This is a genomic window from Agrobacterium sp. YIC 4121 (assembly GCF_002008205.1).
Classification (GTDB): domain Bacteria; phylum Pseudomonadota; class Alphaproteobacteria; order Rhizobiales; family Rhizobiaceae; genus Agrobacterium; species Agrobacterium leguminum.
The window spans coordinates 111,800-169,470 of the sequence record NZ_MRDI01000027.1; the positions used below are offsets into that span (position 1 = coordinate 111,800).

The window sequence follows — 57,671 nt, forward strand, 5'->3', positions numbered from 1 at the left end:
TGAATGAGTGCTTTGACTGACTGGCAGACGGCGCCTGCCCTTCTCGCGCTTGCAGCGCTGATCGGCTATCTGTTCGGTTCCATTCCCTTCGGCCTCATTCTTACCCGCATGGCGGGGCTGGGTGACGTGCGCAAGATCGGCTCCGGCAATATCGGCGCGACCAATGTGCTGCGCACGGGCAACAAGAAGCTCGCCGCCGCAACCCTGCTGCTGGACGCGCTGAAGGGCACGGCGGCGGTGTTGGTCGCCAATGCGCTCTGGGGTTACGAAGCGTCGCTGGTCGCCGGTTTCTTCGCCTTCCTCGGCCACCTGTTTCCGGTGTGGCTCGGCTTCAAGGGCGGCAAGGGTGTGGCAACCTATATCGGCGTGCTTTTGGGGGCCGCACCGCTGATGATGCTGGCCTTTGCGCTCATCTGGCTCGCAACCGCCTTCATCACCCGCTACTCGTCGCTGTCGGCGCTTTTGGCCATGCTGGTCATTCCCGTCGCCCTCTGGGTGCTCGGACCTGAAAAGACGGCTCTGCTGGTTACGCTGCTGAGTGCGACTTCATGGTGGAAGCACCGCGAGAACATCGCGCGCCTGCTGGCGGGCACTGAAAGCAGGATCGGGCAAAAGGGCTGAGGCCCATTTAAGGATGTGCCATGCCGCATGAGGAAACGACACGGCAGGGCATAGAGCTTTCCGCGCGGCAGCGGGTCGCGTGGCTGAGGCTCATCCGCAGCGACAATATCGGCCCCGTCACCTTCCGCGAACTCATCAATCATTTCGGCAGCGCCGAAAAGGCGCTCGATGCCCTGCCCGAGCTTTCAAGGCGCGGCGGCTCGTCGCGCAGTCCGCGCATCGCGACGCAAGCGGAGGCGGAACGCGAGATCGAGACCGCGGAGAAATTCGGCGCGCGTTTCGTCGGCATCGGCGAGCCCGATTACCCACCTGCCCTACGGCAGCTGGATGGCGCGCCGCCGCTGATCGCCATGAAAGGATCGGCAGCGACCGCGACAAGACCGAGCATCGGCATCGTCGGTTCGCGCAACGCCTCCATCAACGGCGCGAAATTCGCCGCCATGCTGGCGCGCGATTGCGGCCGCGCCGGCTATAGCATCGCTTCGGGGCTGGCGCGCGGCATCGATGCGGCCGCACACCGGGCAAGCCTTGCAACCGGCACGGTTGCCATGCTGGCCGGCGGTCTCGACCGCCCCTACCCGCAGGAAAATTTCGGGCTTTTGCAGGAGATATATGACCAGGGCGGCGCGACGATCAGCGAAATGCCCTTTGGCTGGGAACCGCGCGCCCGCGATTTTCCCCGCCGCAACCGATTGATCGCCGGCGTCTCCCTCGGTGTCGTCATCGTCGAAGCGGCGGAGCGCTCCGGTTCGCTGATAACGGCAAGGCTTGCCGGAGAAGCGGGGCGGCTCGTTTTCGCCGTACCCGGCTCCCCGCTCGATGCCCGCTGCGAGGGCACCAACCGGCTGATCAAGGAAGGCGCGATGCTGACCACGGGCGCGGCCGATATTCTGGAAGCGCTGCGGCCGCTGATGGAGCCGCAATTGCCCTATGAACGCAAGATCGAGGAACCGAGATCCGACACGGAGATGTCACCACCAGGGGACGACGAGCGCAGCATCATCGCCGCCGCTCTCGGTCCCTCGCCTGTGGAAACGGACGATATCATCCGTCACACAGGTTTTTCCGCTGCAACCGTTCACCTGGTGCTGCTGGAGCTTGATATCGCCGGACGTCTAAACCGGCATGCCGGGGGGCGTGTGTCGCTCTTCATCGCGGATTGACAGCTTGCGCCGTCCGCTCTGGATATCGCCGACTTCGACATAGGCCATCTCGATCAGATAACACAGCATGTCGGCCCCCTCACGGCTTGCGACCTGCCTCAGTTCCGCGAGCATCTGGCGAATGTAAGCCAAGTTCTCTCTGGTCCCTTCATTATCGGCATTATTGTTTGTTGCGTTGGGGACCATATATCTATCCTGCAAAATTTGCCTGAAACGAAGAGCAATAAGTCGATTCAAATGATGTTGCCCATCATAACCAATTTACCAAAGATTGCAATACAACAATAGATTATCCATAGGTTGCAATCACCTTGAAGCGATAAAATCGGCCTTGCCTCTTGACCCGCGCGCATTACCTGTCCATGTCGAAATATAAAGAAGGCGAATTGCGGCATTGCGCCGTGACCCGGCCACGTTAACGGACCAGTTCCAGAGAAAAACAATATGAATGTCGTCGTCGTAGAATCTCCTGCCAAAGCCAAGACGATCAACAAGTATCTTGGCTCGGGCTACAAGGTTCTTGCATCCTTTGGCCACGTCAGAGACCTCCCTGCCAAGGACGGATCGGTGCTGCCCGACCAGGATTTCGAAATGTCCTGGGAGGTCGACAGCGCATCCGCCAAGCGCATGAAGGATATTGCCGATGCGGTAAAATCCTCCGACGGCCTCATTCTCGCCACCGACCCGGATCGCGAAGGCGAGGCCATTTCCTGGCACGTTCTCGATCTTTTGAAGAAGAAGCGCGTCCTCGGCGACAAGCCCGTAAAACGTGTGGTCTTCAACGCCATCACCAAAAAGGCCGTGCTGGACGCCATGGCGAACCCGCGCGACATCGATGTGCCGCTGGTCGACGCCTATCTCGCCCGCCGCGCGCTGGATTATCTCGTCGGCTTCAATCTGTCGCCCGTGCTGTGGCGCAAGCTGCCCGGCGCGCGTTCCGCCGGCCGCGTTCAGTCGGTTGCGCTGCGCCTGGTCTGCGACCGCGAATCCGAGATCGAGCGTTTCGTCTCTGAGGAATACTGGAACATCAGCGCGCTTCTGAAGACACCGCGCGGTGACGAGTTCGAAGCCAAGCTGGTGTCGGCCGATGGCAAGCGCCTGCAAAGCCGCTCGATCAAGACCGGAGACGATGCGAACCGGCTGAAGGCGCTGCTGGAAGGCGCGAGCTATGTGGTCGAAAGCGTCGAGGCGAAACCGGTCAAGCGCAATCCCGGCCCACCCTTCACCACTTCGACGCTGCAGCAGGCGGCCTCCTCGCGCATGGGCTTTTCCGCCTCGCGCACCATGCAGGTGGCGCAGAAGCTTTACGAAGGCATCGACATCGGCGGCGAGACTGTCGGTCTGATCACCTATATGCGTACCGACGGCGTGCAGATGGCCCCGGAAGCGATCGATGCCGCCCGCCGCGCCATTGGCGAGCAGTTCGGTGGCCGTTACGTGCCGGAAAAGGCGCGTTTCTATTCCACCAAGGCCAAGAACGCCCAGGAAGCGCACGAGGCGATCCGCCCGACCGATTTCAACCGCACGCCGGATCAGGTGAAGCGTTACCTCGATCCCGATCAGCTGCGTCTCTATGACCTGATCTGGAAGCGCGGCATAGCGAGCCAGATGGCCTCGGCCGAAATCGAGCGGACCACGGTGGAAATCCTCGCCAGCAATGGCAGCGAAAAGGCAGGCCTGCGCGCCGTCGGCTCTGTCATCCGCTTCGACGGCTTCATCGCCGCCTATACCGACCAGAAAGAAGATGGCGAGCAGAGCGATGACGGTGACGACGAAGGCCGTCTGCCGCCGATCAACGAGCGCGAGAACCTCGCCAAGCAGAAGATCAATGCCAGCCAGCACTTCACCGAGCCGCCGCCACGTTATTCGGAAGCTTCGCTGATCAAGAAGATGGAAGAACTCGGCATCGGCCGTCCGTCCACCTATGCGGCGACGCTGAAGACGCTGAGCGACCGCGAATATATCGTCGTCGACAAGCGCAAGCTGGTGCCGCATTCGCGCGGCCGGCTGGTGACGGCTTTCCTCGAAAGCTTCTTTACCAAATACGTCGAATACGACTTCACCGCCGCGCTTGAAGAAAAGCTCGACCGGATTTCCGCCGGCGAACTGGACTGGAAGCAGGTGCTGCGCGATTTCTGGAAGGATTTCTTCGCGCAGATCGAAGACACCAAGGAACTGCGTGTCACCAACGTTCTGGATGCGCTGAACGAGGTTCTGGCGCCGCTGGTCTTCCCCAAGCGCGAGGACGGTTCCGATCCGCGCATCTGTCAGGTTTGCGGCACCGGCAATCTTTCGCTGAAGCTCGGCAAATACGGCGCTTTCGTCGGTTGCTCCAACTATCCGGAATGCAACTATACCCGCCAGTTGACCTCGGACGGTTCGGAAGCGGAAGCTGCCGCATCGAACGAGCCGAAGGCGCTGGGTGCCGATCCGATGACCGGCGAGGAGCTGACGCTGCGCTCCGGCCGTTTCGGGCCCTATATCCAGCGTGGCGACGGCAAGGAGGCCAAACGCTCCTCGCTGCCCAAGGGCTGGAAGCCTGAGGATATCGACCACGAAAAGGCGCTGGCGCTCATCAACCTGCCGCGCGATATCGGCAAGCATCCGGAAACCGGCAAGATGATTTCCGCCGGCCTCGGCCGCTACGGGCCGTTCCTGCTGCATGACGGTTCCTATGCGAACCTCGAAAGCATCGAGGACGTGTTCTCTATCGGCCTCAACCGTGCCGTGACTGTCATTGCCGAAAAGCAGAGCAAGGGACCGGGTCGCGGCCGCAGCGGCACGCCCGCGGCGCTGAAGGAGCTGGGCGACCACCCCGATGGCGGCGCGATCACCGTTCGCGACGGGCGTTATGGCGCTTACGTCAACTGGGGCAAGGTCAACGCCACCATTCCGAAGGGGCAGGACCCGGCTTCGGTGACGCTGGACGAGGCGCTGGTGCTGATCGCCGAGCGCATCGCCAAGACGGGCACCGGCGGCAAGCCTGCCAAGGGCAGGAAGACAACTGCCAAGAAGGCCGATGGTGACGCCGCAGCAAAGCCCAAGGCGACCAAGGCCAAGGCGGCAACGAAGAGCAAGACGGCCGCCAAGCCGAAGGCAGCGGCCAAACCCAAGAAGGCAGCAGAGTGAGCAAAGCGCCGCGTCAGAGACAGGGTTCCGCCAGCGACGGTTTCGGACGCACCGGGCGCGGCAAGCGGGTCAGTGAAGGTGAAGGCATCATCCATGGCGAGGTGCCGTCCCGCGAGGTGCTGCTGAAATTCATCGCCGACCATCCGCAACAGGCCTCCAAGCGGGAAATCGCCAAGGCTTTCGGGCTGAAAGGCGAGAACCGCGTCGTTCTCAAAGCGCTGCTGAAAGAGCTTGAAGCCGACGGCATGGTGCAGAAGAGCCGCAAGTCGCTGACGCGGCCGGGCGGCCTGCCGCCGGTCACGGTTCTCGATATCACCACCCGTGACAAGGACGGCGAATTGATCGGCCGGCCGGCGGAATGGCCCGAGGATCAGGGCGCGGCGCCGGCCGTGCTCATCCGCCAGTCATCGCAGGATCGCGGCAAGAAGGCCCCGGCGGCGGGTCTTGGCGACCGCATTCTGGCGAAAATCTTCCCCTCCAAGGAAAGCTCCGGCCCGGCCTATACGGCCCGCGTCGTAAAGCTGATCGACCGCCGGCAGAATGCTCTGCTCGGCGTGTTCAAGGAGACGGCCGGCGGCGGCGGACGGCTGATGCCGATCGACCGGCGCGGTGAGGAAATGGTCATCGACCCCGATGGCGTCGGCGATGCCAAGGACGGCGATCTGATCGAGGTGGAAACCTCGCGCAACAGCGGCCGTTACGGGCTGACGCGCGCCAAGGTGCTGTCGGTCATCGGCTCCGTTGCCTCGGAAAAGGCGATCTCGATGATCGCGATCCATTCCCACGGCATTCCGCATATCTTTCCCTCGAACGTTCTTGCCGAGGCGGATGCCGCCAAGGCGGCCAGCATGTCGCACCGCGAGGACTGGCGCGACCTGCCGCTCATCACCATCGATCCGGCCGACGCCAAGGACCATGACGATGCGGTCTATGCCGAGCCCGACACTTCGCCCGACAATCCTGACGGTGTCATCGTCACCGTCGCCATTGCCGATGTCTCCTGGTATGTGCGTTCCGGTTCGCCGCTGGACCGCGAAGCGCTGAAACGCGGCAACTCGGTCTATTTCCCCGACCGCGTCGTGCCGATGCTGCCGGAGCGCATTTCCAACGATCTCTGCTCGCTGAAGGAAGGCGTCGACCGCCCTGCCCTTGCGGTGCGGATGACCTTCTCTAAGGAAGGGCGCAAGGCCGGCCATACCTTCCATCGCATCATGATGAAGAGCGCTGCGAAGCTCTCCTACCAGCAGGCTCAGGCCGCCATTGACGGCAAGCCCGACGATAAGACCGGACCGCTGCTGGAGCCGATCCTCAAGCCCCTGTGGCACGCCTATGAGGTGATGAAGCGAGGCCGTGACCGGCGCCAGCCGTTGGAACTTGACATGCCCGAGCGCAAGATCAAGCTGCGCCCCGATGGTACCGTCGACGCGGTCGTAATTCCCGAACGGCTGGACGCCCACAAGCTGATCGAGGAAATGATGATCCAGGCGAATGTCGCCGCCGCCGAGACGCTGGAAAAGAAGAAGCAGCCGCTGGTCTATCGCGTCCACGATGCGCCCACGCTTTCCAAGCAGGAGGTGCTGCGCGAATTCCTCGGCACCATCGGCATTTCCATGGCCAAGGGTGCGGCCATGCGCGCCAATTCCTTCAACGGCATTCTGGCCCGCGCGCTCGATACACCGCACCAGATCATGGTCAACGAGATGGTGCTGCGCAGCCAGAGCCAGGCGATCTACAGCCCGGAGAATATCGGCCATTTCGGCCTCAACCTGATGAAATATGCGCATTTCACCTCGCCGATCCGCCGTTATGCCGACCTCATCGTGCATCGCGCGCTGGTCGGGTCGCTTGGCCTCGGCGAAGGCGGCATCACACCGCAGGAAGAGGCGACGCTGGATAACATCGCCGCTGAAATCTCGACCTTCGAGCGGCGCGCCATGGCAGCAGAGCGCGATACCGTCAACCGGCTGATCGCGCATCATCTTTCCGAACGGGTGGGTGAAGAATTCGAGGGCCGCGTCGGCGGTGTCACCAAGGCGGGACTTTTTGTCGCGCTTCCGCAATTTGGCGCGGACGGTTTTGTTCCTATATCTACACTCGGAACCGATTATTTCCTTTACGATGAGGCCCATCAGGCCCTGACAGGAGAGAAGACGGGCCTCGGATACCAGCTTGGCGATACGGTTCAGGTGCGGCTTGCGGAAGCGGTGCCTTTGGCAGGCGCGCTTCGTTTCGATATGCTGAGCCCGGGGCGCAAGATGCCGGTCGGCTCGCGGTCGTTCCACAAGGCAGGCCGGCGAACGTCGCGTTCTGCCGCAAAGCCCGGGACGCGGCCGCCCAGAAGGCGACGGTAACAAGACCGCTGCAGGCGGTTCAAAAACGGGAGAAGGACTTAAGGATGAGTGCACATCAGGGCTCGGAAACAGTCACCTTCGGAGACGATAGCGCGGAACGGCCGCTTGGCCGCTCGATCATGCGGGGAATGGCCAATCGCTGTCCTGCGTGCGGCAGCGGACGCCTGTTCCGGGCCTTTCTGAAGCCGGTGGATGCCTGTGCCGCCTGCGGCGAAGAAATGCACCACCACCGGTCCGATGACCTGCCGCCCTATATTTCCATCGTCATCATCGGCCATATCGCCGTCGGCGGTTTCATGATGACCGATATGGTGTTTTCCGTTCCCATGTGGGTGCATTTCGCCATCTGGGTGCCGATCACCGTTCTCGCCGCACTTTTGACGCTGCAACCCATCAAGGGCGGCGTCATCGGCCTGCAATGGGCGCTGAAGATGCACGGCTTCGACCGAAAACAGCAAAAAGCGCAGATCGACGGCTCGTCTCACTGACGGCGGGCGGGACCTTGCAGGTGACTCAGCTTCCCCGGCGTGCCGAAACGGCGAGCGCGCCCATGCGGCCGCGCGACGCCGCCTCCATCATTCTTTTCGACCGCTCCGGCTCGCAGGTCAGGGTACTGATGGGCCAGCGCAGCAGCGCTCATGTCTTCATGCCGGGCGCCTATGTGTTTCCCGGCGGCAAACGCGATCCGCGCGACCATGCGCTGCCCTTTTCGGGCGATCTGCATCCCGCCGTCCTCCACAGCCTCACCGCCTCCGCGGCGCGGCGGCTGAGCGCTGCTGGCGCGAGAGCTCTGGCGCTTGCCGCCGCGCGCGAACTTTTCGAGGAAACCGGTGTGGATCTCGGCTTGAGCACCAGGGGCCCCGATCTTTCCCGTTTCCGATATGTGGCCCGCGCTATCACCCCACCCGGCAATGTGCGGCGCTACGACACGCGATTCTTCTGCTGTTATGCCGACGAATTGCGGCTGGATACCCGGCTAACCCGTGATTCTGACGAGTTGCACAATGTGCAATGGCTTGACATGACAGACCTTTCCGGTCTGAACATGCCGAAAATCACGCGCACGGTTCTCGAAGATGTCACAAAACTCATGATAGGTGATCCCTCATTGCCCTTTGAAAGCCCCGCGCGGCTCTATGTCACGCGCCACGGCCGGTTCATTCGAGACTTTGTATAAAGGCCGTCATGTCACAAATGAAATGCGAAGAAGCGGACGCCATTCACTGGCCCTCACTGATCGCCGCCATTTCCGCCATCAGTGCGGTCGGTGTCGCCATCGGCCTTGGCCTTCCGCTCCTGTCGATCATCCTTGAGAAGCGCGGCATCTCTTCCACCATGATCGGGGTGAATTCGGCCATGGCCGGCGTCGCGGCGATGATGGCGGCCCCCGTGACCACCAAGATCGCCCATGATTTCGGCGTGGCGCGAACCATGCTGTTCGCAGTCGTCATTTCGGCGCTGAGCGCGCTCGGTTTTTATTTCGCCGAGGCCTTCTGGATGTGGTTTCCGCTGCGAATCGTTTTCCATGGCGCCACCACTACGCTTTTCATTCTCTCCGAATACTGGATCAACATGACCGCGCCGCCCAGAAAACGCGGCATGGTTCTCGGCATCTACGCCACCGGCCTTGCGGTCGGTTTCGCGGTCGGTCCGCTGCTGTTTTCCGTGGTCGGCAGCGAAGGCATATTGCCGTTTCTGGTCGGCGCGGCGATCATCCTGCTCGCCGCGATCCCGATCTTCATGGCGCGCGGCGAAAGCCCGGAGCTGGACGAAGGACCGAACCACCATTTCGTCCGTTATGTTTGGCTGGTGCCCATGGCGTCCGCGGCGGCCTTCGTCTTTGGCTCGGTGCAGGCCGGCGGCCTTTCGCTGTTTCCGATCTATGCGACGCGGGAGGGCTTCAACGAATCGCAGGCAGCGCTTCTCCTCACCGTGATGGGCATCGGCAATATGGTCTTCCAGATACCGATCGGCCTGCTTTCGGACCGGATGAAGGACCGGCGGACGATGCTGGGGCTGATGGCCTTTGCCGGCGTCTGCGGCACGCTGGCGCTGCCTTTCCTGGTGGAAAGCTGGCTTCTGGTGGCGGCCCTGCTGCTGTTCTGGGGCGGGCTGGTCTCCGGCATGTATACTGTAGGCCTCACCCATCTCGGATCGCGCCTGAAAGGCGCCGATCTGGTCGCCGCCAATGCCGCCTTCATCTTCTGTTACGCCGTCGGCACGATTGCGGGGCCGCAGGCCGTGGGCATTTCCATGGACCTTGCCGGAACCGACGGCTTTGCCTGGTCGCTGGCGGTATTTTTCGGGCTTTACGTGGTGCTTTATATCGTCCGTTTTGTTTTCCGGGCAAAACAGGCTTGACTTTTCAGGCGCGATACGTAGTTTCGCGCCAGATTTAGCCGAGGTGAGAAGCGCCTGCGGCTTCTCTTTTGTTTAAAGGCAGGACGACCATGGCGAAAGCTACAACAATCAAGATCAAGCTGCTGTCGACAGCCGACACCGGTACCTTCTACGTCACCACCAAGAACAGCCGTACGTTCACGGACAAGATGACGAAGACGAAGTACGACCCGGTTGTACGCAAGCACGTTGAATTCAAGGAAACCAAGATCAAGTAATTTCTTGATCGGTCTCCGACAAAAGCGCGCCCAACGGGCGCGTTTTTTGTTTGTGCCGAAGGAAGAGGCTGCCATCAGCCTTGTCGCGCCCAGAGGCGTTCCAGACGGCCAATAAGGCCCGCCTCCCCGCTCCCCGGAAATTGCCGCCGTCACTGGCAAAGCGCGCGAGCAGCCATGGGTAAGTCCGACCATATGGCCTGACGCCCCACCCGCCGCCGCAATCATTCAGATGCTCGGAAGAAGTATCCCAAGGGCTACACATCCGCCCCTGCCCCGTATCACGACCTCGCACATGACGTGAACGGAGACGACCGTATAAGCCGCTAAGCTGCGACACGCGCATCACGAACAGGCAGTTCCGGAAGAAGGCGGTCGGCCAACGATGCGATTACGGCACGAGGAACCGATTCGGACATCGTCAGCCGACCGACCCCACGATTCAGGAGATGCGGCGGACCTGAGCATCATGGGGCATTCAAACTACGCAATACCAGCCCCTGACGAGCGAAATCGCGACGGCTAAAGCCGCTATCATTCATCATCACAAGACGGATAAACCGCCGGAAGAACTGTTACTCTCAATAGGAGTGTGCGCAGAAGTAAAATAAAAATCAACAAATTCTTAAGCCAGAGATACATCACCTGGGAAGCATGGTTAAGTATACAAAGCTGGTACACTATAGTTGCCGAAGAGATTGAATTCAACGTATTTTTCAACTTGAACTCTATTTATATCGTCAATCTGCATCTTTTCATTGCAAAGCGATAAAATACGTCCAAGGTCAATGGCTTGCAGTCTTGCGACGGCCGCCCCGTATTCCCGAACAACTATTTCGCCGAGATATGACGGAGAGATTGCGCAATATTTTATGCAATCTGACGCTCAAGCAGCGGCAGCAACGACGCGGTTGCGGCCGGCGTGTTTCGCCTCGTAGAGCGCCTTGTCCGCCTGCTTCAGGATTTCGTCCGGCGCGCCGAAGGCGCCGCTGCTGGTGGCGATGCCGAGGGAGGCGGTGATGCTCAATTCCCGGTCGATGGAACGAACATAAAAAGGCTTGTCCTCGACTATCGCCCGCAGGCGCTCGGCGACGCTTGCCGCAAGCTCCATCGGCGTATCGGGCATGACGACGACGAACTCCTCCCCGCCATAACGGCAGGCGAGATCCGCGCCGCGCACCGTGCTGCGGATGCGCGCTGCAAATTCCCGCAGCACTTCATCGCCGACATCGTGACCATAGGTGTCATTGACCAGCTTGAAGCGGTCTATATCCGTCATGCAGATGGAGATCGGACGGCCGCGAACGGCGGCACGGTCGAAGAGTATCTTCAGGTGGTTGTCGAGGTAACGGCGATTGTTGAGACCGGTCAGCCCGTCGACAATGGCGAGTTCCATCGTGTGCTGGAGATTGAGCCGCAGATGTTCGTTGTAGCGCTTGCGCCTGATCTGCGTCAGCGACCGGGCGACGAGTTCGTTCGGATCGATCGGGCGGAGAATATAGTCATTCACGCCAAGATCAAGCGCCCGCGCCACCATATCGTCCGCCCCCTGCTCCGCCACCAGAAGAAGCGGCAGGAAACGGGTGCGTTCCAGTGAGCGAAGCTGCGAGCACAGCCGCAGCGGATCGTAATTCTCGAAATTGGAATTGACGATGACGAGCTCGAACGGATTACCCGCGGCCTTGAGCAAGGCCGCCTGCGGCTCGGTGACGGCATCGACCTCGGCAACCGGCTTCAGCGCCCGGACGATACGTTCCTGCGAGCTGGCGCGGCCATCCGCAACCAGCACGCGACCGGGTGTCTGCATCAGGCCATCGCTGCGCAGCATCTCCTCGATGCCGATCTGCCGTGCGGTTTCGGCACGCAGCCGCAATTCATCGCTGACGGCCTTGAGGCGCACGAGGCTTTTGACACGGGCGATGAGCTGAAGGTCATTCACCGGCTTGGTGAGAAAATCGTCGGCGCCAGCCTTTAGTCCGCGCACGCGGTCTGACGGCTGATCGAGCGCCGTGACCATCACCACCGGAATATGGGCGGTATTCGGATTGGCCTTCAGCCTTTCGCAGACCTCGAAACCATCCATGCCCGGCATCATGATATCCAGCAGGATGATATCGACCTGCTCTTCGTCGCAGATCGCCAACGCCTTGAAGCCATCCTCGGCGGTAACGACATCAAAATATTCCGCCAGAAGACGGGCTTCGAGAAGCTTCACATTGGCCGGAATATCGTCAACAACCAGAACTCTCGCCGTCATAACCGTTCCCCAGTCGCCTCACGCATCGCCCAGATAAGTCTTGATGACTTCGATGAACTTCGGAACGGAAATCGGCTTCGACACATAGGCCTCGCATCCGCCCTGGCGAATCCGTTCCTCATCGCCCTTCATGGCGAAAGCCGTGACCGCGATGACCGGAATGACATGCAGCTCGTCATCTTCTTTCAGCCATTTCGTCACTTCCAGCCCCGAAACTTCCGGAAGCTGGATATCCATGAGGATGAGGTCCGGGCGGTGCTTGCGGGCGAGATCGAGCGCTTCCATGCCGTTGCGCGTCTGGATGGTCGTATAACCGGACGCCTCGATCAGGTCGCGAAAGAGCTTCATGTTCAGCTCGTTGTCTTCGACTATCATGACCTGCTTGGGCATGGTGAGCAGTCCCCGTTTCGCTTTGAAACCTTCATCCAGACATATAAGTTGCCAGAGAACCGATTCCATCGTCCATTTGTTGCGCAAGGCTAGAGGGATTTGGTTTCAAAATAGGTAACTTCGGGGAAGAAATGCTGCGCGATACGAAAAACAAAGGCAATGCCGGCCAGGATCCGCAAGAAACGGCAGCCGCCATACTTGGCTGGCTGGCAAACGAGCCGGAAATGCTGGCGCGTTTTCTGGCGCTGAGCGGGTTGCAGGCCAATATGCTGCGCCAGGCCGTCAACGATCACGGCTTTCTTGCCGGCCTCACCGATTTTCTGATGAGCCATGAACCGGACCTGATGGCGTTTTGCGCCGCGACCGATACTTCCCCCGAAACAGTGGCGGCCGCCTGGCATCACTTTTCCGGGCCGGGGCTGGATTCAGGCGTGTATTGACGGGGTGCCCCCTTGAGCCGTTGTCACGGCCGGAGTATGGTCGGCAACGTTCTGGTTTTGTTTTCGCCCCATGTCCACGTCGCAACCCTATGATCCCGGTTTTTGCCGCGACTGTCTGGCCGGCCAGCCAGAGGGGCTGAGGCGTTGCCGCGCCTGTGGCAGCCCGCGCCTTGTTTATCATGCCGAACTCTACGATCTGAGCATTGCCCATATCGACTGCGACGCTTTTTATGCCTCCGTTGAAAAACGGGACAATCCGGAACTGGCCGACAAGCCTGTGATCGTTGGCGGCGGCAAACGTGGGGTGGTTTCCACCGCCTGTTATATCGCCCGCATTCACGGCGTGCGTTCCGCCATGCCCATGTTCAAGGCACTGGAAGCCTGTCCTGACGCCATCGTCATCAAGCCGGATATGGAAAAATACAGCCGTGTCGGACGCGAAATCCGGGCGATGATGCAGGAATTGACGCCGCTCGTGCAGCCGCTTTCCATAGACGAGGCGTTTCTCGATCTTTCCGGCACCGAGAAGCTGCATCACGATCCACCGGCCCGTGTGCTGGCAAAATTCGCTAGGCGCGTGGAAAAGGAAGTGGGCGTGACCGTTTCAGCCGGGCTTTCCTACTGCAAATTTCTGGCCAAGGTCGCGTCCGACCTGCAAAAACCGCGCGGCTTTTCGGTGATCGGCGAAACGGAGGCGCTGTCCTTTCTGGCGACACGACCGGTGACGACCATCTGGGGGGTGGGCAAGGCCTTTGCGGCGACGCTGGAGGCGGACGGTATCCGCATGATCGCGCAGTTGCAGGAGATGGAGGAAAACGAGCTGATGCGCCGTTATGGCGTGATGGGGCAACGCCTCTTCCGGCTTTCGCGCGGCATCGACGAGCGGCACGTGCACAATAACGACCCCGTCAAAAGCGTCTCTTCCGAAACCACCTTCTTCAACGATATTTCCCGTCATGAGGATCTGGTGCCGATACTGCGCTCGCTTTCCGAAAAAGTTGCCTGGCGGCTAAAGAAGAGCGGCATTGCCGGCCAGACGGTGGTGCTGAAGATGAAGACGGCAGACTTCAAGCTCCGCACCCGCAACCGCAAGCTGGACGACCCTACGCAGCTTGCCGACCGGATTTTCCGCACCGGCCTTTCGCTGCTGGAAAAGGAAACGGACGGCACCAGGTTCCGCCTCATCGGGATCGGCGTCAGCGATCTGCGCGACGCGGGCCTCGCCGATCCGCCCGATCTCGTCGACAAACAGGCGGGGCGCCGGGCTGCGGCGGAAGCGGCGATGGACAAGCTGCGCGACAAGTTCGGCAAGGGCAGCGTCGAGACCGGCTATACGTTCGGAACGCGCAAATAACAGTTGCGGGATTGTGTGACAGGTCGCGCAATCGTGCGCTCACCGCCTCGCGCCGGATATATTTTAGATTTTACACAAATTAGTGATGTTGCGAATGAGCGGTCCTTAAACTTCATTAAACTTCGCGTGATTGAGTGAGGCAAGTTTTGTACATGTGGTGTATTGCGTCATGTCCCTCCGCCTCCGTCTTATGGCTGGCATGCTGTCGGCCAGCATTCTTGCCTTTCCGGCGCTTGCCGCTGACAGCAGGTCCCTGCAGATACTGGTATCGAAAAGCGACCAGTCGCTTTCGCTTTATGAGAACGGCGAAATCGTCGCCACCTCGAAAGTCTCCACCGGCAAGGCCGGACATGAGACACCGAGCGGCATCTTCTCGATTCTGGAAAAGCGCAAATACCACGAGTCGAATATCTACTCGGCCGCGCCCATGCCCTTCATGCAGCGGCTGACATGGTCCGGCATCGCGCTGCACGAAGGCAAGGTGCCGAACTATCCGGCCTCGCATGGCTGCGTGCGCCTGCCGTCCAAATTCGCAAAGTCTCTCTTCGGAGACACCCGGACCGGCGTGCATGTCATCATCACCAACCGGCCGGTCTCGCTGCGCTTTGTGCAGCATCCGGCGCTGTTTCAGCCGCGCGACGATGCCGATGACGGCAAGCTGCTTCTCTCGGATGTGGAATTGCGCCCGGCGACTTTCGATGCGGCTTTGGGAACGGTCGAGGTTGCCGTCAATGAAAAGACCCAGGCTCTCAAGCCGGCGGCAAAGACCAGGGAACCCTCGCCCCTGCGCATTCTCATCACTCGGCGCGGCGAGCGGGAAAGGGTGATGGATATTCAGACCGTGCTGACCCGCCTCGGTTTCGATGCCGGTTCAGCCGATGGTTATGCCGGGGAAATGACGATCAGCGCCATCAATGGTTTCAAGCGCTGGAAGGGGCTGAAAACCACCGGCCCGCTTCTGACCGACGCCTTCGTGACGGCGCTTTATGCCTCCGCCGGTGAGGACCACCCACCGACCGGCCAGATCATGGTGCGTCAGGATTTCAAGCCGCTGTTCGAAGCAGCCATCGACATCAAGGACCCGGAAGTCGCGCTCGGAACCCATTTCTTCGAAGCCGTGTCCGTGGATCGCACCGCCGGAACCGCCGAATGGAACGGCGTGACGCTGGAAAACCAACTGCCGGCAGCGGCCCGCAAGCGGCTCGGCATCTCCGTTACCGAAGCCCCGGGCGGTTTCGATCAATTGAGCGCCGTGCTCGGCCGCCTCGAAATTCCCACGGAAATACGCAGCCGGATCGAGCAGGAGCTTTCAATCGGTAGCTCTATCACCGTTTCCGATATCAGTCACCAGCTGGAGACAGGCACTGGAACGGACTTCATCACCGTGACCAAAGAAGGCCCGGTATGAGCGACGTGTGAGGCTTGAGGCCTCACACCAGTTCCACATCGACGACACCGGGCGCGGAGCGCAGCGCAGCGGCGATTTCCGGCGAGATGCGGTATTTCTCCGTCAGCTCCACCTCGATCTCACGGCTGCCCTCATCCTTGATGACGATGAAATAGACTGAGCCGTCACCCTTGGTGTTGAGGTGGCGGGCCACCGTTTTCAGCGGGCCGGAATCGCGCAAATAAACACGCAGCGCCTTCTGCATCTGCACGGATTTCTCTTCCAGCGACTGTGCCGTCTGGATACGCAGGCCGATACCTTCCGGGCGCTCTTCCGCTTGCACGGTGATAACCAGTGATTTGCCGACCTCGAGCAGATCGCGGAACTGGCCGAGCCCTTCGGAAAACAGCACCGCCTCATATTGGCCCGATGCGTCCGAGAAGGTGACGATGCCCATCTTGTTGCCGGTGCGGGTCTTGCGTTCCTGCTTGCCGGTGACCGTGCCGGCCAGACGCCCGGCAGTTGCGCCCTGTTTCACCGCGGCGGAAAAATCGGCGAAATTCTGCACCCGCAGCTTTTCCAGCACGGGGCGATAGGTATCGAGCGGATGGGCGGTCAGGTAAAAACCGAGCACCTGATATTCGCGCAGCAGCTTTTCGGAGGCAAGCCAGGGCTGGAAGGCGGGAAGGATGAGCTTTTCCGGGCCGCTTCCACCACCAGAGCCAAACATGTCCGACTGGCCGATGGTGCGGTTGTTCTGCGCCATCTGCGCATAACCGATGATGCGGTCCAGCCCGCCGATCAGCTCGGCGCGGTCGCGGCCGAAACAATCGAAAGCGCCGGCATTGATCAGGCTTTCCAGCACACGCCGGTTGATCTGCTTGGGATCGATGCGCAGGCAGAAATCCTCAAGGCTCGTGAACGGCTTGCCGTCGCGTACCTGGACGATGTGCTCCACTGCCCCCTCGCCTACGCCCTTGATGGCGGCGAGCGAATAATAGATGAGGTTTTCACCTGTCTCGAATTGCCGGAACGACGTCTGCACCGACGGTGCCACGACCTCTATGCCAAGGCGGCCGGCATCCTGGCGGAAATCGTTGAGCTTTTCCGTGTTCGCCATATCGAGCGTCATCGAGGCCGCCAGGAACTCCACCGGATAATGCGCCTTCATATAGGCGGTCTGGTAGGACACGATGGCGTAGGCCGCAGCGTGGCTCTTGTTGAAGCCGTAATTGGCGAATTTCGCGAGAAGGTCGAAGATGGTGTTGGCCTGCGGCTTCGAGACGCCGTTCTTGATGGCGCCATCCACGAAACGTTCGCGCTGCTTGTCCATCTCCTCCTTGATCTTCTTGCCCATGGCGCGGCGCAGAAGATCGGCTTCGCCGAGCGAATAACCGGAGAGAACCTGGGCGATCTGCATCACCTGTTCCTGATAGACGATAACGCCCTGCGTTTCCTTGAGCAGATGGTCGATGGTGGGGTGGATGGACTCCAGCTCCTCCTCGCCATGTTTGCGGGCATTATAGACCGGGATGTTTTCCATCGGTCCGGGACGATAAAGCGCCACCAGCGCGATGATGTCCTCGATGCAGTCCGGCCGCATGCCGATCAGCGCCTTGCGCATGCCGGCACTTTCCACCTGAAACACGCCGATGGTTTCGCCACGCGAGAGCATCTCGTAGGTTTTGGCATCATCCAGCGGGATCGCCGCGAGATCGACCTTGATGCCGCGCTTGGCAACAAAATCGACGGCCACCTTCAGCACCGTCAGTGTCTTCAGGCCGAGGAAGTCGAATTTGACGAGACCGGCGCTTTCCACCCATTTCATGTTGAACTGGGTGACCGGCATATCCGAGCGCGGATCGCGATACATCGGCACCAGCTTCGACAGCGGGCGGTCACCGATGACGATACCGGCTGCGTGGGTGGAGGCGTGGCGGTAAAGTCCCTCGATCTTCTGGGCGATATCCAGAAGGCGGGCGACGACCGGCTCCTTGTCCGCCTCTTCCTGCAGGCGCGGCTCTTCCTCGATCGCTTTCGACAGGGGTGTCGGGTTGGCCGGATTGTTGGGCACCAGCTTGCAGATCTTGTCCACCTGCCCATAGGGCATTTCCAGCACGCGGCCGACGTCGCGCAAGGCCGCGCGCGCCTGCAGCGAACCGAAGGTGATGATCTGCGCCACCTGCTCGCGGCCATATTTGGCCTGCACGTAACGGATCACCTCTTCGCGACGGTCCTGGCAGAAGTCGATATCGAAGTCGGGCATCGAAACGCGTTCAGGATTGAGGAAGCGTTCGAACAGCAGCGAGAAGCGCAGAGGATCGACATCGGTAATCGTGAGCGCATAAGCGACAAGCGAGCCCGCACCCGAACCGCGGCCCGGCCCGACCGGAATATCGTGCTGCTTGGCCCACTTGATGAAGTCGGCAACGATCAGGAAGTAACCGGGGAACTTCATGCGCGAGATGACGCCGAGTTCGAAATCCAGCCTGTCGCGATAGTCCTGCTCCGTATAGCCGGCCGCCATGCCGAGCGCCGCCAGGCGCTGATCCAGCCCCTCCACCGCCTGACGGCGAAGCTCTTCGGCTTCGGCATGTTCCGCCGCCTCCGGGTCGTCGCTGGCGCCGGTGAAACGCGGCAGGATCGGCCCGCGCTTCTTCAGCACATAGGAGCAGCGCAGCGCGATCTCGACGGTGTTTTCCAGCGCCTCGGGAAGATCGGCAAACAGCGCCGCCATTTCCTGTCGACTTTTGAGGTAATGGTCGGGCGTGAGCCGGAACCGGCTGTCATCGGAGACAATAGCGTTATGCGCCACCGCCATCAGCGCATCATGCGCCTCGTAATCGGCTTTGGAAGGGAAAAACGCCTCGTTGGTGGCGACCAGCGGAATATCATGGTCATAAGCAAGGCCGATCATGCGCCGCTCATGGGAGCGGTCATAACCGGACTGGCGCTGTAATTCGATATAAAGCCGGTCACCGAAGAGTGACTTCAGCGTCAGCAGCCGTTCTTTCGCCTGGGCAGCGTGACCTTCCTTCAAGGCCATATCCACCGGACCGCCGGAAGCGCCCGTCAGCGCGATCAGGCCGGCATTGGAGGCTTCCTCCAGCCATGCACGGGTAATATGTACCGAATGGCCGCTGCCCTCGCCTTCCAGATAGGCGCGGCTGACGATATCCACCAGCCGCTCGTAACCTTCGGCATTGGCGGCAAGGAGCACTATGGCGGGAAGTTTCTGAAGGTGGCTGTTATGGTTGCGGCGGTCCTCCGCCGCATCCTGCATGTCGATCGACAGCTGGCAGCCGATGATGGGCTGCAAACCTTCATCGCGCGCCTTTTCGGAAAATTCCAGCGCGACAAAGAGGTTGTTGGTATCGGTGATGGCAATGGCCGGCTGGCCGTCGGCGACGGCCTTCGACATGATTTTCTTGAGGGGTAAGGCCCCCTCAAGCAGGGAATAGGCGGAATGAACCCGCAAATGGACGAAACCGGGAGTTTTTAGCGTCTCGCCAGAGGTCTCTCCACGCACAACCGCATCGCCCATATCATCATCCTGTCATTCTGAATCGAGGGGGCGATTTTCCGATTTCCGGCGCTCAAAGTCCACCGCTTTGCGGCGTCCATACAGGTTTCTGCGCCGATGTGCCCTTCACAGGGCGGTGAGGATCACCGAAAAGCTGGCTACGAAGACAGCGATGGAGGCGAAAGCGGCAACGTCACGGATGAAATCAGTCATTGGTCTCTCCTTACTCGTTATGTTCCAACTTTGTTCTCATTTTGTTCGATTGTCAACAGGGTTTTGCTGATATTCCCCTTGCTAATGCCGCAGAATCGCCTTCGGTTCCCGCATGGGAACAGCAAGCCACTGACTCCAAAACGAAAAAAACCCGGAGGTAAAAACACCGCCGGGCTCAGAAAAAATTCAAATGAGAAGAACCGGCGTTCTCTGGAGAGCACCGGACGGATCGACTTACCAGCTCAGAAATCGACGATCTTGCCGTCGGCCAGCGTCACGCGCCGGTCCATGCGGGCGGCGAGTTCATGATTGTGGGTGGCGATCAGCGCCGCAAGGCCGGATTGGCGTACCAGCGCCTCCAGCGCGTCGAATACATAATGCGCTGTTTCCGGATCGAGATTACCGGTCGGCTCATCGGCGAGCAGCAAAAGCGGTGCGTTGGCGACGGCGCGGGCGATGGCGACACGCTGCTGTTCACCGCCGGAGAGTTCCGCCGGGCGGTGCTCACCGCGATGCCCCACCCGCATATAGTCGAGCAGCGCACTGGCGCGCTTGTGGGCTTCGGCCTGTGTCAGACCGGCGATGAGCTGCGGCATCATCACATTTTCCACCGCCGAGAATTCCGGCAGGAGATGATGGAACTGGTAGACAAAGCCGATATCGCTGCGGCGGATCGCGGTTCGCGTTTCATCCGGCAGGTCATTGCAGGGTGCACCGTTGATATAGACCTCGCCGGCATCTGGATGTTCGAGAAGTCCCGCCAGATGCAGCAGCGTGGATTTGCCGGTACCCGAAGGGGCGACCAGCGCCACCATCTCGCCGCTCTTCAATTCGAAATCAGCCTTGCGCAGAATGGAAAGCGACGTCTCGCCCTGACCATAGGTTCTCTCGACGCCAGTAAGCCGCAGCACTGTTTTTTTTGCCATATTGCGAAGCGGTCCTTATTCGTAACGCAGGGCCTGCACCGGATCGAGCTTGGAAGCCCGCCATGCTGGAAAGATCGTTGCCAGGAAAGATAGCGTCAGCGCCATGATGACAACGGAAATGGTCTCGCTGATATCCATTTCGGCCGGAAGCTGGCTCAGGAAATAAAGCTGCGGGTCAAACAGCACCGTGCCGGATATCCACGAGAAGAACTGCCGGATGGATTCCACATTGAGGCAGACGATGACGCCGAGCGCCACGCCGGCAAAGGTGCCGACCATGCCAATGGCCGCCCCGGTCATGAAGAAGATGCGCATCACGGAGCCGGAGCTTGCGCCCATGGTGCGCAGAATGGCGATGTCGCTGCCCTTGTCCTTCACCAGCATGATGAGGCCGGAAATGATGTTCAGCGCCGCCACCAGAACAATGAGAGTGAGGATCATGAACATCACGTTTCTTTCCACCTGCAGGGCGGAAAAGAAGGTCTGGTTCCGCTGTCTCCAGTCGGTGATATAAATCTGCCGTTCGGCGGCCTGTTCCACCAGCGGGCGGATTCCGTCGACGTCGTCGGGGCGGCTGACATAAAGCTCTATGGATTGCACGAGGCCTTCGGCATTGAAATAAAGCTGAGCTTCGGACAGGGGCATATAGATCATCGAGGCGTCATATTCCGACATGCCGATCTCGAAGACACCCGATATCTTGTAGGATTTGACGCGCGGATTGACGCCCATCGGCGTCACGTCGCCTTCCGGGGAAATGAGGGTGATGTCGTCACCGGCCGTTACGCCGAGCTGGGCGGCGAGCCTTGAGCCGACAAGAACGCCATCTCCGGCCATGAAGCCGACCAGATCGCCGGTCTTGATGTTGGTGGCGACTTCCTTGACCTTGTCGATATCTTCCTGGCGAACGCCGCGCACCAGAGCGCCGGAGCCCGCGCCGCCGCGGCCGGAGGCGAGCGTCTGGCCCTCCACCAGCGGCAGGGCCATGGTGACGCCGGGAACGGCGGCAAACTTCTTCGCCAGCTCATCATAATTATTGAAGGGCTGGTCGATAGGCTGCACGATCATATGGCCGTTGATGCCGAGAATGCGCGAAATGAGCTCGGTGCGGAACCCGTTCATCACCGCCATGACGATGATGAGCGTCGCCACGCCCAGCATGATGCCGACAAAGGAAAACCCGGCAATGACGGAAATGAACGCTTCCTTGCGCCGCGACCGCAGATAACGCCAGGCCACCATACGTTCAAAAGCGGAAAACGGCCGGGCGGTTTTTGCCCCGGCGGAAACAGCCGCACCCTTGTCAGCCTCGGCTTGTGCCATGTCGTCTCCCTGATCTCAAACTACAAGGCCGGTCTTTTCCGAAAACCGGCCCATATTTCTGCGACATCTGCGTTACGAAACCGGAGCGGACTTCGGGTGAAGCCGCTCCGTCTTCAGCTCGCGCTCAGCCGAGTACTCTGTTCATCGCCGCCTCGATCGTCACGGTCTCCCGCTCACCGGTCTTGCGATCCTTCACTTCGACTTCGCCATTCGCGACCGAACGCGGGCCGACAATGATCTGCAGCGGCACGCCAATCAGATCGGCCGTGGCGAATTTCTGGCCTGCACGGTCGTCCGTGTCGTCGTAAAGAACATCCTTGCCGGCGTTGGAGAGCGAGTAATACAGCTTTTCGCAAGCCGCATCACAGGCAGCATCGCCAGCCTTCATGTTGATGATCACGACATCGAAGGGAGCGACCGAGGCCGGCCAGATGATTCCGTTCTCGTCATGCGATGCTTCAATGATGGCGGGAACAAGGCGTGTGGGCCCGATACCATAGGAACCCATGTGGACAGGGTGTTCCTTGCCATCCTTACCCTGCACTTTCGCGCCCATCGGCTCGGAATATTTGGTGCCGAAATAGAAGATGTGGCCGACTTCAATGCCGCGCGCGGAAAGGCGCTCGCCATCGGGAATGGCATTGTAAGCGGCTTCGTCATGCATTTCGGACGTGGCGGCATAATCGGCCGTCCACTCATCGAATACGCCTTGCAACGCCGCGACATCGTCGAAGTCGGTGTTTTCGGCGGGAATGGCGCGGTCGAGGAAGCTCTTGTGGCAGAAGACTTCGGATTCGCCGGTATCGGCCAGAATGATGAATTCATGGCTGTGATTGCCACCAATCGGGCCGGTATCGGCACGCATCGGAATGGCGCGCAGGCCAAGGCGCTCGAAGGTGCGCAGGTAAGCCACGAACATCTTGTTATAGGAATGGATCGCGTCTTCCTTGGTCAGATCGAAGGAATAGGCGTCCTTCATCAGGAACTCACGCGAACGCATGGTGCCGAAACGCGGACGCACCTCGTCGCGGAACTTAAGCTGTATATGGTAGAGGTTCAGCGGCAGGTTCTTGTAGGACTTCACATAAGAACGGAAGATGTCAGTGATCATCTCCTCATTGGTGGGGCCGTAGAGCATCTGGCGGTCCTGACGGTCCTTGATGCGCAGCATTTCCTTGCCGTAGTCATCGTAACGGCCGCTTTCCTGCCAGAGCTCGGCCGATTGCAGCGTCGGCATCAGAAGCTCGATGGCGCCGGAGCGATCCTGCTCCTGGCGGATGATCCTGTTGACCTTGTCCAGCACGCGCTTGCCGAGCGGCAGCCAGGAATAGATGCCAGCCGATTGCTGCCGGATCATGCCGGCGCGCAGCATGAGGCGGTGGGAGACGATCTCCGCTTCCTTGGGGTTTTCCTTCAGGATGGGCATGAAATAACGGCTGAGACGCATGACGGCTTCCATTGATGCGGACGACAGCGCGCAAAGGCGCGGGAATCGCCCCGAATAGAGGGATATTGGCGCGGGATATAGCCGTTTCCGGCCGAGATGAAAACCCGCCATGAAAAGAGCGTTAAAGGCGATTTTGCGGTATTTTCGCGATAGCTAATTCGCGTCAAAACGCTTTGGTCGGAATATTATTCTTGATCCGGTGCGACAAATTGCACCACGGAGAATTTTTTGCCGACTGTAACAAATATGCAAAAAATGAGATGACAAGCATGGGGGTTTGAGCTAGCTTTAGCTTACAAAAGAGGCAGGAAGTTTAAATTCTTGTCATTTTCGCGGTCAGTCTTGGGAGGATCAGATCTTAGGCGCGCTCGTTCGCAGCCCCGGCAACGGTTACAGATCACGCGAAACCTGGAAAACAAGGCTGAAAGGCCTTGTTTTTTTTTGCTTCTACACAAATAACCCCGCCCCGCCGCTATATTCCGGTAAAATTATGGCGGTGAATCAGGCACTGAGCACGTTCCTGCTGTTTGCACGAGAGATATGACATCCATATGACAGAATCCCGGTCATATCCGCCGGAAACTGCCGCGACCATGGGCTCACCGCCAGTCTGAGTGAGCAAGATGCGCGCGAACGGCGATCACCAGCGCAGCTTTTCAATCGAAAACGGGAATAATTCTCGGCAGGTCATCGAGGCTGACGCCGAACCACCAGGTTCCGCCGTACCACAGCCCACAGATCAGGGCCGAGATTACGGTCGTCCACAAAACGATCCGCCCGCCCCTGAACCTTGATGGCGCACTGGCGACCGTGCCCAGCGCCACATCGCCCTCCTCGTCCTGAGTGCGCAGGCCAATCGGCAGCACGATGAAAAGCACCGTCCACCAGACGATGAAATAAACGGCGAAGGCCGAAAGAAGCGGCATGTGATCCTCCTGCACAATGGGCTTCTTGTAACGCATTCATCCGCAGATCGGAATCACTTCTCCGCAAGAAACCCTAAAAGAAAACAGAAGGGCCGCGCTTTGCGGCACGGCCCTGGAATCAACGGGAAAAAGGCAGACGCCCCGGCCGATTGCCAGTAAGCTCCCGGCTTAGACCTTGGTTACAAATACCGTGACGATCGGCTTCTTGCCCCAGCTCTGGTTGGCGGCGGCACGCACGGCGCGACGCACGGCTTCACGCAGCAGATCCAGATCCTTGCGGCGGGCACGCGGAATGCTTTCTACGGCGCCGAGAACGGCGTCATAAAGCGTGTCTTCCATCGCCTCGTCCTCGTCATCGAATTCCGGCAGGCCGAAGGGCACCACATCGGGATCGCCGAGGAAATCGTAACGGCTATCCAGCACGACATTGACGGCCACATGGCCGGCGAAGGACAGTTTGCGGCGATTGCTGATGCCCATCTCGTCCATGTCGCCAACGAGATTGCCATCCTTGAAAACGCGGCCATGCGGCACGTCGTCGATGACTTCGGCCGGACCCGGCGCAAGGCGCAAAACATTGCCGTTGCGCACCTTCGGCACCTGCGAGATGCCGGCCTGTTCGGCCAGTTCCTTCTGCGCCACCAGATGCGCCGCCTCGCCATGGACGGGCACAACGATCTGCGGCTTCGTCCATTCATACATCTTCAGAAGTTCGTTGCGTCGCGGATGGCCCGAGACATGCACCAGCGCCTCATTGTCGGTGACGATATGGACGCCCTGCTCGATGAGGCCGTTCTTGATGTCGATGATCGCCTTCTCGTTGCCGGGGATGGCGCGCGATGAGAACACCACCGTATCGCCGGAAGCCAGCGCCACATTGCGCATCTCGTCACGCGAAAGCTTGGCGAGTGCGGCGCGCGGCTCGCCCTGCGAACCGGTCAGGATCAGCACCACCCGGTCGCGCGGAATATAGCCATATTCGTCTTCGGCGAGGAATGGCTTGATGCCTTCCATGATGCCGAGATCCTGCGAGACGTTCACGACACGCTTCAGCGACGAGCCAAGCAGCAGCACCTCGCGGCCGGCTGCTTCCGCGGCCTGCGCAATCGAGCGGATGCGACCGACATTGGAGGAGAAGGTGGTGACGGCCACACGACCCTCGGCGTTTTCGATGATCTGCCGCAGGCCTTCGGAAACCTCGTGTTCGGAGGGCGATACGCCATCGCGCACCGAATTGGTGCTGTCGCACATCAGCGCCAGTACGCCCTCTTCGCCGATGGCGCGGAAGCGGGCCTCATCCGTCAACGGACCGAGCGACGGGGCTTCGTCGATTTTCCAGTCACCGGTGTGGATGACATTGCCGAGCGGTGTGCGGATGACCAGCGACATCGGCTCCGGAATGGAGTGGTTGACGCCGACCGCCTCGATTTCGAACGGGCCGACATTGATGCGGTCGCCCGCCTTGAAGATCGTCACCGGAATTTCGGCGCGCGTGCCTTCATAGGCGCGCTTGGCTTCCAGCATGCCGGCGGTGAAAGGCGAGGCATAGACCGGCACGTTGAGGCCGGGCCAGAGATCGTTCAGCGCGCCATAATGGTCTTCATGGGCGTGGGTGATGATGATGCCCTTGAGGTTCTTTTTCTGCTCGGCGATATAGCTGATGTCCGGCAGTACCAGATCGACGCCCGGCAGGTCCGGGCCGGCGAAGGTCACGCCGCAATCCACCATGATCCATTGGCGCTTGCTTTCCGGCCCGTAGCCGTAAAGCGCCAGATTCATGCCGATTTCACCCACGCCGCCAAGCGGCAAAAAGACCAGTTCGTCCTGTTTAGCCATTATTTTTCTTATCCATTCACGAAAGCACGCAGGCGACGGCAATTGGCCGCGCCCGCCGCGCTCTTAAGCATCGGACCTGTTGAACCATCTGATCGACCGGGCCGATGCGGAACCGGTTTTTCACCCTGCTTTTCATGAGCCGCAGGAAAGCTCCAACCCGTCGAAAGCGGTTCGGCGCGGGCCTTCGGGTCGCGCCGTTCACCTCATCCGAAAAACACGTCGCCGGCGGCAATCGAGCGCCTTGCGCCCTCATCCTCATCCAGCAGCAGATAACCATTATCATCAATCCCGACGAAACGCCCGCCAATCGAACGGTCCGGGAAGTTGACGGTGATATGTTCGCCGATACCACAGGCGGCGGCACGCCAGCCAGCCATGATGCCGGCAACGCCCCTGCCCTCGTCCCAATCCCCCAGCACCTCCGCCGTCTCACGGAAAAGATGGGCGAACAACTCGTCGGGCGAGCAGGACGCACCATGTTCGGAAAGCATGGTGACGGGGTAAAGCGGATTTTCCGGTTTATGGGCGATATTGATGCCGATGCCGATGACGATGGCGCGTCGGCCATCCGGCAGCAGCTCCGCCTCCATGAGAATGCCGCAGGTCTTGCGGCGTCCGATCAGCACGTCGTTCGGCCATTTGATTTCGAGCGGCTCACCACCCGTCGGCAGCACCGCGCGGATGGCGCGATAAACAGCCAGCGCGAAGGCAAGCGGCAGGGACCCTATACGGTCCATCGGAGCGGGATCGATCAGAAGAAGCGAGGCGTAGAGATTGCCGGGTTCGGAGACCCATGGCCGGCCGCGACGGCCGCGTCCGCCGGTCTGGCGGATGGCGGTGATCCACAGATTGCCGCCATCGCCCGCCCTTGCCTGGGTGAAACATTCCAGATTGGTCGATGGCGTTTCCGCCATCGCCTCGTGCCGGAAGTCATCGATGGACATCCGGCCCGTATGCTTGTGTGTGCTGCTCAAAAGAAGGTCTTCGCCGCAGCAGTGACCGCGTTGCCGAGTGCACCGCCGAAGACGATGAAGGCCACGGTGAAGAAGGCCGAAAGCGCATAAACCACTTTGAGTTCGCCCGAAGGACGCTCGAACTTGTCCTTGGCTTCATCGAACCACATGACCTTGACGACGCGGATATAATAATAGGCGCCGACAACCGAGCCAATGACACCGATGATGGCGAGCGGATAGAGCTTCGCCTCGATGGCTGCGAGGAAGACGTAATACTTGCCGAAGAAGCCGGCGAGCGGTGGAATGCCGGCAAGCGAGAACATCAGAATCGTCAGTACAACTGCCATGAAGGGGTTGGAGGACGAAAGACCGGCCAGATCCTCGACAGTCTCGACATTGCCGATTTCCTTGCGGCGCATGGAGAGAATGCAGGCGAAGGTGCCGAGCGTCATGACCATATAAACGGTCATGTAGAGAATGACGCCAGCCACACCGGCTTCGGTGCCCGCAGCGAGACCGACCAGCGCATAACCCATGTGACCGATGGAGGAATAAGCCATCAGGCGCTTGATGTTCTTCTGGCCGATTGCGGCAAAGGAGCCGAGCAGCATGGAGGCGATGGAGATGAACACGACGATCTGCTGCCAGTCGGCGAAGACCGGCTGGAACGCCTCGATGACGATGCGAACGAGGATCGCCATAGCGCCAATCTTCGGCGCAGCCGACAGGAACGCCGTTACCGGGGTCGGCGCACCTTCATAAACGTCCGGCGTCCACATGTGGAACGGCACGGCCGAAATCTTGAAGGCGAGACCGGCGAGAACGAAGACCAGGCCGAAAACGAGACCGAGCGAACGGGTTTCCGAGGCCAGAACCTGGGCGATTTCGGTAAAGCCGGTATTGCCGGTGAAGCCGTAGACCAGCGACATGCCGTAAAGCAGCATGCCGGAAGACAGCGCGCCGAGCACGAAATACTTCAGGCCCGCTTCCGTGGAGCGCAGGCTTTCACGGTTGATGGCGCAGACCACGTAGAGCGCCAGCGACTGCAGTTCCAGCGCCATGTAGAGCGAGATCAGGTTGTTGGCCGAGATCATCAGCAGGATGCCCAGCGTCGCAAGAACCAGCAGCACCGGATATTCGAAACGGCCGATGGGTTCGAAACGGCCCTGACCGACGGCCAGGATCATGGCGGTGATGGAGCCGATCAGCGCCAGTACCTTCATGAAGTTGCCGAAGGCATCGGCGATGTAGACACCGCCGAAGGCCACGCCTGAAGCGGGGGCAAAGATGATCCAGAGACCGACGACGAGCAGGAGGGCAACGGCAAGGCCGGTGACCGTCGTTGTCGACTTGTCGCCCGAGAAGACGCCAATCATGAGCAGCGCCAGCGCGCCGACCGCAAGGATCAGCTCGGGCGTCGCAATGTGCAGACTGGCAAAAAGGATTTCAGCGGTCATGTCCAACGGGTCCTGTCGTCAATTCATAGAGAGCGCAACATTTTGCGCCGCCTGCAATGCAGCCGTATAGTTGTTTACCAGAAGATCGACCGATGCGGCTGTCGCATCGAACACCGGTGCCGGATAGACGCCGAAGAAGATCGTCAGCACAACCAGCGGATAAAGGATGACCTTTTCGCGGGTCGACAGATCGAGCATCGACTTCAGGCTTTCCTTCTCAAGCGCACCGAAGATCACGCGGCGATAGAGCCACAGCGCATAGGCGGCCGAGAGGATGACGCCGGTTGCCGCAAACAGTGCGACCAGCGTGTTGGCGCGGAAGACGCCGATCAGCGTCAGGAACTCACCGACGAAGCCGGAGGTGCCGGGCAGACCGACATTGGCCATGGTGAAGATCATGAAGGCGACGGCATATTTCGGCATGTTGTTGACGAGGCCGCCATAGGCCGCGATTTCGCGGGTGTGGAGACGGTCGTAGACAACGCCGACGCAGAGGAAGAGCGCGCCCGACACGATGCCGTGCGACAGCATCTGGAAGATTGCGCCCTGCACGCCCTGAACGTTGGCGGCGAAGATACCCATGGTCACGTAACCCATGTGGGCGACGGAGGAATAGGCAATCAGCTTCTTGATGTCGTCCTGCATCATCGCCACCAGCGAGGTGTAGATGATGGCGAGAACCGACAGCGTGAAGACGAAGGGAGCGAAATAATCCGAAGCCAGCGGGAACATCGATAGCGAGAAGCGGATGAAACCGTAACCGCCGAGCTTCAGCATGACGCCGGCAAGGATGACCGAACCTGCGGTCGGAGCCTGAACGTGGGCGTCCGGCAGCCAGGTGTGCACCGGCCACATCGGCATCTTGACCGAGAAGGCGGCGAAACAGGCAAGCCACAGCCAGGTCTGCATGCCGGCCGGGAAGCCGTATTTCAAGAGTTCCGTCATGTCGGTGGTGCCGGCCTGCCAGTACATGGCCATGATGGCGAGCATGGTCAGAACCGAACCGAGCAGCGTGTAGAGGAAGAACTTGTAGGAGGCGTAAACGCGATCCTTGCCGCCCCACACACCGATGATGATGAACATCGGGATCAGCGTCGCTTCGAAGAAGACGTAGAAGAGAACCGTATCCAGCGCCACGAAAACGCCGATCATGACGACTTCCAAGAGCAGGAAGGCGATCATGTATTCCTTGATACGCTTCTCGATGGAATCCCAGCTTGCCAGCACGCAGAAGGGCATGAGGAAAGTTGTGAGGATGACGAAGAGCATGGAAATGCCGTCGACGCCAAGATGATAGGCGGCGATGTTGCCGAACCACTGATGCTTCTCGACCATCTGGAAACCGGGGTTCGAATTGTCGAACCCGATCCAGATGAACAGCGACACGATGAAAGTGAAGACCGTCGTCAGCAGCGAGACATTGAGAATGTTGCGGCGACCATAGGGGCCGTTCTCATTCGTCAGAAGCAGGAGCACCACGCCGACGAGCGGCAGAAAGGTGACCGTTGAAAGAATGGGCCAATCGGTCATCAGAGGGCACTCCCGAGCATCATCCAGGTGACAAGCGCCGCGATGCCGATCAGCATCGCAAAGGCATAATGATAGAGGTAACCGGATTGCAGGCGGACCATGCGGTTGGTCACGTCAACCACACGCGCTGCAATGCCGTTCGGTCCATAGTGGTCGATGACGGCGACGTCACCCTTCTTCCACAGGAAGCGGCCAAGCGCCTTTGCGGAACGAACGAAGAGGAAGTCATAGAGTTCGTCGAAATACCACTTGTTGAGAAGGAACTGGTAGAGGCCACGATGGGTCTCGGCCAGACGCTTCGGCGTCTCCGGCGACTTGATGTACATGTACCAGGCGGTCACGAAACCAAGCGCCATGGCGAAGAACGGGCTCCACTTCACCCACAGCGGAACGTGGTGGAACTCTTCCAGGATCTCGTTTTCCGGAAGCGTAAACAGGGCGCCCTTCCAGAATTCGGCATATTCATGACCGAAGAAATAACCTTCGAAGGCAACACCGGCGAAGATCGCGCCAACGGTGAGGATGAAGAGCGGGATGAGCATGACCATCGGCGATTCATGCACGTGGTGCATGACGTCGGCCGAAGCGCGCGGCTTGCCGAAGAAGGTCATGAAGGCCAGACGCCAGGAATAGAAGCTGGTGAACAGCGCGGCGATGACCAGCAGCGTGAAGGCGAAGCCCGACAGAACCGAATGCGACGCATAAGCGGATTCGATGATGACGTCCTTGGAGAAGAAGCCGGCAAAACCGATCATCGTGCCCGGGATACCAACGCCGGTCAGCGCCAGCGTGCCGACAGTCATGGTCCAGAAGGTGATGGGGATATGCTTGCGCAGACCGCCCATGTACCGCATGTCCTGCTCGCCATCGACGGCATGGATGACCGAGCCGGCGCACAGGAACAACAGGGCCTTGAAGAAGGCGTGCGTGAAGAGGTGGAACACGGCAGCGCCATAAGCGCCGACGCCGAGCGCCACGAACATGTAACCGAGCTGCGAGCAGGTCGAATAGGCAATCACGCGCTTGATGTCGTTCTGCACGAGGCCGACCGTTGCCGCAAAGAAGGCGGTGATGGCGCCGATCAGCGTCACGACGGTGAGCGCATCATGCGACAGTTCGAACAGCGGCGACATGCGGGCGACGAGGAAGACGCCGGCGGTGACCATGGTTGCAGCGTGAATGAGGGCAGACACCGGGGTCGGGCCTTCCATCGCGTCCGGCAGCCAGGTGTGCAGCAGGAACTGCGCCGACTTACCCATGGCGCCCATGAAGAGCAGCAGGCAGACGCCCGTCATCGCATTGGCCTTGTCCAGATGCATGCCGAACAGGTTGATGACGGTTTCCGAGGAGACAGCGCCTTCAGCCGGCAGATAGGTCGCAGCGGCAGCGAAGATCGTTTCGAAATTGATCGAACCGAACAGCACGAACACGCCGCCGATGCCGAGAATGAAGCCGAAGTCACCGACGCGGTTGACGATGAAGGCCTTCATAGCGGCGGCCGAAGCGGACGGCTTCTTGAACCAGAAGCCGATCAGCAGATAGGACGCCAGACCCACGCCTTCCCAGCCGAAGAACATCTGCAGCAGGTTGTCGGAGGTCACCAGCATCAACATGGCGAAGGTGAAGAGCGACAGATAGGCGAAGAAGCGCGGACGATGCGGATCGTGGTGCATGTATCCGATCGAATAGAGATGCACCAGCGTCGAGACGGTGTTGACCACGACGAACATGACGGCCGTCAGCGTATCGATGCGGAACGCCCATTCGACATCGATGCCGCCGGACTGGATCCAGCGAAGCACGGTGACCTTGATCACCTCGCCCGGCTCGCCATGGGCGAGTGCTACGGTGAAGAAGACGATCCAGGACAGGATGGCGACCACGATCATCAGACCGGTGGTGACATATTCGGAAGCCTTGGCGCCGATGGAGCGGCCGAACAGGCCGGCGATCAGGAAGCCGATCAGTGGAAGAAAGACGATAGCCTTGTAGATCATAGCCTTATCAGCCCTTCATCATATTGACGTCTTCGACGGCGATCGATCCGCGGTTGCGGTAGAAGACAACGAGTATTGCAAGACCGATGGCCGCTTCGGCGGCTGCGACGGTCAGAATGAACAAAGCGAAGACCTGGCCGACGATATCGTTCAGGAAGGCCGAGAAGGCCACCATGTTGATGTTGACCGCAAGCAGGATGAGTTCGATCGACATGAGGATGACGATGACGTTCTTCCGGTTTAGGAAGATGCCGAAGACGCCGATCGTGAAGAGGATCGCGCTGACCGTCAGGTAGTGGGAAAGACCGATTTCCATATTCTGTTTCCTTGGATCCGTTCGCGCCTCAGATGCCCTGGCCCGGCTTGACCTTGACCGTGGTGACGGCGGTCTTCGGGTCGCGGCCGACCTGCGTGGAGATATCCTGCCGCTTGATGTCGGTGCGATGACGCAGCGTCAGCACGATGGCGCCGATCATGGCCACCAGCAGCACGAGGCCGGCGAGCTGGAAGAAGTAGACGTAATTGGTATAGAGCACATCGCCGAGTGCGGCCGTATTGGTGCGTTCGGTGACAGGCGGGATCGGCATGGTGATGGACTTGGCCGCAATCGGGTTCAGCATGCTGCCGCCGACCACGACGATCAGTTCCGCCGCGAGGATGACGCCGATCAGCGCACCGACCGGGGCATATTGCAGCACGCCCGAACGAAGCTCTGCGAAATCCACATCCAGCATCATGACGACGAAGAGGAAGAGCACCGCCACGGCGCCGACATAAACCACCAGCAGGATCATGCCGAGAAATTCGGCGCCCGTCAGCAGGAACAGCGCGGCTGCGTTGAAGAAGGTCAAAATCAGGAAGAGCACCGAATGAACTGGGTTCTTCGATGCGATGACCATGAACGCAGACGCCACGGCGACGAAAGCGAATATATAAAAGAATACAGCGTGCAGACCCATGTTGGTGCCTTCTTGTCCTCATCGGGCAAAGATGGCTCGAAGGCCCCTCACCCGTTTCGTCCCCGCCGGCGAAAACCGCGCAGGCATTTTACTTTTCATCGCTCTCCGGGGCTTCCCCCGGAAAGACGGTTGCGCCTTAACGGTAAGGCGCATCCAGTGCGAGGTTGCGTGCGATTTCACGCTCCCAGCGGTCGCCATTGTCGAGAAGCTTCTGCTTGTCGAAATAAAGCTCCTCGCGGGTTTCCGTCGCGAATTCGAAGTTCGGGCCTTCGACGATGGCATCCACCGGGCAGGCTTCCTGGCAGAAACCGCAATAGATGCACTTCACCATGTCGATATCGTAACGCACCGTGCGGCGGGTGCCGTCATTGCGGCGCGGGCCGGCTTCGATGGTGATCGCCTGAGCGGGACAGATCGCTTCACACAGCTTGCAGGCGATGCAGCGCTCTTCACCGTTCGGATAACGGCGCAGCGCATGTTCACCACGGAAGCGCGGAGAGACCGGGCCCTTTTCGAAAGGATAGTTCACCGTTGCCTTCTGTTTGAAGAAGTGGCGCATCGTGAGCAGGATCGCGCCGACGAACTCCTTCAGGAACAGCGAATTGACGGCTTGGGAGAGGCTTGCCATCTCAGTCTCCAGATTTCTGAGCGAGGAGTACGGACATCAACCGGCCCACCCCGTCAGCTTCAATACGAATGCAACAATAACGACCATGGCGAGCGACAGCGGCAGGAATACCTTCCAGCCGAGACGCATGAGCTGGTCATAACGGTAACGCGGAACGAAAGCCTTGGTCAGCGCGATCATGAAGAAGACCATGCAGCCCTTCAATGCGAACCAGACAATGCCCGGAACCCAGTTGAGGAACCACACATCCACGATCGGCAGCCAGCCGCCCATGAACAGGATCGTCGTCAGGCAGCAGATCAGGACGATTGCAGCATATTCGCCGAGCATGAACATCATGTAAGGCGTGGAGCCGTATTCGACCATGTGACCGGCGACCAGTTCCGATTCCGCTTCCGGAAGATCGAAGGGCGGACGGTTGGTTTCGGCAAGGCCCGAAATGAAGAACACGATGAACATCGGGAACAGCGACAGCCAGTGCCAGTCGAGGAACGAAGCAGGCAAGCCGAGCATGGTGCCAAGGCCGGTCTTCTGGGCAAGCACGATGTCCGTCAGGTTCAGCGAACCGACGCAGAGCAGAACGGTGACGATGACGAGGCCGATCGACACTTCGTAGGACACCATCTGCGCGGCCGAACGCAGCGCGCCGAGGAACGGGTACTTCGAGTTCGAAGCCCAGCCGCCCATGATGATGCCGTATACTTCAAGCGAAGAAATCGCGAAGATATAGAGAATGCCGACATTGATATTGGCGACAACCCAGCCTTCGTTGAAGGGAATGACGGCATAGGTGGCGAGCGCCAGCGTCACCGCTACCAGCGGCGCCAGAAGGAAAACGGCCTTGTTGGCGCCGGCCGGAATGACAGGCTCCTTCAGAATGAACTTCAGAAGGTCGGCGAAGGACTGGAAGAGACCGAAGGGACCAACGACGTTCGGACCACGGCGCAGCTGTACCGCCGCCCAGACCTTGCGGTCGGCAAGCAGCAGGAACGCGATGGACACCAGAAGGCAAACGAGAAGCAGCAGGGACTGGCCGACCATGATCAGCGCGGGCCAGACGTAGCTCCAGAAAAACTGTTCCATAAATCCCCTACCCTTACTCTGCCGCAGCCTGGAAATTGTTGCGGGCCAATGCGGAGCACTCGGCCATGACGGCGGATGCGCGCGCAATCGGGTTCGTCAAATAAAAGTCTTTAACCGGCGAGGCAAACGCCGACTTGTTGAGCGAGCCGCTTTTGCCAGCCAGCGCTTCGATATCTTTGCCGTTGCCGGCGACGATCTCGTCCGTTTCCGCCAGATGCGGATGCGCTACATAGAGCTGGCCGCGGAGCGCCGACAGCGAATCGAACGGCAGCTTCTTGCCGAGAACATCGGACAACGCACGCAGGATCGCCCAGTCTTCGCGGGCTTCGCCCGGTGCGAAACCGGCGCGGTTGCCCACCTGCACGCGGCCTTCGGTGTTGACCCAGATACCGGATTTTTCGGTATAGGCCGCACCCGGAAGGATGACGTCGGCATTCATCGCGCCCTGGTCGCCATGGCTGCCGATATAGACGGTGAACTTGGCGCCCTTGTTCGACAGGTCGAGTTCATCGGCGCCGAGCAGGAAGAGAACGTCCATGGAGGCGACCATGTCAGCGGCGGCAACACCGCCCTCGCCCGGCACGAAGCCGATGTCGAGACCGCCGACGCGGGAAGCGGCGGTGTGCAGGACAGAGAATCCGTTCCACTCTTCGGTGACAGCACCTACCGAGGTAGCGAGCTTGGCGGCGGCAGCCAGTACGGCTGCGCCATCGGCGCGCGCCAGAGCACCCTGGCCGATGATGATCAGCGGGTTCTTGGCAGATTTCAGCTTGTCGATGAAGCTGTGCGAGCCATTGGCCAGATCGGACAGCGTTTCAGCGCCGGAACCGAGATATTCGTAATTGTAGCGCAGTTCGCCAGCTTCGCCGATTACGCCGATCGGGAAACCGCCGCGACGCCAGCGCTTGCGGATGCGGGCATTGAGCACGGCCGCTTCGTAGCGCGGGTTGGAACCGACGATCAGCAGGGCGTCGGCCTGCTCGATGCCTTCAATGGTGGAATTGAAGATGTAGCTGGCGCGACCGAGCGAAGGATCAAGCGCAGCGCCATCTTGACGGCAATCGACATTGGCCGAACCGAGCGAGGCGAGAAGCGACTTCAGCGCGAACATTTCTTCGACGGAAGCCAGATCGCCGGCAACCGCGCCGATCTTGTTGCCGGATGTCGCGGCAACCGCCTGCTTGATCGCACCGAAGGCTTCACCCCAGGTGGCGGGCTGCAGCCGGCCATCCTTGCGGACATAAGGCCGGTCAAGGCGCTGCGTCTTCAGGCCGTCCCAGATGAAGCGGCTCTTGTCGGAAATCCACTCTTCGTTGATCGCCTCGTTGACGCGCGGCATGACGCGCATGACTTCGCGGCCACGGGTATCGACGCGGATGGCCGAACCGAGCGCGTCCATCACGTCGATGGTTTCGGTCTTGTTCAGTTCCCACGGACGGGCGGTGAAGGCGAAAGGCTTGGAGGTGAGCGCGCCGACCGGGCAGAGGTCAACAACGTTGCCCTGAAGCTCCGAGGTCATCGCCTGCTCGAGATAGGTGGTGATTTCGGCATCTTCGCCGCGGCCGATGAGACCGAGTTCGGCAATGCCGGCCACTTCCGTGGTGAAACGGACGCAGCGCGTGCAGTGGATGCAGCGGTTCATGACCGTCTTGACGAGCGGTCCGATGTACTTGTCTTCAACCGCACGCTTGTTTTCCGCATAACGCGAACCGGCGATACCGAAGGCCATGGCCTGGTCCTGCAGGTCGCATTCGCCGCCCTGGTCGCAGATCGGGCAATCGAGCGGGTGGTTGATGAGCAGGAATTCCATCACGCCTTCGCGGGCCTTCTTGACCATTGGCGTGTTGGTGAAAATTTCCGGCAATTCGCCGTTCGGGCCGCCGCGAACGTCGCGAACGCCCATGGCGCAGGAAGCGGCGGGCTTGGGCGGTCCGCCCTTCACCTCGATGAGACACATGCGGCAGTTACCCGCGACCGACAAGCGCTCATGAAAACAAAAGCGCGGAACTTCGGCGCCAGCCTCCTCGCACGCCTGCAACAGCGTGAAATGATCCGGAACCTCGATCTCTTTACCGTCAACCTTGAGCTTTGCCATGGTTCTACTTACGTCCTGTTGCCTGTTCGTCCCATGTCTCACACGGTCCGCAACAAATCCTTAATCACGCCCGGCACTCGTATCGTCTGCCAGACGTTTCATGGTGTCGCGAGGCCGGAAAATTCCGGCTCCGCCTGAAGCCTCAATGCTTATTCAGCGGCTTCCAGAACAGCGCCATCATCCATGGCCCTGTAAGTATATTGGTCGATGCGCTTTTCGATTTCCGGACGGAAATTGCGGATCAGCGCCTGTACCGGCCATGCGGCGGCGTCGCCGAGCGCACAGATGGTGTGGCCTTCGATCTGCTTCGTCACTTCAAACAGCATGTCGATTTCGCGCTTCTGGGCATTGCCCTTGACCATGCGTTCCAGCACGCGCCACATCCAGCCCGTGCCTTCACGGCACGGCGTGCACTGACCGCAGCTTTCATGCTTGAAGAAGGCCGCGATGCGGGCAATCGCCTTGATGACGTCGGTGGACTTGTCCATGACGATCATGCCGCCGGTGCCGAAGGAGGATTTCACTTCGCGCATGCCGTCGAAATCCATGATGGCGTCCTTCATGTCCTCACCGCGAACGATGGGGCAGGATGCGCCGCCGGGGATGACGCCGAGCAGATTGTCCCAGCCGCCGCGAATGCCACCGCAATGGTGTTCGATCAGCTCGCGGAAGGACAGGCCCAGCGCGTCTTCGAAGGTGCAGGGACGCTCGACATGGCCGGAGACCATGAACAGCTTGGTGCCGACATTGTTGGGACGGCCGATGGACGAGAACCATGCCGCGCCACGGCGCAGGATGGTCGGCGCAACGGCGATGGATTCGACGTTGTTGACGGTCGTCGGGCAGCCATAGAGGCCCATATTGGCCGGGAACGGCGGCTTCAGGCGCGGCTGGCCCTTCTTGCCTTCGAGGCTTTCGAGCAGAGCCGTCTCTTCGCCGCAGATATAGGCACCTGCGCCGTGATGGACGTAGATGTCGAAATCCCAGCCGTTCTTGTTGTTCTTGCCGAGCAGGCCGGCATCGTAGCACTCGTCGATAGCCGCCTGCAGCGCCTCACGCTCGCGCATGTATTCGCCGCGAACGTAGATATAGGCGGTATGCGCGCCCATGGCGAAACCGGCGATCACGCAGCCTTCAATCAGCGTATGCGGATCGTTGCGCAGGATTTCGCGGTCCTTGCAGGTGCCGGGCTCGGATTCGTCGGCGTTGACGACGAGGTAATGCGGGCGGCCGTCATTTTCCTTCGGCATGAATGACCATTTGAGACCCGTCGGGAAGCCAGCGCCGCCGCGACCGCGAAGGCCGGAAGCCTTCATCTCGTTGATGATCCAGTCACGGCCCTTTTCGATGATCTGCTTGGTGCCGTCCCAATGGCCGCGCGCTCTCACGCCCTTCAGGGACTTGTCCTTGAGGCCGTAGAGATTGGTAAAGATGCGATCCTGATCTTTTAACATGCTTCACCTCTTACCGCGGCTTCTTGCCGAAGACCCTGATATACTCGGCTTCGCCACCCTTGGCGAGCGCCTCGGCCTGCTTGACCCAGTCATCACGGCCGATACGGCCCTTGAAATTCAGATATCCATCGACCCAGTCGCATTCGGCCTGCTTCCAGCCGGCGATCTGCGCATAGGTGAAGATGCCGAGCTCGTTCAGCGTACCCTCAATCTTGGGGCCTACACCGGAAATCAGCTTCAGGTCGTCGGGCGTTGCGGGCTTTTCGATGCCTGCCGGACGATCCTTGGAATCGAGCGACGGCTTCGCAGATCCCGAAGCTTCCTTTTCGGCGGTCTTCACATTGGCTTCGGCAGCCTTGGGCGCGGTCACCGGCGTCTTCAGCTTCGGATCGGTTTCAGGCGCATCCGTCTTCGGCTTGGCGGCGTTGGAGGGCGGAACCGGTGCGGCGTCCGCAGCCACTTCGGCCGGTTTGTCGAGATTGGAGCGATCCGGCTTGATCTCTTCCGTCAGCGTCGTCAGGCCGCCGACCGGGACCGACTGGTGACGGTCGATCTGCGGGCCGGTCTTGACGGTGTCGCCCTTGCCTGCCTCGAACGTATCGATGATCTCTTCCAGACGCTCGGGCGTCAGGTCCTCATAGGCGTCCTTGAAGATGATGACCATCGGCGCGTTGACGCAGGCGCCCTGACATTCCACTTCTTCCCAGGAGAGCGTGCCGCTCTCATTGGTGTGCAGTGGATCGTGGTGGATTTTCTTGCGGCAGACATCCATCAGCGCTTCCGAGCCGCGCAGCATGCAGGGCGTGGTGCCGCAAACCTGAACGTGGGCGCGCGTGCCGACCGGCTTCAGCTGGAACTGGGTATAGAAGGTCGCCACTTCCATGACGCGGATATAGGCCATATCCAGCATGTCGGCGATTTTCTCGATGGCGGCGCGGGTAACCCAGCCGTCCTGCTCCTGCGCACGCATGAGCAGCGGGATGACCGCCGATTGCTGGCGTCCCTCGGGATATTTCTTGATCGTCTTTTCAGCCCATGCGGTATTTTCCGCATTGAAGGCAAACGCCACGGGCTGGAACTGATCTTCGGCTAGTCGACGAACGGACATACTTCCTCACGCCTTTTCAGTTTAACGTCTCACAACGCGATCTCGCCACCGTGACGAATTCGCAGGCGTAAGCCGCCTTGTCTTTCTGCATGAACACGATGAACTTGCTGCCATTGGGAACCGAGGCCTTGATCTCGTATCCCGACGACAGAAGCTGCTTGATGGTCGAAGAGCCGCCGCTCGACAGCGATATGCCGCCCTCATCCGTCGCCGTCTGGGCGAAAGCGGGGGCAGACATCGCAGCGAGAAAAGCCGGTATGGCCAGCGGCAGACGCATCAGCGATCGACCTCCCCGAACACGATGTCGAGGGAGCCGAGCACGGCTGTAACGTCAGCAAGCTGATGGCCCTTGCAAAGGAAATCCATGGCCTGCAGGTGTGCGTAGCCCGGCGCGCGAATCTTGCAGCGATAGGGCTTGTTCGAACCGTCTGCGACCACGTAAACGCCGAACTCGCCCTTCGGCGCTTCGACGGCGGCGTAAACTTCGCCGGCGGGAACGTGATAACCTTCGGTGTAAAGCTTGAAGTGATGGATCAGCGCTTCCATCGAACGCTTCATCTCGCCACGCTTCGGCGGAACTACCTTGCCGTCTAGCGACGAGACCGGGCCGATGCGATGCTTGCCGGAGAGAAGGTCGACGCACTGCTTCATGATCTTTACGGATTCGCGCATTTCCTGCATGCGGATCAGGTAACGATCATAGCAATCGCCGTTCTTGCCGACGGGAATGTCGAATTCGAGATCGGAATAGCACTCATAGGGCTGCGCGCGGCGCAAATCCCAGGCAGCGCCCGAGCCGCGCACCATCACGCCCGTGAAACCCCAGGCGAAGGCGTCTTCAAGCGAGACGACGCCGATATCGACGTTACGCTGCTTGTAGATGCGGTTGTCGGTCAAAAGGCCCTCGATATTGTCGAGAACGGTGAGGAACGGATCGCACCATTTGCCAATATCATCCACCAGTTCCGGCGGCAGGTCCTGATGCACGCCGCCCGGCCGGACGTAAGCCGAGTGCATGCGGGCGCCGCAGGCGCGCTCATAGAACACCATCAGCTTTTCGCGTTCTTCGAAGCCCCAGACCGGCGGCGTCATCGCGCCGACGTCCATAGCCTGTGTCGTCACGTTCATGATATGCGACAGGATGCGGCCGATTTCCGAATAGAGAACGCGGATCAACTGACCGCGCATCGGGATTTCGAGACCGAGCAGCTTTTCGACGGCGAGCGCGAAAGCGTGTTCCTGGTTCATCGGCGCGACGTAGTCGAGGCGGTCGAAATAGGGAACTGCCTGCAGATAGGTCTTGGTCTCGATCAGCTTTTCGGTGCCGCGATGCAGGAGACCGATATGCGGATCGACGCGCTCGACGATTTCGCCATCCAGTTCCAGAACCAGACGCAGCACGCCGTGCGCGGACGGATGTTCCGGACCGAAGTTGATCGTGAAATTGCGGACGTTATGCTCAGTCATTCTAGTGCTCCGCCGAGGTGATCATGGCGATGAATTCGGGGCCGGTCATGTTCTGCGTGGTTTCCGCGAAAGAATAGCTCGAAGGCTTCTCATCCGTGAAAATCTGCGACGCGAACTTGAAACTGGAAGGGTTATCGAAAGCCTGCAGCGAAACGGCGAAATGCTTGCCGTCCTTCGAGCGCCACATCAGCGTGCTGCCGCAGTTCTTGCAGAAGCAGCGCTCACCCCATTCCGACGAGGAATAGACGCCGAGGTTCTCTTCGTTCTCAACGGAGATATCAGCGCATTCGACAGCCAGAAAGGCACCGCCGGACCAGCGGCGGCACATGGAGCAATGGCAAACGCCGAATTCGCGGGCGCCGATGACGGCATTGAGGCCGACGGCGCCGCAAAGACATTGTCCATGCTCTGTCGCGGGGGCTTGGCTCATTGCTTGGCCTTTTCGTCACCCGGGAGAACATATTCGGTCCCTTCCCAGGGGGAGAGGAAATCGAAGTTGCGGAATTCCTGTTTCAGTTCAACCGGTTCATAAAGAACCCGTTTCAGCACGTCATCGTAACGCACTTCCACAAAGCCGGTAACCGGAAAATCCTTGCGCAGCGGATGGCCTTCGAAACCGTAGTCCGTGAGGATGCGGCGGAGATCCTTATGGCCTTCGAACGGAATGCCATACATGTCCCAGGCTTCGCGCTCGAACCATTCGGCACCCATATAAACCGAGGTCGAAGACGGTACGCCCTCGTCTTCCGCCACCTGCAGCTTGACGCGTACGCGCAGGTTCTGGCGCGGCGACAACAGATGATAGACAACGTCGAAACGCTTTTCGCGCTGCGGCCAGTCGACACCGCAAATATCGATGATGTTGACGAAACCGCACTGCACGTCGTCACGCAGGAAGGTCAAAAGCGCGATCACGCTTTCAGGCGTCGTGTTCAGGGTCAGCTCGCCATAGGCGATATCAGCCGACACCACGAGGGAACCACGCGCTTCCTTAACGTAAGCAGCAAGATCGTTGAGAGCTTCGCTCATTCTTAATCCGTCCTTTGCCCTTAGCGCTCGATCGTACCGGTACGACGAATCTTCTTCTGCAGCAGAAGCACGCCGTAAAGCAGCGCCTCCGCCGTGGGGGGACAGCCCGGAACGTAGATATCCACCGGCACGACGCGGTCGCAGCCGCGCACCACGGCGTAGGAATAATGGTAATAACCGCCGCCATTGGCACAGGAGCCCATGGAGATGACGTAACGCGGCTCAGGCATCTGGTCATAGACCTTGCGCAGAGCGGGCGCCATCTTGTTGGTCAGCGTGCCGGCGACGATCATCACGTCCGACTGGCGCGGTGAGGCGCGCGGGGCGACGCCGAAGCGCTCCATGTCATAACGCGGGCCGGACGCCTGCATCAGGCCTTCGACGGCGCAGCAGGCAAGGCCGAACTGCATCCACATCAGGGAGCCGGTGCGTGCCCAGGTGATCAGCTCGTCGGTCGAGGTGACGAGAAAACCCTTGTCGGCCAGCTCGTCATTGATTTCCGTGAAGTAGGCATCGTTGCTGCCAACCGGCTTGCCGGTGGAGGGATCGATGATCCCCTTCGGCTGCGGCGCAACGAGCGTGGTGTTGTTCTGGCTCATGCCCATTCCAGCGCTCCCTTCTTCCACTCATAGATAAAGCCGATGGTGAGAACGAGAAGGAACACCATCATCGACCAGAAACCGAACCAGCCCATCTCGCCGAAAGACACCGCCCAGGGGAACAGGAAGGCGACTTCCAGGTCGAAGATGATGAACAGGATCGACACGAGATAAAAGCGGATATCGAATTTCATGCGGGCATCGTCGAAGGCGTTGAAACCGCACTCGAAAGCAGAAAGCTTTTCCGGGTCCGGCGCCTTGTAAGCGACAGCGAACGGCGCAATGAGAAGCGCCAGGCCGATGACGAGAGCGATACCGATGAATATTGCGATCGGAATGTAGGAACTGAGGAGTTCAGTCATGGTCTCTTCCCTGCCCGGCCGGGTGCCGGGCCTGCCTTTGTGACCTTAAGTCTCAAAGAGCGGACAATATGTTGCAACGCCAAAGTCGTTAGCGCAGCCGCGCTCTCTCTGCAAGAGTTTAGGCACCATTTCAAGACACCTGCCGCATTGATTGGCAACAATATTGCCGGAATTGACGCAAATTTGGGCCACAATTCCGACCTAAGCCCCTCAAATACAATAATAATCGATTGAACGACGCAACCGCAAAAAAGTCACACGAATTTTACGTCCGGATGGCGGCGAAGTGACGATATTCGGGAATCGAAACTTGACTAAAAAATGCAGGAAAAATCGCGTTTAAAAAGCCCGGAATCAGGCGCTGGAATCGTCAATAGACGAGCGCGCAAATCGCGCGTCGATCTGTTTTTGAGGAGACATTTCAGGAGAGAGAAATGGCGCGAGTGACGGGGCTCGAACCCGCGACCTCCGGCGTGACAGGCCGGCACTCTAACCGACTGAGCTACACCCGCGCACCACAGACATTCATCTGCGTTTTCCGAGGGACAGGATGGCGCGAGTGACGGGGCTCGAACCCGCGACCTCCGGCGTGACAGGCCGGCACTCTAACCGACTGAGCTACACCCGCATCTCCTGACGACAGGAACCAGTCCCGCCGCTCGAACCAGCCTCGGCTGTTCGATGAGCGGCTAACTACGGCGTTCGTGCGGGGGTGTCAAGCAGGTTTCACGACAAAAGAATAAGCTTCTTCATTTTGATCGGGAAAAACCGAAAGGCCTTGGAAGGCGATTGCGGCAAACGCCCTGTTTTTCGGGCTTTTCCCAACGAAAACAAAAAACTTGTCCACAGCCGGAGGCTTCCGTAGCGGGATTTCCACATGACCATCACGGCGTCCTCGGGTCCTGTTTCGGGAAAAAAGCCCGCAGTTCCCGGCTTTTTGCCCCCGTCCCCCGGCGACGGAAAATTCTCTCGGCAAAAAAAACAAAAAAACTTCACAAAAGCCCTTGCGGTTTTTTTCCGATCCGCATACATCACGGCCACCGACGCGGCGGACATGATCCGCAAGACGCGAAGGGCGATTAGCTCAGTTGGTAGAGCGCCTCGTTTACACCGAGGATGTCGGGAGTTCGAGTCTCTCATCGCCCACCATTTCCCCGAAAGATTTAAATATCACCCCTGATACCGAGGTTGTTCGTGTTTGCTTTCGCTATGCGATAAGCCCTCGAGTATTCGGAATTATCGCCCCCTGCCCTTACTGCGGTAGGTAGAGCGTCGTCATGATTCCCAACCGCTGGAATCGCATTTCTCCAGTTACGCCATGCCAAATCGGCACTGCTGTTCCATATTCCGACAACTTGACCACCCCCTGTATCACCCCGCAACATACCGGAAAATAAGGAAGATTCAGACTTTCTAAAGAGATTTCAGGCATTGTTTGCGCACCGTTTCATGATGAACGGTTGAACTGATGGATGAAACCATGTCGATCGACGCGTTTGTAACACTCGCGCTTATAGCGCTGCCTGTTTATATTTTTTTCCGCTGGGTCCAGCAGGACTCGGAGAAACAAGATACTCCCAAAAGCAAGAATTCCATGGGGCGGTGATCTGTTACCATCGATCCGCAGCATTTTCCCGGATGGCTCCGGACGAATCCTTCACAATCCGATATCGAAGCGGCAATGCCGATTTTAACGGCTTGCATCGTCAGGCATCGTGCAGGATCGGGAAACGCGGCCAAGAGGCCCCTCGCCGTACAAAAAAGCCGGGCATAGCCCGGCTTTTCTCATTTGCGGTGCCAATCGGCTCGATCAGTTGATCGCCTTCATATTGACGGTGAAGAACAGCGTTTCGCCGGAAGAATCGTCCACGCCGTCATTGTCCGTCACGGCATAGGCCGTTCCCGCCTTGTCGAAGGTGAAGCCTTCCAGCTTGTCGACGACATAACCGTTGGTCTGGGCCTTGAGGTCAGGCAGGAAGTCATGGGCTTCCTGCTTGGCCACCAGCGGCAGTTCGCCGCCGATCTTGCCCGGCTTCAGGTCCGCGATCGCAACACGGTAGAGCTTCTTGATCTTGGCCTTGTCGCCGATCTGGTTGTCGCGCTCGACGATATAGACATAGTCGCCCTGCGCGGCGATTTCGGAGAGGCCGACCCAGCCTGCCTCGGTCTTGTCGAGCGGGTAACGGACGGCGCCCCACTCCTTGGATTTCGGATTGTAGGAGACCAGCTTGACGAAGCCCTTTTCGTCCGTGCCCCATTCACGCTGCACGGCCATCCACAGCGTCGCGTCGTCGCCCTTGCCGATCATGGTCACGCCTTCGAAACCGAAGCGGGTGTCGCCGGCGAGAAGTTCCTTCGGCAATGCGATCTCGGCCTTGATCTCGCCCTTGGCGTTGACGTTATAGAGCGCGTGCGGAACGAGCTTGGCGCTGTCGCCCTCAGAAGCCAGCCAGAAACCGCCCTTGCCGTCCAGCGTGATGCCTTCGATGTCTAGCTTTTGAGCGGCGATGCCGTCACGCTTGACGCGCAGCACGCTGGTGATGGTGGCGGGCTTTTTCGTCGCATCGATGGTGAAGATCGACGGCTGGTTGCCATAGACCGAGTCGGACACGGCATAGAGAATGCCGGGCTTTTCGGCATCGCCGACCAGACCCGAAAGAGCGCCCCAGCCGATCGGCGCACCATCGACGGTGGCGGAAGCCAGCTGCGGATAGGCTGCTTCACCTTCACCGCGCTCATAGAGCATGACATGCGAGCGCACGCCGCCGTCTTCGATCAGATCGACCTCATTGGCCGTGGCAAGGAGGTTGCGCGACGGGATGGCGACAGCGCCCTCCGGCGAAACGCCCGAAGGCAGGAGCTGCGTCAGTTCCGGCTCCTTGCCGGTGTCCTTGTAGACAGCGACGACAGAGGCGCGCTCCGACAACACGAAGAAATATTTCTGGTCGCCGAATGTCGCAGCTTCCAGACCTTCCGGCTCGATGCCCTTGGCCTTGGAGCGCTTTTCCGGATAGTGGCCGATGGCCGCAACCGCATGTTCGAGCGAGGAGCCGGATTCGTAGACGAGCTTGCCGGTCTTGTCGAAGATGGTGAAGCCACGCGAACCGCCCTGCCAGTCGCCCTCATTGGCGATGACGATACGGTCATTGTCCAGCCACTTCACAGCGTCCGGCTCGCGCTTGCGGCCTTCCTGCTTGTCGGTGAACTTCAGCTGGCCATCGGTCTTCGTATCGATGCCTTCAAGATCGACCTTGCCGGCGGAGAAATGCGTCTTCACCGTGCCGGTCTTGCCGTCGAGAATGACGATATGATTGTTTTCCTGAAGAGTCAGCGCGATCTCGCCATTGGCGTTGATCGACACGAATTCCGGCTCCGGATCCTCAGGGGAAATTTCGGCAAGGCCGGTGAGTTCGATCTTCTTCAGCGTCGCGCAATCGGCAACGCCGTCCTTAAGGCCGACAGTCACCAGATAACCGGCTGGCATCTGCGGCAGGGCACCTTCGTTTACCTCTTCATCGCGCTCGTTTTCAATGGCGATGGCGGCGAAGGTCTTGTCTGGGGAAACGGCGACGGAATCGGGCTGGCCGCCGAGATCACAGCTTGCTTCGATCTTCTTGGTAGCAATATCGACCGTCACCAGCTTGCCGGAGGGCTTCGCGCGGTTTTCCGACGTGTTGACGCCGGCCAGAACCTTGACGCCTGCGACAGCAACGGAGGTCGGTTCGCCTTCGAGCAGCAGCGCGCCGCCGGCCTTGGGAGCCTTGGCGTCGGTGATGTCGATGAAACCGATGCCGCCAAGCAGGCTGTCCGAATAGATCAGTGTCTTGCCGTCTTCGCTGGCGGTAATGATTTCAGCCGAGGTGACGGATTTGGCGTCCTTGTCCGCGGGAAGGTTTTTCGCCACCGGGAAAGATGCGATGCGGTTGAAAACCGGCTCGGCCGCGGCCGGGATGGCTGCGGACGTGAGCAGCGCGGCGGTCAAAGCCATTTGAGAAAATCGGAACGCCATTTTAATCCCCCTTGGGTCCAAAAATACCCCAAGGCTTCTGCGTTACAGACATGACAGTGGCATGACACTTCCTGACCGCTGAATCAAAAAGCCCGGCCTGGAAGGCCGGGCTTTCGTGTTTATGCCCACATTCCGCGTCGAAAAACGCCGTGTGTCCGGATGGAAGCTACACAGGCGCTTCCCTGCTTTCATTCACATCTTGACCGGGAGAACCCGGCCTGTCCGAAAAGAGTTTTTCGAAACACCGCCCGCTTTTGGCGGCGATGTGACGGCGTCAGGGCGTCAAAACATGTTTCCTCGTGAACCTGAAAAGCTGCCCGCCCGCCGCCGGGCGTTGCGGCTTTCCGGAAACCTTACGAGTTGACGGCGTCCTTCAGGCCCTTGCCTGCGGAAAACTTCGGTACGTTGCGAGCCGGGATATCGACTTCAGCACCCGTGGAAGGGTTACGGCCCTTGGAGGCTTCACGACGGCTGACGGAGAAGCTGCCGAAGCCGGCCAGGCGAATGTCGCCACCGTTCTTCAGTTCGCTCTGTACAGTTTCGAATACAGCATCAACAGCGGAAGCAGCATCTGCCTTCGTGAGACCAGCCTTTTCGGCAACAGCAGAGACGAGCTCGTTCTTGTTCATGTTTCCACCCCTTTCAATGGTTTGAAACGACTCAAATTAAGCCGGCGCAGAATACGTTCGCATCCGCGCGCAGCAACCCAAAAGCGCTGGAATCGCCTGAAAAACAAGGGGTCTGCGTTTTTTTTCACAAAAAAGGCCGACATTTCTGCCGGCCTTCCACATATTCGTGCCAAATTCGCATCACTTGTGCGCAGCTTTACGCCACATGCGCCTTCCGACACCTAACACATTGAATCTATGCATCAGCCATCGCGAAAGGCGATTCCCGCCCCTCGCGACGATGCATTATCAATGCGCGATGGTCTGGCTGCCGTCGTCGACGCCTTCGACGGTTGCGATCACCGGCGTCTCGATGCTGCCGTCCCACTCGATGGGCTCCGGCTGGCGGATAAGGGCGTGCTTGATGACCTCGCCCATGCGCGACACCGGGATGATTTCCATCTCGTTCTTCACATTGTCCGGAATCTCCGCCAGGTCCTTGGCGTTTTCTTCCGGGATCAGCACCTTCTTGATGCCGCCGCGAAGGGCTGCGAGCAGCTTTTCCTTCAGGCCGCCGATCGGCAGCACGCGACCGCGAAGCGTGATCTCGCCGGTCATCGCCACATCCTTCGAGACCGGGATGCCGGTCATGATGGAGACGATGGCGGTCGCCATGGCAACACCGGCGGACGGACCGTCCTTCGGGGTTGCCCCTTCTGGAACGTGCACGTGGATATCGCTCTTGTCGAAGCGGGGCGGCTCGATGCCGAAGTCCACGGCGCGCGAACGGACATAGGATGCCGCCGCCGAAATGGATTCCTTCATCACTTCCTTGAGGTTGCCGGTCACCGTCATACGGCCCTTGCCCGGCATCATCACGCCTTCGATGGTGAGCAGCTCACCACCAACTTCCGTCCAGGCCAGACCCGTGACGACACCGACCTGATCCTCGCGCTCGGCCTCGCCGTGGCGGAACCGCGGAACGCCCAGATAATCCGGAACGTTTGCTGCGGTGACTTCCACGGACTTGACCTTGCCCTTGATGATCTCGGTGACAGCCTTGCGCGCCAGCTTCATCAGCTCGCGTTCGAAACTGCGCACGCCCGCCTCGCGGGTGTACTGCTGGATGACGACCATCAGGGCGTCATCGGTAACCGAGAACTCTTCCGGACGCAGAGCATGTTCCTTGATCGCCTTAGGCAACAGGTGACGCTTGGCGATTTCGCGCTTTTCGTCTTCCGTGTAACCGGCAATGCGGATCACTTCCATGCGGTCCATCAGCGGGCCGGGAATGTTCAGCGTGTTGGCCGTGGTCACGAACATCACGTCGGACAGGTCGTATTCCACTTCAAGGTAATGGTCCATGAAGGTGGAGTTCTGTTCCGGATCGAGCACCTCGAGCAGTGCCGACGACGGGTCGCCACGGAAATCCATGCCCATCTTGTCGATTTCGTCGAGCAGGAAGAGCGGGTTCGCCTTCTTGGCCTTCTTCATCGACTGGACGATCTTGCCCGGCATTGAGCCGATATAGGTACGGCGGTGACCGCGGATTTCCGCTTCGTCACGAACGCCACCCAGCGCCATGCGCACATATTCGCGGCCGGTCGCCTTGGCGATCGACTTGGCGAGCGAGGTTTTGCCGACGCCGGGCGGGCCGACGAGGCAGAGGATCGGGCCACGGATTTTCGTCGCACGGGCCTGCACGGCCAGATATTCGACGATACGCTCCTTGACCTTGTCCAGACCGAAGTGGTCCTGATCCAGGATCTTCTCGGCATTGTTGAGGTCCGCCTTGATCTTGGACTTCTTGCCCCAGGGCAGACCAAGCAGCCAGTCCAGATAGTTGCGCACGACGGTCGCTTCCGCGGACATCGGGCTCATCTGGCGCAGCTTCTTCATTTCCGCTTCGGCCTTTTCCTTGGCCTCCTTGGAAAGCTTGGTCTTGGCGATGCGCTCTTCCAGCTCGGCCATCTCGTCACGGCCGTCCTCGCCGTCGCCGAGCTCCTTCTGGATCGCCTTCATCTGTTCGTTCAGGTAATATTCGCGCTGTGTCTTCTCCATCTGGCGCTTGACGCGCGAGCGGATGCGCTTTTCGACCTGGAGCACGGAAATTTCGCCCTCCATGAAGCCGAGCGCTTTTTCAAGCCGCTGCTTCACGCTGACGGTTTCCAGCATTTCCTGCTTTTCGGTGATCTTGATCGACAGGTGCGAAGCGACCGTATCGGCAAGCTTCGAATAATCGTCGATCTGGCCGGCAGCGCCGACAACCTCGGGCGAAATCTTCTTGTTGAGCTTCACATAGCTCTCGAATTCAGACACGACCGAACGCGACAGCGCCTCGATCTCGACCGGATCTTCGGCAGGCTCCTGCAACGGCGTTGCGGTGGCTTCATAGAAGTCTTCACGGCCGGTGTAGCTGTCGATCTGGGCGCGGCCCTTGCCTTCCACCAGCACCTTCACGGTGCCGTCGGGAAGCTTCAGAAGCTGCAGGACATTGGCGACCGTGCCGACCTTGTGGATGGCCTCCGGGGCCGGATCGTCATCGCTGGCGTTGATCTGGGTAACAAGCATGATCTGCTTGTCCGACCCCATGACTTCCTCGAGCGCACGGATGGATTTTTCCCGCCCGACGAACAGGGGAACGATCATATGCGGGAAAACGACAATGTCGCGCAGGGGAAGTACCGGATAGGTACCGCCAGATGCCGCAGACGTGATGTTCGTCATATCATTTCCTTTCCATGGTCCCTTTCGGGACACTTTGCCGGACAGCTTGGGGCATCCAGCACATTCATTTCTCGAGACTGAAAGTGGAGTTTCGAAACACCGATTTCAAGTCGCCGGAACAGACGGTCCCGCTAAGCGGCAAGACCGTGAAATTCAACAAAACCCAGCGCCGGCTAATACTACCGACATTTCCGGTTATCCTTGAGGGCTCAGGAACCGGGTCGCCGACGAAATTCACATTTCCGTCATATCGCGCTGCAAATCAGTTGTAAGACTTTATCAGCAAAGCGCAATCCGCTCCAAACGCAAAATCGGGCTTCGCCAAGTTAGGCGCAAGTTTCACACCCGGCGACAACAGAAAAGGCCCGCACGGAGGCGGGCCTTCTGACTTCATCGAAGCACCGGACCGGCCGATCAGGCCGAAACGTTGGTCTTTTCTTCCTGACGATCCGCATAGATGTAGAGCGGGCGTGCAAGGCCGCTGACGACCTCGTCGGAAATGACGACTTCGCGCACGCCTTCCAGCGTCGGCAGTTCGAACATGGTGTCCAGAAGGATTTTTTCCATGATCGAGCGCAGGCCGCGGGCGCCGGTCTTGCGGGTGATCGCCTTGCGGGCGATTTCGCGCAGCGCGTCCTCGTGGAAGGTCAGCTCCACATCTTCCATCTCGAACAGGCGCTGATACTGCTTGACCAGCGCGTTCTTCGGTTCGGACAGAATCTGGATCAGCGCATCCTCGTCGAGGTCTTCCAGCGTGGCGAGAACCGGCAGACGGCCGATGAATTCCGGGATGAGACCGAACTTCACCAGATCTTCGGGCTCCAGCTCGCGCAGAACCTCGCCGACGCGGCGATCATCTTCCGCCTTGACGGTCGCACCGAAGCCGATCGAGGTCTTTTCACCACGGGCCGAGATGATCTTGTCGAGACCGGCAAAGGCGCCGCCGCAGATGAACAGGATGTTGGTCGTATCCACCTGCAGGAATTCCTGCTGCGGATGCTTGCGGCCGCCCTGAGGCGGTACGGAAGCGACCGTGCCTTCCATGATCTTCAGAAGCGCCTGCTGAACGCCCTCGCCCGACACGTCGCGCGTGATGGACGGGTTGTCCGACTTGCGGGAAATCTTGTCGACTTCGTCGATATAGACGATACCGCGCTGGGCGCGCTCGACATTGTAATCCGCAGCCTGCAACAGCTTCAGGATGATGTTTTCCACGTCCTCGCCGACGTAACCGGCTTCGGTCAGCGTCGTTGCGTCCGCCATGGTGAAGGGAACGTCGATGATGCGGGCGAGCGTCTGGGCAAGATAGGTCTTGCCGCAGCCCGTCGGACCGACGAGCATGATGTTCGACTTCGCAAGCTCGACATCGCCATTCTTGGAGGCGTGCGCGAGGCGCTTGTAGTGGTTGTGAACGGCAACAGACAGGATCTTCTTCGCCTGCTTCTGGCCGATGACGTATTCGTCGAGGATCTTGATGATGTCCTGCGGGGTGGGAACACCCTCACGCGACTTCACCATCGACGTCTTGTTCTCCTCGCGGATGATGTCCATGCACAATTCGACGCATTCATCGCAGATGAATACCGTCGGTCCGGCAATGAGTTTCCGGACTTCGTGCTGGCTCTTGCCGCAGAATGAACAATAGAGTGTATTCTTAGAGTCGCCGCCGTTGCTGCCGCTGACTTTGCTCATATCACTTTCCTTCCAGCACGCCGCAGGTCCGCCAAACGGATCGCGGTCAACTTACCGCCCGCCGATACGGCAGCCCTTGGGGTGCATCGCCGTATCCGCCTCGTTTCCCGGGGTACTAACCGGTATCAGATACATGAGCTGACAACCGGCTGCAACGAATTCCCCATCAAACCAAAGGCCACGTCATAAAAATTCAACATAGCCTTTATATATACTAATATCGCTTTCTGTTGCGGTTGAAAGCCCCGAAATTACTTTTGCGGGTTCAAACAAACGTCAAAAAGCGGCGCGCCTCAATTCGCGGCGGCGCCTTCGATTTCCTGGCGCGAGGTCAGGATCTTGTCGATCACGCCCCAGTCCTTCGCCTCGTCTGCATCCATGAAGTGGTCGCGATCGAGGGTTTTTTCAACCTCTTCGAGCGTACGGCCCGTGTGCTTCACGTAGACTTCATTGAGGCGGCGCTTCATCTTGATGATGTCGCGGGCGTGGCGCTCGATGTCCGATGCCTGCCCCTGGAAACCGCCGGAAGGCTGGTGCACCATGATGCGGGCGTTCGGGGTTGCGAAACGCATTCCCTTTTCACCGGCAGCCAGAAGCAGCGAGCCCATGGAGGCAGCCTGGCCGACGCAGAGCGTGGAGACCGCAGGGCGGATGAACTGCATCGTATCGTAGATCGCCATGCCGGCGGTCACAACGCCACCCGGCGAATTGATGTAGAGCGCGATTTCCTTCTTCGGGTTTTCAGCCTCGAGGAAAAGCAGCTGCGCGCAGACGAGCGAAGCCATCTGGTCTTCCACCGGGCCGGTGAGGAAAATGATGCGTTCCTTGAGAAGACGGGAAAATATGTCGTAGGAGCGTTCGCCGCGATTGGTCTGCTCAACGACCATCGGCACCAGAGCCATGGCGGTATCAACTGGATTTTTCATGTCCGTCCTTTGTCAAACTCTGCCCTTCGCGAAAAACCGCTCCGGAATCACTTCTAACCTTCATACTCCCTACATAGAGTGTCCCTGCCCCGTACTTCAAGACACGAAGCCGCATATCCTTAACGGCTCAACAGCGTTTGCAGGCCTTTCGGGCCGAGGTTGACAGGGCTTTCGGACCGGGCGGCGCCAGCCGGGCCTCTTTCCCCGCTGCCACCATTTTTTTACTATGGCAGGCGACGACGGCAAAAATCGCCCGCCATGCACAGATATAACTTCTCACCGGCAAGAACTCGTTAGTATTTGCTGCCGATACTGGCCAGCGAATTTCCGGTTCCCTTTGGGGAATGGGCCCACCGGGCGAAATGGCAGCTCAACAATTCCAGCGGGCATAACGCACCTCGTGCGAAAGAGCCCGCTTTTATCGCATTATGGCGCAGATAGGATTTTGCAATGCTGGATGCAAAGACGAGCACGCTACTGTGGGCGGCGGAAACGTTCACCCTTGCCGTGCTTTTGGGAACGCTGTGGCTGCACCGCCCTTCCCGCCGGCATAATCTCTTTTTCGCCGCCGGTTTCCTCGCCACGGGCTTCGGCGCTGTCATGGTGGCGTTTCGCGGGGATATTTCCAGTTTTCTGTCCATCCAGGTCGGCAATACGCTCGCACTTTCCGCCTTCGGTTTCTGGCTTGCGGGCCTGCTGTGCTTCGAACAGCGGAAAATCGGCGGCTGGGTCGCCATTCCGGCTCTCCTGTGGATCGCCGGAATGTTCCTGCCGCCCGTGCGTGAAAACATGGTGGCCCGCATCCTGCTTTATCACGCCAGTGCGGCCACGGGTTATTTCATGCTCGCCGGCGTCCTTCTGGCCAGCAAGGCGCGCGCCTCACGCAGCCGCCGGGTTCTGGCCGCGATCCTGATCCTGCAGGCTTTTGCCGGGGCGTTCGTCGCATCCATCGTCATCCCCGTCAATGCCGCCATCCCCAACGCCATTCCCATGACATCGGCGCTTGCCCTCTCCGGCATGCTCGGCTTCACGGCCATCATCATGATCAGCGCCAAGATCATCATGGAGGATACGGAAAGCCGCCTCCATCGCCTCGCCATGACCGATCATCTGACTGGCGTTCTCAACCGGCGCGGCCTGCTGGAGGAGTTCGAGCGTATCAAGAAAAGGTCGCCGGCCTCCAGCCGTTACGTGGCGCTGGTGCTGTTCGATATCGACCATTTCAAGAAGATCAACGACAGATACGGCCACCAGTCCGGCGATGCGGTCCTCGTGCATTTCTGCAATATCGCCCAGCGCGCAATCGGCGATCGCGGCCTTTTCGTCAGGATGGGAGGCGAGGAATTCGCGCTGGTTGCCGAAGTCGAAAGCCCTTCCAGCACGGCGACGCTTGCGGAAGCCATCCGCAGCAATCTGCGCCTTTCGAAGATCAGTTCGCGCGGTGAAGCCATCGAGGTGACCACCAGCGTCGGCATATCGGAAGCCATGATCAAGGATGCCGACCTCAACACGATGATGACGGAAGCCGACCGCGCGCTCTATGCCGCCAAGAAGGCCGGGCGCAACCGGACCGTCATCCATGTCAATTCGGCAAATGTCGTCGTGCCCGCCTCGGACCGTGACGAAAATCCGATGGACAACAATGCCGACCGTCAGGTCGCGGCGCTGAACCGGATAGCCGCCATCGCCAGCCGATGACGATGTAACCACCCAGTGACAGCATAGAGGTATCCGGAAGGGATTTCCCTCCCTTCCCAAAGCGCCGCGCGCGGAATAGACCATGGGCATGACAGCGACATTTCCGTTTCTAAAAATCGATCCCGCCACCCGCCGCATTTCCCTTGATGCCCGCGACCCGGCTTTCTACAGCGATCCGAACCCGGTCTATGCGGCCCTGCACGCTGAATGTCCCACCTTCTACTGGGAAGAACAGCGGCAATGGTTTTTCACCGGATACGACCACGTGAGCGCGCTGTTGCGCGACCGCCGCTTCGGGCGGCAGATCCTGCATGTGGCAAACCGCGAAGAGATCGGCCTGGCGGAGCCGCTGGAACATGTGAAGCATTTCGACGCCGCCGAGCAGCATTCGCTTCTAGAACTGGAACCGCCGGAGCACACGCGGCTGCGCACGCTCATCAACCGGGCCTTCGTGTCGCGGCATGTCGACAAGATGAAGCCGGAAATCGAGGAACTCGCCAACCGGCTGATCGACGCCTTCGAAAGCAAGGGCGAGACGGAACTGCTCTCTTCCTATGCCGATATCATTCCGGTGACGATGATCGCCCGCATGATCGGCATTCCCGAGGAGATGGGGCCACAGCTTCTGAAATGGTCGCACGCCTATGTCGGCATGTATATGTTCAAACGCACGCCGGAAGATGAGCTGCTGGCCGACAGGGCCGCGCATGAGTTTTCAGACTATGTGCGCAGCGTGATCGCCGAGCGGCGGGCGGAGCCGAAGGACGATCTGCTGAGCCACATGATCCATACGGAGCACAAGGGCCAGTATCTGACCGACGACGAACTCGTCTCCACCACCATCGTGCTGCTGAATGCCGGGCACGAGGCGACCGTGCACCAAATCGGCAATTCCGTGCGCATCATTCTGGAAAGCGGCATCTCCCCCAAGACGCTGTTTAACGACGATGCCGCCACGGAACGCACGGTGGAAGAAACCCTGCGCATCTGCGCGCCGGTGCATATTTTCCAGCGCTGGGTTCTGGAGCCCGTCGAAATCGACGGCGTCGCGTTCAAGCGCGGCGACAAGGTCAGCCTCATCCTCGCCGCCGCCAATCTCGATCCGGCAAAATTTTCCGATCCCCTGACCTTCCGGCCGGACCGCAACGAGGGCGCCAACGTCTCCTTCGGCGCCGGCATCCATTTCTGCATCGGCGCGCCGCTGGCAAAGCTGGAGCTCAATCTTGCCCTGCCCCTGCTTTTCAAACGCCTGCCGGGCCTGAAGATCGCCGAGCCGCCCAGGGTCAAGGATGTCTATCATTTCCATGGTTTGGAGCGGCTCGATCTCAGCTGGTGAGATTTAGCCGGTAGAGCACTCGCAAGGATCATCCGGTTTCAGAGCCGGATGACATAATCCTTCCGCGTCGTCTCGACGACCTCCCACGTGCCCGTAAAGCCAGGACGCAGGATAACGCGGTCGCCCGGTCTCAGATCGCGCGGCGCACCGCCGTCTTCGGTCAGGATGGAATGGCCTTCGAGAATGTTGAAATATTCCCATTCGTCATAGACCACCCGCCATTTGCCGGGCGTGGACTGCCAGATGCCGGCATAGATGCCGCCCGGAGCTTCCTCGATATTCCATGTGGTGAATTTGGGATCGCCGGAAATCAGTCTTTCCGGGGCGGGTGCACCGTATTCCAGCTCGGCGATATCATCGAAGGACAGAAAATTCGTCATGACGTCCCCTGTCCGTCAAATATGGTTGGCCATACAGCTTTGCTCAATTCTGAGCGCTTCGTCAAACAGTCTTGGGTATTCCGGTTGGGCGTTACCGCCGAGGAAACGAGGCGCCTACTCCATCTTCGTCCAGCCGAAAACCAGCCAGGTGTATTTCGACTTCTTGTCGGGTTCAGCGGTGTACGTCATCTGTATATCGCGGTCCTTCGCGTAGATATCGAGCCGGGGCGCGGTATCCAGCTTCAGCCACAGCGAACTCTTGTCAAAGGACCATGTGCCGCACCAGACGCATGAACCTGAGGGATCGCCGGGTTGATGAAAATTGTAGCGACCGTCCGCGGTGATCTCCAGATAATCAAACGCGGAGTAAAATGTCGTCACCGTTTCCTGGAACAGTGTCGCATCCGATTCCTGCCGGGCGGTGGGCGCAGTCCTCATATCGCGCGGCGGGCGGCTGGTTGCACCGGTGGGCTTCCATTTTCCGACAAAATCCTGCTGCGTGGGCAAATATTCCGCCTCGGCCTTTGCCGGCAAAACCGAAGCTACGACCGGTATGTCAGCCACACCCGCGACCCCGATCGCAAGGAGAAGGGCGACAATACGGAGCATTCCGGTTCGGTTTTCCATATGGCGCATCTTTCGCGATGGGACGGCGGGGGCCTGCACTCAAATCCGCTGCCGCCGAAAGCACCGTGTTTTCAGGGTTTTCCGGCGGCCTCTCAATCACACTTAAATATCACTGGGGGTCACGCGGTCACCAGACTCGCGTGAGCAACCACATCAGACCTTGGCGAGCGATTGCTCGAGATCGGCGATGATGTCCTTGACGTCCTCGATACCGACCGACAGGCGAACCACATCCGGCCCGGCGCCGGCGGCCGTCTGCTGTTCCGGTGTCAGCTGCGCATGGGTGGTGGAGGCCGGGTGAATGACGAGAGAGCGCGTGTCGCCGATATTGGCGAGATGGGAGAAGAGTTGCAGCCCTTCCACCAGCGCCTTGCCGGCCGCATAACCACCCTTGACGCCGAAGGTGAAGACGGAGCCTGCGCCCTTTGGCGAATAATGCTGCTGGATAGCGTGGTTGTCGCTGTCTTCCAGCCCCGCATAATGCACCCAGCCAACCTTGGGATGCGCCTTCAGCCATTTCGCGACGGCAAGCGCATTGTCGGAATGGCGCTGAACGCGCAGCGGCAGCGTCTCGATGCCGGTCAGGATGAGGAAGGCGTTGAAGGGCGAGATCGCCGGACCGAGGTCACGCAAGCCAAGCACACGGCAGGCGATGGCGAAGGCGAAATTGCCGAAGGTCTGGTGCAGCACGACGCCGGAATATTCCGGCCGGGGCTGTGAGAGCGCCGGATATCTGTCCGTCGCCGACCAGTCGAAGGTTCCGCCGTCCACGATGATGCCGCCCATGGAGTTGCCATGGCCGCCGAGGAATTTCGTCAGCGAATGCAGCACGATATCCGCACCGTGTTCCAGCGGCCGCAGCAGATAGGGGCTCGCCATGGTGTTGTCGACAATCAGCGGCAGGCCATGCCGATGGGCAACATCGGCGATTGCGGCGATATCCACGAAAGTACCGCCCGGATTGGCAAGGCTTTCGATGAAGACGGCGCGCGTGCGCTCGTCTATCTGCGCCTCGAAGCTGGCCGGATCGGTGGCGTCGGCCC

Annotated in this window: 48 protein-coding genes and 3 tRNA genes (1 of these 51 cut by a window edge); 14 read left to right on the forward strand and 37 right to left on the reverse strand. The window is 59.7% G+C overall.

Annotated features, from left to right (window positions below):
* The first annotated feature begins 3 nt into the window (after positions 1-3).
* Together plsY and dprA are read left to right on the forward strand one after the other, a co-directional pair.
* Positions 4-621 (forward strand): glycerol-3-phosphate 1-O-acyltransferase PlsY, encoded by a 618-nt coding sequence (plsY, locus tag BTE54_RS22165; RefSeq protein ID WP_198939206.1) that lies wholly within the window; start codon positions 4-6, stop codon positions 619-621.
* Positions 622-641: 20 nt separating this feature from the next.
* Positions 642-1,784 carry a DNA-processing protein DprA gene (gene dprA / locus BTE54_RS22170; protein WP_065653972.1) on the forward strand — a complete coding sequence of 381 codons (1,143 nt, stop codon included), beginning with the start codon at positions 642-644 and terminating at the stop codon, positions 1,782-1,784.
* Here the strand turns inward: dprA and BTE54_RS22175 are convergent.
* Entirely contained in the window at positions 1,737-1,970 is a 234-nt protein-coding gene (locus BTE54_RS22175) for a hypothetical protein (RefSeq protein WP_003521491.1), read from the reverse strand. The genes dprA and BTE54_RS22175 overlap by 48 nt on opposite strands.
* Positions 1,971-2,228: 258 nt before the next feature.
* On the opposite strand from BTE54_RS22175, the gene topA reads away from it, so the two are divergent.
* From topA to rpmG, 6 genes are all read left to right on the forward strand, one after another.
* Entirely contained in the window at positions 2,229-4,913 is a 2,685-nt protein-coding gene (gene topA / locus BTE54_RS22180; protein ID WP_078054006.1) for a type I DNA topoisomerase, read from the forward strand.
* Positions 4,910-7,264 carry a ribonuclease R gene (gene rnr / locus BTE54_RS22185; RefSeq protein ID WP_078054007.1) on the forward strand — a complete coding sequence of 785 codons (2,355 nt, stop codon included), beginning with the start codon at positions 4,910-4,912 and terminating at the stop codon, positions 7,262-7,264. Before topA ends, rnr begins: the two co-directional genes overlap by 4 nt.
* Before the next feature lie 44 nt (positions 7,265-7,308).
* Positions 7,309-7,752 (forward strand): DUF983 domain-containing protein, encoded by a 444-nt coding sequence (locus BTE54_RS22190; RefSeq protein ID WP_020808926.1) that lies wholly within the window; start codon positions 7,309-7,311, stop codon positions 7,750-7,752.
* A 62-nt stretch (positions 7,753-7,814) separates the two neighbouring features.
* Positions 7,815-8,441 carry an NUDIX hydrolase gene (locus tag BTE54_RS22195; protein ID WP_078054008.1) on the forward strand — a complete coding sequence of 209 codons (627 nt, stop codon included), beginning with the start codon at positions 7,815-7,817 and terminating at the stop codon, positions 8,439-8,441.
* Positions 8,442-8,458: 17 nt separating this feature from the next.
* Entirely contained in the window at positions 8,459-9,625 is a 1,167-nt protein-coding gene (locus BTE54_RS22200) for an MFS transporter (protein ID WP_161987842.1), read from the forward strand.
* An 89-nt stretch (positions 9,626-9,714) separates the two neighbouring features.
* The gene (gene rpmG, locus BTE54_RS22205) at positions 9,715-9,882 is read left to right on the forward strand and encodes a 50S ribosomal protein L33 (protein WP_003496403.1); all 168 of its coding nucleotides are present in this window, start codon (positions 9,715-9,717) and stop codon (positions 9,880-9,882) included.
* Between the two features lie 883 nt (positions 9,883-10,765).
* Here the strand turns inward: rpmG and BTE54_RS22210 are convergent.
* Together BTE54_RS22210 and BTE54_RS22215 are read right to left on the reverse strand one after the other, a co-directional pair.
* Positions 10,766-12,136, reverse strand: a complete 1,371-nt coding sequence (locus tag BTE54_RS22210) for a PleD family two-component system response regulator (protein WP_020810655.1) — start codon at positions 12,134-12,136, stop codon at positions 10,766-10,768.
* A gap of 18 nt (positions 12,137-12,154) precedes the next feature.
* Complete coding sequence (locus BTE54_RS22215) at positions 12,155-12,526, reverse strand: response regulator (protein ID WP_003521498.1); 372 nt, start codon at positions 12,524-12,526, stop codon at positions 12,155-12,157.
* Positions 12,527-12,657: 131 nt separating this feature from the next.
* Here BTE54_RS22215 and BTE54_RS22220 point away from each other — a divergent pair, with 131 nt between their 5' ends.
* The 3 genes from BTE54_RS22220 to BTE54_RS22230 all read left to right on the forward strand — a co-directional run bounded on the left by BTE54_RS22220 (position 12,658) and on the right by BTE54_RS22230 (position 15,728).
* Positions 12,658-12,966 carry a DUF3572 domain-containing protein gene (locus tag BTE54_RS22220; RefSeq protein WP_078054010.1) on the forward strand — a complete coding sequence of 103 codons (309 nt, stop codon included), beginning with the start codon at positions 12,658-12,660 and terminating at the stop codon, positions 12,964-12,966.
* Positions 12,967-13,036: 70 nt separating this feature from the next.
* Positions 13,037-14,320 carry a DNA polymerase IV gene (locus BTE54_RS22225; RefSeq protein ID WP_078054011.1) on the forward strand — a complete coding sequence of 428 codons (1,284 nt, stop codon included), beginning with the start codon at positions 13,037-13,039 and terminating at the stop codon, positions 14,318-14,320.
* Positions 14,321-14,489: 169 nt separating this feature from the next.
* Positions 14,490-15,728, forward strand: a complete 1,239-nt coding sequence (locus BTE54_RS22230; RefSeq protein ID WP_078054012.1) for a L,D-transpeptidase family protein — start codon at positions 14,490-14,492, stop codon at positions 15,726-15,728.
* A gap of 22 nt (positions 15,729-15,750) precedes the next feature.
* Here the strand turns inward: BTE54_RS22230 and dnaE are convergent, their stop codons facing one another.
* From dnaE to BTE54_RS25180, 26 genes are all read right to left on the reverse strand, one after another.
* Positions 15,751-19,251, reverse strand: coding sequence for a DNA polymerase III subunit alpha (gene dnaE, locus BTE54_RS22235; protein ID WP_078054013.1), 3,501 nt, complete (start codon positions 19,249-19,251; stop codon positions 15,751-15,753).
* 434 nt (positions 19,252-19,685) lie between these two features.
* On the reverse strand, positions 19,686-20,369 hold the full coding sequence (locus BTE54_RS22240) for an ABC transporter ATP-binding protein (protein WP_003521506.1): 684 nt from the start codon (positions 20,367-20,369) through the stop codon (positions 19,686-19,688).
* A gap of 15 nt (positions 20,370-20,384) precedes the next feature.
* Positions 20,385-21,692 carry a lipoprotein-releasing ABC transporter permease subunit gene (locus BTE54_RS22245; RefSeq protein ID WP_003521507.1) on the reverse strand — a complete coding sequence of 436 codons (1,308 nt, stop codon included), beginning with the start codon at positions 21,690-21,692 and terminating at the stop codon, positions 20,385-20,387.
* A 124-nt stretch (positions 21,693-21,816) separates the two neighbouring features.
* Positions 21,817-23,139 (reverse strand): proline--tRNA ligase, encoded by a 1,323-nt coding sequence (gene proS, locus BTE54_RS22250; protein WP_003521508.1) that lies wholly within the window; start codon positions 23,137-23,139, stop codon positions 21,817-21,819.
* 656 nt (positions 23,140-23,795) lie between these two features.
* Positions 23,796-24,101, reverse strand: a complete 306-nt coding sequence (locus BTE54_RS22255; RefSeq protein WP_065653980.1) for a DUF1467 family protein — start codon at positions 24,099-24,101, stop codon at positions 23,796-23,798.
* A 132-nt stretch (positions 24,102-24,233) separates the two neighbouring features.
* On the reverse strand, positions 24,234-25,901 hold the full coding sequence (locus BTE54_RS22260; protein WP_078054014.1) for a ribonuclease J: 1,668 nt from the start codon (positions 25,899-25,901) through the stop codon (positions 24,234-24,236).
* A gap of 203 nt (positions 25,902-26,104) precedes the next feature.
* A complete protein-coding gene (locus tag BTE54_RS22265) occupies positions 26,105-26,845 on the reverse strand; it encodes a biotin--[acetyl-CoA-carboxylase] ligase (RefSeq protein WP_065653982.1) in 741 nt (246 codons plus the stop codon).
* Between the two features lie 26 nt (positions 26,846-26,871).
* On the reverse strand, positions 26,872-28,314 hold the full coding sequence (gene nuoN / locus BTE54_RS22270) for an NADH-quinone oxidoreductase subunit NuoN (RefSeq protein ID WP_078054275.1): 1,443 nt from the start codon (positions 28,312-28,314) through the stop codon (positions 26,872-26,874).
* Between the two features lie 18 nt (positions 28,315-28,332).
* Positions 28,333-29,844, reverse strand: a complete 1,512-nt coding sequence (locus BTE54_RS22275; RefSeq protein WP_065653983.1) for an NADH-quinone oxidoreductase subunit M — start codon at positions 29,842-29,844, stop codon at positions 28,333-28,335.
* Positions 29,844-31,841 carry an NADH-quinone oxidoreductase subunit L gene (gene nuoL / locus BTE54_RS22280; protein WP_078054016.1) on the reverse strand — a complete coding sequence of 666 codons (1,998 nt, stop codon included), beginning with the start codon at positions 31,839-31,841 and terminating at the stop codon, positions 29,844-29,846. The genes BTE54_RS22275 and nuoL overlap by 1 nt, the downstream gene beginning before the upstream one ends.
* A 7-nt stretch (positions 31,842-31,848) precedes the next feature.
* Positions 31,849-32,157 (reverse strand): NADH-quinone oxidoreductase subunit NuoK, encoded by a 309-nt coding sequence (gene nuoK, locus BTE54_RS22285; protein WP_003521516.1) that lies wholly within the window; start codon positions 32,155-32,157, stop codon positions 31,849-31,851.
* A gap of 28 nt (positions 32,158-32,185) precedes the next feature.
* Positions 32,186-32,800 (reverse strand): NADH-quinone oxidoreductase subunit J, encoded by a 615-nt coding sequence (locus BTE54_RS22290; RefSeq protein ID WP_003521517.1) that lies wholly within the window; start codon positions 32,798-32,800, stop codon positions 32,186-32,188.
* A gap of 136 nt (positions 32,801-32,936) precedes the next feature.
* Complete coding sequence (nuoI, locus tag BTE54_RS22295) at positions 32,937-33,428, reverse strand: NADH-quinone oxidoreductase subunit NuoI (RefSeq protein ID WP_003496449.1); 492 nt, start codon at positions 33,426-33,428, stop codon at positions 32,937-32,939.
* A gap of 36 nt (positions 33,429-33,464) precedes the next feature.
* Positions 33,465-34,511 (reverse strand): NADH-quinone oxidoreductase subunit NuoH, encoded by a 1,047-nt coding sequence (gene nuoH / locus BTE54_RS22300; protein WP_003521518.1) that lies wholly within the window; start codon positions 34,509-34,511, stop codon positions 33,465-33,467.
* Positions 34,512-34,524: 13 nt separating this feature from the next.
* The gene (gene nuoG / locus BTE54_RS22305) at positions 34,525-36,606 is read right to left on the reverse strand and encodes an NADH-quinone oxidoreductase subunit NuoG (protein WP_065653986.1); all 2,082 of its coding nucleotides are present in this window, start codon (positions 36,604-36,606) and stop codon (positions 34,525-34,527) included.
* A gap of 149 nt (positions 36,607-36,755) precedes the next feature.
* Positions 36,756-38,060 (reverse strand): NADH-quinone oxidoreductase subunit NuoF, encoded by a 1,305-nt coding sequence (nuoF, locus tag BTE54_RS22310; RefSeq protein WP_020012329.1) that lies wholly within the window; start codon positions 38,058-38,060, stop codon positions 36,756-36,758.
* A gap of 10 nt (positions 38,061-38,070) precedes the next feature.
* Complete coding sequence (locus BTE54_RS22315; protein ID WP_078054017.1) at positions 38,071-39,168, reverse strand: NADH-quinone oxidoreductase subunit E; 1,098 nt, start codon at positions 39,166-39,168, stop codon at positions 38,071-38,073.
* Positions 39,169-39,184: 16 nt separating this feature from the next.
* Positions 39,185-39,445, reverse strand: coding sequence for a hypothetical protein (locus BTE54_RS22320; RefSeq protein WP_078054018.1), 261 nt, complete (start codon positions 39,443-39,445; stop codon positions 39,185-39,187).
* A complete protein-coding gene (locus BTE54_RS22325) occupies positions 39,445-40,635 on the reverse strand; it encodes an NADH-quinone oxidoreductase subunit D (protein WP_003496461.1) in 1,191 nt (396 codons plus the stop codon). Before BTE54_RS22325 ends, BTE54_RS22320 begins: the two co-directional genes overlap by 1 nt.
* Before the next feature lies 1 nt (position 40,636).
* Entirely contained in the window at positions 40,637-41,065 is a 429-nt protein-coding gene (locus tag BTE54_RS22330) for a GFA family protein (RefSeq protein ID WP_065653989.1), read from the reverse strand.
* Positions 41,062-41,664, reverse strand: coding sequence for an NADH-quinone oxidoreductase subunit C (locus tag BTE54_RS22335; RefSeq protein WP_003496465.1), 603 nt, complete (start codon positions 41,662-41,664; stop codon positions 41,062-41,064). Before BTE54_RS22335 ends, BTE54_RS22330 begins: the two co-directional genes overlap by 4 nt.
* A 20-nt stretch (positions 41,665-41,684) precedes the next feature.
* Complete coding sequence (locus tag BTE54_RS22340) at positions 41,685-42,269, reverse strand: NADH-quinone oxidoreductase subunit B (RefSeq protein ID WP_003521524.1); 585 nt, start codon at positions 42,267-42,269, stop codon at positions 41,685-41,687.
* Positions 42,260-42,625 (reverse strand): NADH-quinone oxidoreductase subunit A, encoded by a 366-nt coding sequence (locus BTE54_RS22345; RefSeq protein WP_003496469.1) that lies wholly within the window; start codon positions 42,623-42,625, stop codon positions 42,260-42,262. The genes BTE54_RS22340 and BTE54_RS22345 overlap by 10 nt, the downstream gene beginning before the upstream one ends.
* A 435-nt stretch (positions 42,626-43,060) precedes the next feature.
* Positions 43,061-43,137: transfer RNA gene (locus BTE54_RS22350), tRNA-Asp, on the reverse strand.
* Positions 43,138-43,176: 39 nt separating this feature from the next.
* Positions 43,177-43,253 (reverse strand) — tRNA-Asp (locus BTE54_RS22355).
* A 98-nt stretch (positions 43,254-43,351) separates the two neighbouring features.
* Positions 43,352-43,657, reverse strand: a complete 306-nt coding sequence (locus BTE54_RS25180) for a hypothetical protein (protein ID WP_198939207.1) — start codon at positions 43,655-43,657, stop codon at positions 43,352-43,354.
* Positions 43,658-43,698: 41 nt separating this feature from the next.
* Between BTE54_RS25180 and BTE54_RS22360 the strand changes: the two genes are divergently transcribed.
* Positions 43,699-43,774 (forward strand) — tRNA-Val (locus BTE54_RS22360).
* Between the two features lie 661 nt (positions 43,775-44,435).
* Here BTE54_RS22360 and BTE54_RS22365 read toward each other — a convergent pair.
* The 5 genes from BTE54_RS22365 to clpP all read right to left on the reverse strand — a co-directional run bounded on the left by BTE54_RS22365 (position 44,436) and on the right by clpP (position 52,587).
* Positions 44,436-46,634 carry an esterase-like activity of phytase family protein gene (locus BTE54_RS22365; RefSeq protein ID WP_078054019.1) on the reverse strand — a complete coding sequence of 733 codons (2,199 nt, stop codon included), beginning with the start codon at positions 46,632-46,634 and terminating at the stop codon, positions 44,436-44,438.
* A gap of 353 nt (positions 46,635-46,987) precedes the next feature.
* Positions 46,988-47,263, reverse strand: a complete 276-nt coding sequence (hupB, locus tag BTE54_RS22370) for a DNA-binding protein HupB (protein WP_003502360.1) — start codon at positions 47,261-47,263, stop codon at positions 46,988-46,990.
* 288 nt (positions 47,264-47,551) lie between these two features.
* Positions 47,552-49,969, reverse strand: coding sequence for an endopeptidase La (gene lon / locus BTE54_RS22375; protein WP_078054020.1), 2,418 nt, complete (start codon positions 49,967-49,969; stop codon positions 47,552-47,554).
* 414 nt (positions 49,970-50,383) lie between these two features.
* Complete coding sequence (gene clpX / locus BTE54_RS22385; protein WP_059752638.1) at positions 50,384-51,661, reverse strand: ATP-dependent Clp protease ATP-binding subunit ClpX; 1,278 nt, start codon at positions 51,659-51,661, stop codon at positions 50,384-50,386.
* Between the two features lie 293 nt (positions 51,662-51,954).
* The gene (clpP, locus tag BTE54_RS22390) at positions 51,955-52,587 is read right to left on the reverse strand and encodes an ATP-dependent Clp endopeptidase proteolytic subunit ClpP (protein WP_003521529.1); all 633 of its coding nucleotides are present in this window, start codon (positions 52,585-52,587) and stop codon (positions 51,955-51,957) included.
* A gap of 450 nt (positions 52,588-53,037) precedes the next feature.
* Between clpP and BTE54_RS22395 the strand changes: the two genes are divergently transcribed.
* Both BTE54_RS22395 and BTE54_RS22400 read left to right on the forward strand, forming a co-directional pair.
* Complete coding sequence (locus BTE54_RS22395; protein ID WP_065653992.1) at positions 53,038-54,285, forward strand: GGDEF domain-containing protein; 1,248 nt, start codon at positions 53,038-53,040, stop codon at positions 54,283-54,285.
* An 82-nt stretch (positions 54,286-54,367) separates the two neighbouring features.
* Positions 54,368-55,621: a cytochrome P450 gene (locus BTE54_RS22400; RefSeq protein ID WP_198939208.1), complete on the forward strand. Its 1,254-nt coding sequence runs from the start codon at positions 54,368-54,370 to the stop codon at positions 55,619-55,621.
* A 38-nt stretch (positions 55,622-55,659) separates the two neighbouring features.
* Here the strand turns inward: BTE54_RS22400 and BTE54_RS22405 are convergent, their stop codons facing one another.
* From BTE54_RS22405 to BTE54_RS22415, 3 genes are all read right to left on the reverse strand, one after another.
* On the reverse strand, positions 55,660-56,001 hold the full coding sequence (locus BTE54_RS22405) for a cupin domain-containing protein (protein ID WP_059752625.1): 342 nt from the start codon (positions 55,999-56,001) through the stop codon (positions 55,660-55,662).
* Between the two features lie 114 nt (positions 56,002-56,115).
* Entirely contained in the window at positions 56,116-56,628 is a 513-nt protein-coding gene (locus BTE54_RS22410; protein WP_078054021.1) for a hypothetical protein, read from the reverse strand.
* A 153-nt stretch (positions 56,629-56,781) separates the two neighbouring features.
* Positions 56,782-57,671, reverse strand: partial view of an O-acetylhomoserine aminocarboxypropyltransferase gene (locus BTE54_RS22415; RefSeq protein WP_065653995.1) — the 3' portion only. It continues 394 nt past the right edge of the window; the window shows 890 of its 1,284 coding nt (coding positions 395-1,284); its start codon lies off the right edge, out of view — the gene reads right to left on this strand; it ends in the stop codon at positions 56,782-56,784.

What these genes read in the sequence shown, in the direction of transcription:
- plsY (WP_198939206.1), top strand. Translation starts at nt 4, where the DNA reads ATGAGTGCTTTGACTGACTGGCAGACGGCGCCTGCCCTTCTCGCGCTT.
- dprA (WP_065653972.1), top strand. Translation starts at nt 642, where the DNA reads ATGCCGCATGAGGAAACGACACGGCAGGGCATAGAGCTTTCCGCGCGG.
- BTE54_RS22175 (WP_003521491.1), bottom strand. Translation starts at nt 1,970, where the DNA reads ATGGTCCCCAACGCAACAAACAATAATGCCGATAATGAAGGGACCAGA.
- topA (WP_078054006.1), top strand. Translation starts at nt 2,229, where the DNA reads ATGAATGTCGTCGTCGTAGAATCTCCTGCCAAAGCCAAGACGATCAAC.
- BTE54_RS22190 (WP_020808926.1), top strand. Translation starts at nt 7,309, where the DNA reads ATGAGTGCACATCAGGGCTCGGAAACAGTCACCTTCGGAGACGATAGC.
- BTE54_RS22195 (WP_078054008.1), top strand. Translation starts at nt 7,815, where the DNA reads ATGCGGCCGCGCGACGCCGCCTCCATCATTCTTTTCGACCGCTCCGGC.
- BTE54_RS22200 (WP_161987842.1), top strand. Translation starts at nt 8,459, where the DNA reads ATGAAATGCGAAGAAGCGGACGCCATTCACTGGCCCTCACTGATCGCC.
- rpmG (WP_003496403.1), top strand. Translation starts at nt 9,715, where the DNA reads ATGGCGAAAGCTACAACAATCAAGATCAAGCTGCTGTCGACAGCCGAC.
- BTE54_RS22210 (WP_020810655.1), bottom strand. Translation starts at nt 12,136, where the DNA reads ATGACGGCGAGAGTTCTGGTTGTTGACGATATTCCGGCCAATGTGAAG.
- BTE54_RS22215 (WP_003521498.1), bottom strand. Translation starts at nt 12,526, where the DNA reads ATGCCCAAGCAGGTCATGATAGTCGAAGACAACGAGCTGAACATGAAG.
- BTE54_RS22220 (WP_078054010.1), top strand. Translation starts at nt 12,658, where the DNA reads ATGCTGCGCGATACGAAAAACAAAGGCAATGCCGGCCAGGATCCGCAA.
- BTE54_RS22225 (WP_078054011.1), top strand. Translation starts at nt 13,037, where the DNA reads ATGTCCACGTCGCAACCCTATGATCCCGGTTTTTGCCGCGACTGTCTG.
- BTE54_RS22230 (WP_078054012.1), top strand. Translation starts at nt 14,490, where the DNA reads ATGTCCCTCCGCCTCCGTCTTATGGCTGGCATGCTGTCGGCCAGCATT.
- dnaE (WP_078054013.1), bottom strand. Translation starts at nt 19,251, where the DNA reads ATGGGCGATGCGGTTGTGCGTGGAGAGACCTCTGGCGAGACGCTAAAA.
- BTE54_RS22240 (WP_003521506.1), bottom strand. Translation starts at nt 20,369, where the DNA reads ATGGCAAAAAAAACAGTGCTGCGGCTTACTGGCGTCGAGAGAACCTAT.
- BTE54_RS22245 (WP_003521507.1), bottom strand. Translation starts at nt 21,692, where the DNA reads ATGGCACAAGCCGAGGCTGACAAGGGTGCGGCTGTTTCCGCCGGGGCA.
- proS (WP_003521508.1), bottom strand. Translation starts at nt 23,139, where the DNA reads ATGCGTCTCAGCCGTTATTTCATGCCCATCCTGAAGGAAAACCCCAAG.
- BTE54_RS22255 (WP_065653980.1), bottom strand. Translation starts at nt 24,101, where the DNA reads ATGCGTTACAAGAAGCCCATTGTGCAGGAGGATCACATGCCGCTTCTT.
- BTE54_RS22260 (WP_078054014.1), bottom strand. Translation starts at nt 25,901, where the DNA reads ATGGCTAAACAGGACGAACTGGTCTTTTTGCCGCTTGGCGGCGTGGGT.
- BTE54_RS22265 (WP_065653982.1), bottom strand. Translation starts at nt 26,845, where the DNA reads ATGTCCATCGATGACTTCCGGCACGAGGCGATGGCGGAAACGCCATCG.
- nuoN (WP_078054275.1), bottom strand. Translation starts at nt 28,314, where the DNA reads ATGACCGCTGAAATCCTTTTTGCCAGTCTGCACATTGCGACGCCCGAG.
- BTE54_RS22275 (WP_065653983.1), bottom strand. Translation starts at nt 29,844, where the DNA reads ATGACCGATTGGCCCATTCTTTCAACGGTCACCTTTCTGCCGCTCGTC.
- nuoL (WP_078054016.1), bottom strand. Translation starts at nt 31,841, where the DNA reads ATGATCTACAAGGCTATCGTCTTTCTTCCACTGATCGGCTTCCTGATC.
- nuoK (WP_003521516.1), bottom strand. Translation starts at nt 32,157, where the DNA reads ATGGAAATCGGTCTTTCCCACTACCTGACGGTCAGCGCGATCCTCTTC.
- BTE54_RS22290 (WP_003521517.1), bottom strand. Translation starts at nt 32,800, where the DNA reads ATGGGTCTGCACGCTGTATTCTTTTATATATTCGCTTTCGTCGCCGTG.
- nuoI (WP_003496449.1), bottom strand. Translation starts at nt 33,428, where the DNA reads ATGGCAAGCCTCTCCCAAGCCGTCAATTCGCTGTTCCTGAAGGAGTTC.
- nuoH (WP_003521518.1), bottom strand. Translation starts at nt 34,511, where the DNA reads ATGGAACAGTTTTTCTGGAGCTACGTCTGGCCCGCGCTGATCATGGTC.
- nuoG (WP_065653986.1), bottom strand. Translation starts at nt 36,606, where the DNA reads ATGGCAAAGCTCAAGGTTGACGGTAAAGAGATCGAGGTTCCGGATCAT.
- nuoF (WP_020012329.1), bottom strand. Translation starts at nt 38,060, where the DNA reads ATGTTAAAAGATCAGGATCGCATCTTTACCAATCTCTACGGCCTCAAG.
- BTE54_RS22315 (WP_078054017.1), bottom strand. Translation starts at nt 39,168, where the DNA reads ATGTCCGTTCGTCGACTAGCCGAAGATCAGTTCCAGCCCGTGGCGTTT.
- BTE54_RS22320 (WP_078054018.1), bottom strand. Translation starts at nt 39,445, where the DNA reads ATGCGTCTGCCGCTGGCCATACCGGCTTTTCTCGCTGCGATGTCTGCC.
- BTE54_RS22325 (WP_003496461.1), bottom strand. Translation starts at nt 40,635, where the DNA reads ATGACTGAGCATAACGTCCGCAATTTCACGATCAACTTCGGTCCGGAA.
- BTE54_RS22330 (WP_065653989.1), bottom strand. Translation starts at nt 41,065, where the DNA reads ATGAGCCAAGCCCCCGCGACAGAGCATGGACAATGTCTTTGCGGCGCC.
- BTE54_RS22335 (WP_003496465.1), bottom strand. Translation starts at nt 41,664, where the DNA reads ATGAGCGAAGCTCTCAACGATCTTGCTGCTTACGTTAAGGAAGCGCGT.
- BTE54_RS22340 (WP_003521524.1), bottom strand. Translation starts at nt 42,269, where the DNA reads ATGGGCATGAGCCAGAACAACACCACGCTCGTTGCGCCGCAGCCGAAG.
- BTE54_RS22345 (WP_003496469.1), bottom strand. Translation starts at nt 42,625, where the DNA reads ATGACTGAACTCCTCAGTTCCTACATTCCGATCGCAATATTCATCGGT.
- BTE54_RS25180 (WP_198939207.1), bottom strand. Translation starts at nt 43,657, where the DNA reads ATGTATGCGGATCGGAAAAAAACCGCAAGGGCTTTTGTGAAGTTTTTT.
- BTE54_RS22365 (WP_078054019.1), bottom strand. Translation starts at nt 46,634, where the DNA reads ATGGCGTTCCGATTTTCTCAAATGGCTTTGACCGCCGCGCTGCTCACG.
- hupB (WP_003502360.1), bottom strand. Translation starts at nt 47,263, where the DNA reads ATGAACAAGAACGAGCTCGTCTCTGCTGTTGCCGAAAAGGCTGGTCTC.
- lon (WP_078054020.1), bottom strand. Translation starts at nt 49,969, where the DNA reads ATGACGAACATCACGTCTGCGGCATCTGGCGGTACCTATCCGGTACTT.
- clpX (WP_059752638.1), bottom strand. Translation starts at nt 51,661, where the DNA reads ATGAGCAAAGTCAGCGGCAGCAACGGCGGCGACTCTAAGAATACACTC.
- clpP (WP_003521529.1), bottom strand. Translation starts at nt 52,587, where the DNA reads ATGAAAAATCCAGTTGATACCGCCATGGCTCTGGTGCCGATGGTCGTT.
- BTE54_RS22395 (WP_065653992.1), top strand. Translation starts at nt 53,038, where the DNA reads ATGCTGGATGCAAAGACGAGCACGCTACTGTGGGCGGCGGAAACGTTC.
- BTE54_RS22400 (WP_198939208.1), top strand. Translation starts at nt 54,368, where the DNA reads ATGGGCATGACAGCGACATTTCCGTTTCTAAAAATCGATCCCGCCACC.
- BTE54_RS22405 (WP_059752625.1), bottom strand. Translation starts at nt 56,001, where the DNA reads ATGACGAATTTTCTGTCCTTCGATGATATCGCCGAGCTGGAATACGGT.
- BTE54_RS22410 (WP_078054021.1), bottom strand. Translation starts at nt 56,628, where the DNA reads ATGGAAAACCGAACCGGAATGCTCCGTATTGTCGCCCTTCTCCTTGCG.